Below are 56,477 nucleotides of genomic sequence, written 5' to 3' on the forward strand. Positions count from 1 at the left end.
GAACTGGATCTGGACATACAATCACGAGCGCCCGAATATGGCCCTCGGCGGCATTACCCCAAAACAGAAGTTGGCCCTGGTGGCCTGAGGTCTACTTCTGGTGAGTTTTAGGAATGGGGGGATTACCGCAGGTTGCGCCGTGCAGCTGGCAGATTCCGTCACTGATTTCGCGCATGCGCTTCTCAAGCAGCGCCTGGACTTCTGGGGCATAGCTACGAGTATCGCCCTTGATCGTCACGTGAGTCGGAATTGCGTTTCGAATACCGTCGGTGATGAACTCGGTGCAGGAAATGACTGCGGGCACACTCGGATCCAGGGTGCGTGACACGATAGTCTGGAGCGCCAGTACAATTTCAGAAGCGATCACGATGGGATCAATGCCCATATGTGGTCGCGCGGCATGGGTGCCCTTGCCCTTGATGCTGATGACAAAGTTGTCTTCGCTCGCCATGATTCCGCCCGAACGCGTAGCGATCGTACCCGCCGGCAAACCAGGCATGTTGTGCGCCCCAAAAAGAGCATCTACCGGGAAGCGATCAAAGAGACCGTCGGCAATCATGGCTTTGGCGCCCCGGCCATGCTCTTCAGCAGGTTGGAAAATAAAGCGAACGGTACCGTTGAAATCCCGGCTTTCGGTCAAAAGTTTTGCTGCACCCAGGATCATTGTCATGTGACCATCGTGCCCGCAGGCGTGCATCTTGCCCGCCCTAGTCGAGGCATGATCTCTATCAGGAGCGTCTTCGTGGATGTGCAGAGCATCCATGTCAGCACGAAGACCAATCACGCCGGTGCCATCACCTACTGAGAGGCTTGCCACGAGACCGGTGCCACCGATATTCCGATGCACTTCCAGTCCCATCTCCTGCAAAGCTGCAGTGACATAGTCGGATGTCTGCAACTCTTCGAATCCAACCTCAGGATGCTGGTGCAGGTGGTGTCGCCAGGTCACCAATTGCTTGTGCAGTTCATTTTCGTTAATCACGGTGCCTCCTTCAATTCTGAATTACAGAGTGCGACGCCGCTGCCAGTCCTGCTGGCGAGCTAGCACCGACTCGCTTGTTTCCCCGACCAGGGCGCTATAGACGGAGGGGGCGGTGGCTCCCTCAGTGTTGATGATCAGTACCTTCGATTCGCTGTTCAGCCCCACGGTCTTAGCCTCGTGGGGCGCCATGGCCAGCAATTGCAGCGCCGCCAGACCTGCGACACCCGACTCGCCAGCGATTACAGGAATGTCAGTGGGACTGCCGTTGGCCAATAATTGCATCGCGCTAATGGCATGCTCATCGGTAATGGTCTGGAAAAAATCGATGCTGTTTTCCAGAAAACGCCATGCCAAGGGTGAGGTTTCACCACACGCCAGTCCGGCCATGACTGAGTCCACAGAGCCGGTTGCACTTGATGCGCCACCGTTCACCGCACTCTGGAAAAGACAATCAGCTTGCTGCGGTTCCACCATGACGAAAGTTGGCCTTTTATCCTGATAAACCTCCCAAAGATAACTAACGATCCCAGCGGCCATGCCCCCAACCCCGCCCTGTACGAAGACGTGAGTGAAAGGGCACTTGCCAGCCGTTGAGTCTTCGGTCTGTGCAATGATTTCTTCCGCAATGGTTCCATAGCCCTGCATCACATCGCGGGGCACGGTTTCATACCCCTCGTAGGAAGTGTCCGAGACCACGGGCCAACCGTTCTTTTTCGATATCAGAGCCGTGTCTTCAACGGACTCATCGTAGTTGCCATCAATACGGACGATCTGGGCGCCAAAGGCGGCAATGGCCAACTCACGTTCCACGCTCACGTTGGCGTGCAGAACAATGACACACCTGCACCCTACGCTCTGGGCAGCAGCCGCAAGCGCGCGCCCGTGATTTCCATCGGTCGCGCTCACAACGGTGAAATCGTTTAGTTCAGCTTTGAACTGACCGGTGATGAGGCCCTTGGGATCGAAACACTTCTCTGGCATGGTGCGCAAAATTAACCTGACCAGAGCGATCGGAGCACCTAAGGCCTTGAAGCTCGCGAGGGGAGAGCGAGTTGACTCATCCTTCACCATGAACTGGGCAACCCCAAGTTTCTGTGCGATGCCCGGAAGGTTCCACAGCGGAGTGGGCGATTTGCTCAGTTGATTCCAGCCCGACAGCCACTCGCGGGACTCATGAGCAACTTCGACGGACATGATCGCTTTCAAATGTTCTGGGTAGCTTTCCCGAGTAGCACGCGGGTTGCAGAGAATCATGTTGGCTTCCTTAATTTTGAAAACAAGCATCCGTTGGCTTTTACGGAGCCACCGGATGCCAGCGATATTGGGGTGCGAATGAGGCAATGTGTATGGTCAAGCTGTGGCGGTTCTGTACCTGCCCAGGAATTGCCTTACGCGTTCACTGTCGGAGTTCGTGAAGAATTTTTCAGGAGCTGCGCGTTCGATCACCATCCCTTTGTCGATGAACACGACTTCGTTGGAGACGGCACGAGCAAACTCCATTTCATGAGTCACGATGATCATCGTGAACCCGTCTTCGGCGAGTGAGCGCATAACGGCCAGCACTTCCCCGACCAGCTCAGGATCCAATGCAGAAGTAGGCTCGTCGAACAGGATTACTTCCGGATTCATTGCCAGAGCGCGCGCGATTGCCACGCGCTGACGCTGACCTCCAGACAACGACCATGGATAGGCGTCGTGTTTGTGGGATAGCCCGACTTTCTCCAGCAATTGAACTGCGTGGTCATGCGCGTCCTTACGGTCAACCCTCATGACATGAATTGGGGCTTCAGTGACGTTCTGCAGGACAGTCAGATGTGGCCAGAGGTTGAAGCTCTGGAACACCATGGCAGTCCGCGCGCGCATCGCCGCCAGTTCACGATTGGACATGGGTTTTTCGTTGGAGCTTTTCACCCCCATCCGATCGCCGCCAATATAAATTTCGCCGCCGTCGGGGACTTCTAGCCAGTTGATGCAACGCAGCATTGTGGACTTTCCTGATCCGGATGAGCCCAGGACGCTGACAGTCTGTCCCCGTTCAACCTTCAGGTTGATGCCTTTGAGGACTTCAATACCGCCGAAATGTTTGTGGAGGTCACGAACTTCAACAACTGGAATTGACTTATTCATGTACTAAACCTCGTTTCTGTGCTAGGCGGCTCAGGCGACGCAGCAATGTCTCTACGACCAATGTGACCGACCAATACAAGGCAATCACGAAGATGAAAGGCGGGAGAGGGACGAAATATTTGGCCTGCACAGCTGAAGCTGCAGCTGTTAAGTCCATCAACGTGATGATCGAAAGGAATGCTGTGTCTTTGAGCAGACACACCAACTGATTACCGAACAGCGGGCCGGAGCGCATTACCATCTGCGGCAACAGAATTCGCCAGTACATTCTGGAGTTGATGAACCCGTGCGCGTAGGCAGCCTCAGCCTGGCCCGCCGGCAGAGACGTCCTTGCTGCACGCAGAATTTCCGCGAAGTAGGCGCCGTGATAGGTGATCAATGCGAAGAAACCAGCCGACCAGACATCCAATCTCAGACCAAGGTTAGGGAGGCCGTAGTACAGCAGGTACAGGAAGATCAGAAAGGGGAGCATGCGCATGAGGTCTAACCCCCAGCGGATGAGCTTTCTAGGAATGTTCTCAGTACCTTCCAAAAGGAACGCTAGAAAGCACGCCAGGATGAACGCCAGTGCACCGGATACGCAAAACAGAGCCAGCGTATTTTGCAGGCCTTCGCCGAACAGGCCTATGTTGTCCCAGATCATTTTGAAACCGTTCATGGGCGCTCCTACATAGCCAGACGCTTGGCGCGCGAGTCAGCTATTCGCTGGAATCGAACAAGGCCGCCAATAATTAAGATGTACAGCAATCCCGCCGCCAAAATGGGTGGCAGCGGATCGTAAGTCACGGCTGCGATGCGGTTGGTAACCCGTGTCAGATCAACGATGCCGATCATGGCAATCGCGGGACTACTCTTCACAAGAAGAGACATCTCATTAACTAGACCAGGCAGGCTTGTGGTCATCATTTGCGGCAGCATGATTCGACGAAGTGTGAGCCCTGTAGTTATGCCGGCTGCTTTTGCGGCTTCCAGCTGTTCTCTGGAAAAGCTGGTCAGCGCTCCGCGCCAGATTTCGGCGTTGAAAGCCGTGGTATTGAGTGTCATTGCAGCGATCGCAACAACCCGTGGGTCAACTTCCCATCCCATCGACGGAGCGATGACGAAGAGAAAGAGAACCAGCGTCACCATGGGGGTCGCTCGGATCAGGCTGACATAAACAGCAAGAAACTGGCTGACCCCCGGGATTTTTGCCGCACGAAGCATTGCGACTACCAGCCCCAGAGCAACACCCAGAATGATTGATATGCCGGAGATCCAGACTGTCGTCCAGGCGGCGTGAAGCAGAGTGAACCAGTCACTGTCTTCCATCGGTATGTCCTTCAACGTGCTCTTTGACCTAGGCAGCCCTGCTCAGTCAAAGAGAGATTGCGACACAGCGCCCCTGCTCGGGCGTCGTCGCTGAGCAGGGGAGTGTGGTGGCTTTATTGCTCAGTCAGCTTCCTGAACCGCTCCAGGGAAGAGATGGACTCATGTGGCAGATCGTCGAACGATTGCCCCAACCATTTCTTCTGAAGCTCTAACAATTTCCCAGTGTCGCGAAGGTGGTTCACAAACCCGGTGAGGTATTCGAGCAGCTCTTTATTGCCCTTGGCGACCGGCCAGGCGATGAACCCTTTTCCGGAGGTGGCTTCACCAACTGCGAAGACTTTTGGTCGTTCTTTGACGAGCATGTTCGCAGGAACAATCGAGTTCACGACATAGTCGAGGCGTCCATTAGCCAAGTCGGCGTAGGCTTCCGGGTAGGATTGGTACTGAACAATCTTGCCCAGTGATCCGCCCATTGTTTTAAGCTTCGCATCGAGTTGCGTCAGACGTGCCAGTTGTGCACCGCCTGCTTGGACACCCACAGTCAAGCCCGACAGGCTTGAGAGATCCTTGATCCGATCATCGTTTGCACGCTTGATGTAATGCGAGACTTCAGGGGCTACCGGAGCTACGAAGTCAAAAGCGCCAAGTCGCTCCTCCGTCACGCCCGCGCCAGTGATTGCACCGTCGTATTTGCCGGAGGTAATACCCGCCAGAAGTCCTGTCCAAGGCATGATGTCTTGCTTAACTTGAAACTTCGCGTACTTGCGTAGTTCAGCAATGACATCTTTATGAAAGCCGTCCGACTCCCCATCTTTGATAAATTCGAAGGGGTAGTAACTGTCCTCGGTCGCTATATTGAGAACACCTTTGGCCTTGACTTCTTCAAGTGTTGCAGCTTGACTGGCAGAGAACATGCCCATACTTACACTTAGGATAATACTTGCTGCGCCCGCAGCCATGAAGCGACCTGCTAATGAGAGGACAGTATTTTTGGTTGGTGCGTTATGTTTAAGCTTCATTACAGAATTCCCAGTTGAATGGTGGCGGGCAGTACCAAACTTAGAGCTGCTGCGTGTCTTGGGATCGCTTTTTTCATGCTATCTCCATTTTTTATTGTTTTCTGCAGATGGGAATAGCCCGCACCTTATCAGTAGGATGGGGTGAAATAATCCTACGGCGGCTGGCCTGCACGATTGGTCGAAAAAGCCGTGGCGAAATGCATCAATCTTGCGAATTTGGCATTTTGTTGCACGGCGTACAGCGTTCACGTCATAAAAAAGGAGGCGTGACGCAAGGAATCGCCATAGGGGGGGTATTCTGTTGTAATGGCGGCGTCCTTTGAGAGATGAATTCCCAATGAATCTTGACAGCTACGACCGGAAAATCCTTAACCTGCTTCAGATCAATAACCGCATCTCCCAGAGAGAGTTGGCCGAAGAGGTGAACCTCTCACCCTCTGCCGTCAATAGGCGTATTGCCGCTCTAGAGGCAGCAGGCGTCATACAATTCAACGTGAGTATCGTAGACCCCGCGCTCGTAGGTAGGCCGATCACCATCATCGTTGAAGTCAAGCTGGAGAATGAACGGCTCGATCTCCTGGATGAGATAAAGAAACGATTTATTAGTTGTCCGCAAGTCCAGCAAGTTTATTATGTCACCGGCGATTTCGATTTTTTACTTGTGATGAACGTGAGGGATATGGGGGAGTACGAGCAGCTGACTCGGGAGCTGTTTTTCTTTGGTAATATACAGCAGTTTAAAACATTTGTTGCAATGCGGAATATCAAGCGCACATTTGCGGTTCCCATTGAGAGTAAATGATAAACAGACTTCTCTGCGGAATGGTGCAGCGTACTAAAGTCGGAAACAGTGGGGCACGGTTTCGACACCTTAGAATCCTGGCTGGCTAATTGATCTTGGCTTGAGTGCAAATGGCCCTTTCAGGGCCATTTTTGTTTTTAACATTTTACTAGGTCACATCAAGCTTTGATTGTCTTTCATCCTTTGCGTGCGATAAGGATCCCTGTAAGGACAATCAAACCGCCAGCTGCCTGAGTAATGGAGAGGGGTTCGCTCAGAACTATCCAAGCGAGGAGGGCTGCCACAATGGGTTGAATCAATAGTGTCAATGACGAGAACGTCGGGGGCAACCATGCCAATGCGAATGTAATGAGGCCTTGGCCTCCAGTGTGACATATCCAAGCAAGAGCTAGTAATACTCCCCATCCTGACAATGCCAACGGAAGAAACTGTGATTCAAAGATCAATGCAAAAGGTAGAACAGTAAGGGCCGCCGCTAAGGTGCTCCACCACATTACCGTAACTGTGGAAAAACGATCGCGCACGCGTCCTAATACCAGAAAGTAACCTGCGTAGATGAATGAGCCAAAAAGCGCTACGGCATCGCCCACGATGTTTCCGCTCCCGACAGAAGCAGGCCCACCTTTCAGAACGACAACTCCTACAACAGCGAGTATCAGCCCAACTAAAAAAGTCGGGCTGATTGGCGTGCGAAACAGAAGCCAGCCTAGCAATGCGACCGATATGGGCGTCATATTGATTAGCAAGGTGGCGTTCGCTACAGATGTCATATGCAACGAAATGTGCCAGGTTGCTAGCTCGGCACCTAGGAGTACCCCAGGTAAACCTGCCAGCAATTTTTGCCTCCACGTTGAAGCTGTGCCCGTGCCAGCGTCCTCAACTGAGCCACTGCGGAACATCAAGAAGAGCGGCAACAATGCTAGGGTTATGCGCCAAAAGGCGGTTGATACCGCTCCCAGTTCAGATAGCCGCACAAGAACGGGTGAGCAGCCAATTGCAATGCCACCCAGTACGAGAGCGGGAAGTGCGCGAGTTTGGAGCGTCGATGCCAATGCCTTTGTGGTCACAATTTATCCTAATGAGCAATCGGATGTAGATTTGCCTGGGTGCACACGCTATCGGCGCTTTTGAAACAGGCTGATTGAAATGGGCCTCGCGTTTTATCTGGAAAGCTTTTCGCGTGCGGATGTTGTCGCAATAAGTGGCTATAGATTTGAAATGCATTAAAAGCTAGGTAATATGAAAGTATATAGCATTCACGCGAAACAGAATTGCAAGTTCGGCACTGATAGTGGCTGAAAATTTCACGCAGAATTAGGCCGTAGGATGATAACTCGTCACTGGCTGATGTGCTTTGCACAATGTAGTGATCGAATTTTCATCAAGTTATTGAGGCGTCAACGATAGCTAGCGATCCTAGTAACTGACGATGGGAATGAGTTGAAACTCATGTAGAGATACTCGCTATTAAACTCGCTTTAGGCAAGGCGGGACAGTTCAAAACAAGCAAAGTTGTCATTGCGTTTACGCTTCGGCCAGAGTTTGATTTCGAAGTACCATTGCGAAACACCTGGCATTTCGCAAAAAAATGCATTTCAAGGGCGGAAATGTCACTAAGTGTGTGGCCAGTCTGATTCATAATCTTCTAGCCGTTGTGTTGAGGTCATTTTAATAAGTCCTTAAATTTTATGGATGATACCTTTAAGGCTCTCGATTGGGAGATATGGTGTTCGCTGTGCCTCCTTACTTGGTTTCAGCACTCTAGCAGCGCTTAAAGCGACTATGACCGAGCCCCATGAAAAACAAGACACCGTTTCCCCCTTACGATAAGGGATAGGCAAACGGTTATGTTTATGACTAACAGCAACGACAAGAGTGTGGATCTTTCGGGCCAGGAGCGGCGGCGCCGCTGGAGCCCAGAGCAAAAGCTGGCCACGGTTCGCGAGAGCCTTGAGCCGCGCAACTGCAGTCGTTCCGGAAACGGATTCTCCGCGTCGTCCGGGCGAATCAGTGTGCGAATGATCTGGAGTTGCGTATCTGTCAGGCTGCGGTAACGAGTGCGGTCGGGACGAACATTGATGATATGGCTCTCAAAGCGTCGTTCAATGACGTCGGCGACATCTGCAAATACCACCTCGATGTTAGCCAGGGTGGTTGAGTTTTGACGGGCGCGCGGGATGTAACGGGTGACACATCAGGACAGGTATTGCTTCAGCAATCGCAGGTACTGGTCACGAGTACGCGGATCGACATGCGGAAAAGGTGCCGTTGCAGCTGTGCCGATTCGGGCGACCAGATTATCGGCCTGACGGCCGATTTGGAGCCAGATGGCGTAACCATCCAACAAGGCGAGAATCGCCTCAAAGTGACAGGCCAAGATGGCCTCATCGATATCCAGATCTCGGCTGTTGGCATAGGTGTAGAAAGCCTGGATCGCACGCAGGTGCGCTGCGGCGGTGTTGTATGCACGATGCCTGAGCTTGAGCTTGAGCTGGACGTAGATGAATGGGACTAGCTTGGGCAATGGCGCCGCCTGACCATCCTGCACAAGCAGCGGTACCCGCTGACCAGAAGAGTAACGGCACTGAATCAGCTTCATCGGCAGCCACCTCATTCAATGACTCGCCATGAACACGAAGTACATGGCCCGTTGAGAGAGTGGACGCCAGAAGCGGGTTTGTCGAATCAGTGTCTTACGAGCCTCATGAACATTTCTAACATGGCATCTGATTTAACATAATATACATTATGCGCACCCACGGTTTCACCCTTGGGGGTCGTTGCTGGACAGATTTCAAGCTCTGTAAGGTGAACATGATCGACCCACACGTCATGGAATCGCAAAACGCTGGTCATCAACGTCAACGACACCGCTATCAGGGCTTTGGATTTCTTGGGCATCTGAAATTCTCTGGCTATGGCGTGAACGGCGACGAGCCAAAGAATGACGAGATCAGATCCAACCGTGACGTGGTGAAATCAGGGCACTGTTATGTTCGGGTGCATCTGTAGATCGAGCGCTTGAACCTCTCGGTGAAGCCCATCTATGTTGGGAGGAAATTTGACCAGCTTATTTAATGACTCAATAAAATCGTGTAATGGCCCGTAATGCTCCTGGGCGCTAGTGGTCTTTCTGCGGTAATTGATCGACTCACAACCGTCGTGACAGATCAGCCAGGCATGTCTAATTGCATTTGTCATAACATGACGAGCACCGCCTTGACTGTGATCAGAACCTTGAAAAAACTCACTGCGAAGCGATCTAGCCAGAGCTATTTTCTGTACCAATGGATCATCGCTTGAAGCATTTTTGAGTGCTTCATCCTCTTGCCAATACACCTCATCCAGCGGGGTATATCGAGCGTCACGTACCCGGTTGCGTCGACGTAAATCATACTCAGCCAACGCTTTTGCCAAGTACCTAGAGGCAGCTACAAGCTCTCCAGAAGTACAGATTGCACCGGTAATAGCGGCCTTATCCAGCAAAATCTGAAAGACTTTTGGAAAAATAAAAGCGATTACATCACGCATTTCTGCGCTATGGCGTAGCTTCATACGAGCATCACGGGCTCTTTGAGAATTTGGCATGCCTTAAAAGCTCCAGGACACATTCAATTAGTGTCCATTCTATGCAACACCCTACCCCGTCAATATTCGATTTAATTATAACTAAACTAAATAACCATTTAGTTGAGCTAATTCAAGGCGGTCCGCGATCAAGAATATCAAAATCATGCCTACCCTCCTTTCTCAGGGGCATTTAGCGTCAAGGGCATACTAGCGAAAGAAGTACCTTCCACCTTACTAAAAGTGTCAATAGCATCGGTGTTGAAAAAACTACGGTACTTGGGCGATTTTTGCAGAGGCTCCAGAGTAAACAGCGCCTCGACTGCAAAAGAGCATCATGGGGCGCCAATTACGAAGTATTGAGCGACGAGGACAAAGCGTTCGTAGACGAAGAGTTTCGCAAGATGTCTTCAAAAATAGCGGCCCAATTTTGCCGTAGCCTACCGGATAATTTGGAGGCTTGATTGCTCAGCCCCCACCTGATGTACGCCAGCTTACATCGATGACTGCTCATCGCATGAGTATCTGGTTTGGCAGCCTTTAGACGCAAAGCTGTCCTACTAGCTCCACTAGTCCATCAGCACCTGCAAGACAGCGCTCATTCAGGTCTTCGGATTCAAACCAGCGTCACGAATAGCGTCGGCAAAATGCTCTATGTCTTTGCGCATAAGTCCCTGTAGATGCGGTGCAATATCCGAGGTGATTTCGTTATTGATCGCTCGAAGAACTGTGCTGGAACCACTGCTCACAGCAATGACGTCATGGAGCTGCACCAAGTCCATACCCACGGATTTACCCAAGCTGAAGACATCTACTGCGTTCTTCAAATTGGACATGGTCAACGCATTATTCAGAAGTTTCGCCATCTGGCCGGCGCCTGAGGGTCCTAACAAGGCGACTTTCCGGGAGAAAGTCTCGAAGACTGCACGCACTTGGGAAAAAGCTTGCGACTCGCCACCCACCATAGTGGTCAACGTACGAGCCAGCGCGCCAGGTCTTCCTCCGCTTACGGGAGCATCAAGGTACGTGATTCCCCGCTGTTCAAGTTCAGCAGCCAGACGGCGACTTTCTCCCGGCTCGCCGGTGCCATGGTTTACAAGAACCGCGCCGGCCTTAAGCCCATCCCGAAGCCCATTGTCGAGAAGAGTGACGATATCCTTGTCGTCGGTGAGGCAGAGACAGACGACATCGCAGTTCTCGGCAAGCGTCTGAACCGTTTTTTCAACTATGTGAGGTGCCCCTGCCATGGCTTCTAATGATTGGGGGCGACGAGCCCAAATGTGCAGCTCAAATCCAGACTCGGCGATTGCTTGAGCCATCGGACCACCTTGGTCACCGAGCCCGATGAAGCCTACCTTCAGGGTTGTTGTTTTGGACATGACCTCACCCAATCATCCGGGTGGCAACTTCCCACAACCGCTGCGCGTTATCAGGGTCAACAGCGTAAGGTGCAACGCCCGTGTAATCGGCAGGCCGTTGGGTGACTACCAGCGCCTCATTACAGTCCTCGAAGTAACGACCACCAATGCCTTCCAACAGCGCAGACGCCGCAAGTAATACCGATGTCGCTGCACCTTGTTGCACGTTCTTCTGACGTTCAATTGGCGTCTTAAGCCCACCGGTGTGCTTCTGAAGGTTGGTTGCGATTGCCCCAGGGTTCAAGGCGTTAGCGAAAATGCCTCGCTCCGCCCAGCGGCGGGTGATTTCTACGGCGATGAGCGCGCATGCCGACTTGGCCTGGGCATATGACGCGAAAGCATCGTATGTGCGGAAGTCGAAATTGATGTCATCGAAAATCACTGGCCCCAACAGATTAGCGTTTGAACTCAGCGACACAATTCGGGCGCCCTCGGCTCTGATCAGGGCGTCCTGCAACCCAAGCACGAGCGCAAAATGGCCGAGAAAGTTGGTTGCAAACTGCATTTCCCAACCCTGCGATGTCAGCTCCCGTTCAGGAACGGCCATGATCCCTGCGTTATTGACCAGGATATCAAGTGGCTCCGACCAAGATTCAGCAAACGATTTCACAGACGTCAGATCCGCTAGATCGATTGGGCGGATATCAACGGTGCCCCTGCCCCCAGAGCGCAGTTCGGCGGCAACCGATTCCGCAGCCTCCGGACGTCGCACTGCAAGCGTCACGTTTGCGCCGGCATTGACCAATGCGCGCGCTGTCTCAATACCGATACCGGAGGCCCCGCCCGTTACGATTGCCCGTTTACCAGTGAGGTCGACCCCTTCAATGACCTCTTGTGCGGTTGAATGAAACCCGAACGGTGTAGTGATACGCGTCATGAATTATTCCTCGAATGTTTAATGGCCGCTGAGTCGAACTGACTTGCGGGATCACCGGATGACCGGCGGCTGCAGCTGCCTTCAATTCCAAGCGGCAACTGCACCGAGTACCGAACGGATCGTGCTGAGTCTGAACAAATCCCTGAATGCTCGGGATGCCACCATTCCCGTTATGAGGCCCGATCCGCGTAAAGTTGCTGTGGACCAAGATAAGCCTCAGCACTGTCGCAAACAATCAGGCTAATATCGGATGAACTGATGCAGGAATTAGCACAATGCAGAAATCTGGGCTGCTCGAACTTAACGCCGTGGTCGCAGTTTCTACTCATCGCAGCTTTCGTCGTGCGGCCGTGGAATTGGGAATGTCGCCCTCAGCACTCAGTCATGCGATCGCTGCACTGGAGAAACGCCTTGGCGTGAGGTTGTTCCACAGAACCACGCGAAGCGTTTCTCTGTCTGAAGCCGGGGAGCAATTTCTGGTTCGTGTGCAGCCCGCTCTGCGTGATATATCCGCGGCCATGGAGGCGGTAAGCGAATTCCGCGATACACCGGCGGGAACCCTACGCCTGAACACCTCCGAAGGTGCTGCGCAAATGGTGCTGACTCCAGTGGTACTGGAGTACCTAAGGCGTTATCCAGACATGCGGATAGACATCGTTACCGATAGAAGTCTGGTTGACATCGTTGCAGGTGGATTCGACGCCGGCATACGGTTGGCGGAAAGCGTTCCGCAGGACATGATCGCCATTGCGATCACTCCCCCGCTCCGTTTTGCGGTGGTCGCTTCCCCTCAGTACTTCGCGAAATGCAAAAAACCAAAGGTCCCGGCAGACCTCCTCGCACACAACTGCATACGCGTGCGCTTCCCCAGTGGCTCGATCTACAAATGGGAATTCGAGAGGCGCGGTGAAGAGCAATCGGTAGACGTCAGCGGGTCGTTGACGCTCGACAGCCACCACTTGATGTTAGAGGCTGCTTTGCGAGGCGCCGGCATAGCATGGACTAATGATTTCGCCGCTTCTGCGCATATTGCGTCCGGAAGCCTCATCCGCGTACTGGAGGACTGGACTCCTTCGTACCCGGGGCTGCGCCTTTACTATCCTGCGAATCGCCATATGCCAGCGGGACTCCGGGCTTTCGTCAACGTCGTCCGTGAGATTGTGTCGGAGAATTCGATCAGTAAAAAGAAAGGCTGAGCTTTTACGCTGAGGCTGGGTGCCCTTCGGCATCCGCCTGCCTTCGCATTACAGTGCCAGGAGTTTTTTAGCGAAGGTCATTCGGCCTACGCTTTATATCTAGCAAACCTTGGTCCACCGTCAAAAAAGGCCCCTCAGGGTGTTGCCGCTGACCGAAAACTGACCCAAGTGTTCAACTGTTTCTGCTCACTTTTTGAGCAGGAGAGCACAGGGTGATCAGCATGGAAATGTTGGGGGAAATCGGGCGGATGTACTTCCGCGACAAGCTCTCGCTGCATCAGATAGCCAAGCGTACCGGGCTGTCGAGAAACACCATTCGAAAATGGGTCAGAGCGCCCGAAGTCACTCAACCAGCGTACCAACGGTGCGCAACCTTCAACAAACTCAGTCCATTCCACGAGACCCTGGAGCAAGCGCTCAAGGCCGATTCGTTCCGGCCAAAACATAACCGCAGGGTAATCGTCCGGCGAACACACCTTCCTGATCCCAGCGGTCTGGATTTTCACACACGGGCTTGACGTCCGGATAGGTGACTTGGCACGGGGTATCCAGATCCTTCAACCCCACAATATCGGATGCCGAGCGAAGCTTGTTACTGAAGGCCAGGTGGTCAAAGTAACTGATACTAACTTGATGGGCTTTAGCCAGTGTTGTCAGCACGGCTGGCAGTTTTTGTTCGAGTATCTGCTGGTATTCTGTTGCACTCTTGACTTGATTGCCCTGCACCACAGCTGGCACATGACTCAAGTCCGTAGTCCCCACGACCATCAGGTGCTTCGCGCCTGCTGCAATCAGCGCCTCGGTGGCCTTCTGTATGTTCGCCACGCTGTTCTGGCTTAGCACGTCGATCGACTCTGGGCCCGAGAAGTCGGCCCATTCAAAAAAGTCGTTGGCTGAGATGAAAATGAAATAGAGCGCATTCGGATCCGCTTTGTGTGTTTTAGCGGCTTTCAGATGATCGGCGATTTGGCCGAAAACTCCGGTGTCGCGAGATGGCTCCATCCAGGCATAGTATGAACGAGGTTATTACGTTCGCCCAACACCCCAGCGTGGTTAGGAGGTTCGTTGGCGCATGGCATTCGCTTGTTCGTAAGCGTATAGCCAACACACGTTCACATGACCGACGGTGTGTGGTTCAGCTCGTCGACTGCATCCAGTATTTGCCGTACCCGATCTGTAACGGACATGTCCCCATCAAGCTTTAAGACAGCGCAAGTAAGCACAGACAGCCATTCCTGATGCCTGGCCAAGCTCCGTCCGGGGACACCTCCCTCATCATACTGAGCTGCCCAAGCCAGAAACTCCGGCTTTGCTTGACCGAAGCGTTTTATCTCTCGACGTTTTAGTCTCTCTAACCTGAGTTCAACAGGAAGATAAAGGAACACCACAAGATCAAATCCATTTTCAAGCGGTTGACCCCAGCCCATTACTGATCCGGCAACCACGGCACGGCCATGAGAGCGCATTTGTTGTAGCAAGCGCTCTCCTCGCTGCGTTTTGTCTGCCAGATGCTGATATGGCGGGTTACTCTGCAACCACAAAAAATCATCTGCTTCCAGGTGAGTTGCGCTCAGTTCCTTTGCTAAAGCATCCGCTAAGGTCGTGGTGCCAGTACCTGCCGCGCCTGTGATCAAGATGTAACGTGTCGTCTCTTTTGTCATTTCGCTGTCAGTCACTCTAAAACGAGTTTGCCATCTCCGATAAATTAACAGTGCCCCACTGATGCGGCAGCAGTTGATCAATCTCACTGGCACGCTGTGTTGGCAGTCGCGTCAGCACATCTTTGAGATAGGCATATGGATCATGCCCATTCATACGCGCCGACTGGATCAAACTCATGATTGCCGCTGCTCGTTTGCCGCTGCGCAGTGAACCGGCGAACAACCAGTTGGAGCGGCCAAGTGCCCACGGCCGTATTTGGTTTTCTACTGGATTATTATCTATGGGTACAGCACCGTCTTCGATATATCGAGCCAGTGCGCCCCAGCGCGCATGGAAATCCTGAGGTTAAGGGCGATCGCGTCCGCTTAAAAATACGCCGACACCATCGTCCTTAATGCTGGAGTTCGGAAGGTGACTTCCCCTGCCGCTTACACCGCAGGAGCGCCAAAGCACTTTTTGAGCAGATCAAGGCCGAGGGTTATGACGGCGATTACAGCCAGCTCACGGCGTTTGTCCGCTCTTGGCGGGGCGAGCAAGGCAAGTCTTTAAGCGCTTTTGTACCGCTGACTTTTGCTCTCGGTGAGGCCTTTCAATTTGACTGGAGCGAAGAAGGTCTGCTGATCGGTGGCCTGCTTCGACGTATCCAGGTCTCCCGCATGAAGCTGTGCGCCAGTCGCGCATTCTGTCTACTGATACGCCTGAGGGCGATGCGTTTTATCTGCACGGTGGTTTCATACGAACAGATATTCCTCATGCTACCCATGTCATGCCGCTAGGCAACAGCTTTTGCAGGCAGCCATCATATTGCTGACAAGGTGTATCTGCCAGACGCTTACTGCCAAGGGAGCAGCATAATGTTTTGCTCATCAATCGGACGGTGAACACCCTCACTGTTGCACTCATTGTAAGATTAAACTAGCAGCGCCGCAGGCAGCTCTATGTTATGTAGCACGGAGCCTAAATTACGTTAGACCTATCATACATAACCGAACCACCGTTAGTTCTTTCGGTTCTTGGACCGCTCTAAACAGCCACTCTAACATGGCCGCTAAAGGCCTACTTGTTACGTTGGACGCCGTCGCATGAAGCAGTCAATGAAGGTTGATCAGTTCCAAATTTCGTTTCTCACGCCAGCGTATTTATTTAGTCTCGAAATGCTTGATGGGCGCCCCCAACGTTCCTAATCTAACTAAGCTTCTCGCGGACCATAAGTTTTTATCCCGGATGTACCTAAATGTGGAGTAGTCATCATGGCTGAATCTGAGACCCGTCCCCCGCTACCCCCGTTTGATCGTGAGTCAGCGACTCTCAAAGTTCGTCTGGCTGAAGATGGATGGAACAGCCGAGACGCTGAGAAAGTTGCATTGGCCTATACCACCGACACCAAATGGCGCAATCGTGTCGATTTTGCGGTCAATCGGGCGGAGGCTCAGGCGTTCCTTACGCGAAAATGGCGTAAGGAGTTGGAATATCGACTCATCAAGGAGTTATGGGCGTTCACCGAAAATCGTATTGCTGTCCGCTACGCCTATGAGTGGCGCGACGATTCCGGGAATTGGTATCGCTCGTACGGAAACGAAAACTGGGAATTCGCAGAGAACGGTCTAATGGCGAACCGTTTTGCGTGCATCAACGACATGCCCATCAAAGAGGCAGAACGCAAGTTTCGGTGGCCGCTGGGCCGTCGTCCGGACGATCATCCAAGCCTTTCCGACCTGGGTCTTTGAGGAGGGCAAAGGCTGCGCTAACTGACGAAGAAATAAAAGCGCCGTTAGATGGCAAGTTGATTAGCACGCTAAATAGAACTGCATGGCTATTACTGCCATGCTAGCCAATCGGAGGCAGCATGAAACTATTTTATGCAGTCACTCTAACAATTGGAATTTTCCTGTTCCAACTCTCTCACGCAAGCGCAGACGAAGTCCTCTCGCAAGCTGAGGACACTACAGCAGGGGCAGCATTTGGTGCAGGTACTGGCGTCCTAATCGGCGGAGCCGCTGGCGGCCCGTTAGGCGCAATAATCGGAGCTGCGCTAGGAATTTTCGGTGGCCGGGAAGTGCAAAAAGCTGCAGGTCTAGAGGAGCGCGCCTACGCAGTCCGAAGCAACACCGGTGAAGAACGAGTGGTGCGCTCGCCGCGCAAAGAGTTTGCCATCGGTCAAGAAGTGGAAGTCAAAGGAAACCGAATGCATGCCCCCTCCCCCCAATAAATGCAGTTGTTGCCACTGAGCCCGCCGCCCGCGGGCTCTTTTCTCTCGCCATCCTGAGCGCTAAATTGAGAGAACAGCCCCTCATTTCCATCTGTGCTCAAGCGCGTGAGCCAGCGGGCTAGGCATTTCGCGCAGGAAATCGAAAAAAGGTCGAACAGCAACTGTTTGATGACTATTTGTAAGGGGTTTTTCAGCCCAAATCACGCCGTATCGGGAGAGGAGTCGAATCATCTCGCTACGTTGATAGGTGCCTCGCACAACTAACGCGGCGATTTCTCGGAAAGCTCGTTCAACTGCGCCAGGCCATAGCACTGCACCCACGACACTCGGAGTTGATCCGACTTGATGGATGCGGTGCGCAATTCCCGGTTCAAGTTGTATGGCATCGCCCTCGTGCAGCAATGCAATCCGTTGTCGACCGCTACGGATATCCAACTCCCCTCTTAGCGCCACTACGAGCTTGGTTTCGTGACTATGCATCAACGGCAGGTTGTGAGCATGCAAGGGCAAGTCGAAGCGCATAGCCGTTCCTGCTCCACCGACGCTTGCCTCATCCACATCAATCCAAACCAAGTAACCGCCTGGAATCAGCAGTATCGCTTCCGAGTTTTCAACGTTCATGAGCACTCTCGATTCAAACCTATAGGCAGAGCTTATGCGAAGCATTGTTTATCGGTCTTGGACGCTATCGAGCAAACGGCAGAACATGGCTTCACACCAAGCAGCACTCATCAAGCAACACTAACCCAAGCATTCAGATAGGAGAAACACCATGCAACAGTCTCACGCTTACAACGACACCAGCCTAGAACTGACCGCTAAAATTCTGGACGCCAAAGCCCGCAAAAACCTGTCTTTCGAAGACATGGCAGAAGGCACTGGCCTCGGTCTGGCCTACGTGACCGCTGCCCTGCTCGGCCAGCACCCACTTCCAGAAACTGCCGCGAAAGTGATCGGTAAAAAACTGGACCTGGACGCCGACTCGGTAGCGCGCCTGCAAATCATCCCGCTGCGTGGCAGCCTTTCCGGTGTCCCTACGGATCCTACCATCTACCGCTTCTACGAAATGATCCAAATCTACGGCACCACTTTGAAAGCCTTGGTTCACGAACAGTTCGGCGACGGCATCATCAGCGCGATTAACTTTAAGCTCGATATGAAAAAAGTTGAAGATCCTGAAGGCGGCCACCGCGCAGTGATCACCCTCGACGGGAAGTTCCTGCCACTGCGTCCTTTCTAAGAAGGCGACTGGAAATGTAATTCGGCCCGCACTCGTAGCGGGCCTGCTTCAACACATTTACCCACTTCACCGACTCACCAAATCTAAATGGAGGATTCGTCATGAAAAAATTTCTGTTTCTCGCCCTGTCCCTGACAGCTTCGTTGTCAGCCTATGCACAGGAAGCTTCGGTTGCGCCAAAAGCTACTCCGTATGTCTATGGCATGCACTTGGATATTGCCAAGGTCATCAACATTACTGAAGCAGCAGACGTCTGCGGTCCAGTGCCAGTGCAAATGACCTACAAAGATTCGCACAGTGACACTCGTATCCTTGAATACAGCGTGATAGGTCGCGGCTGTACCAACTGAATGTTCCCCAACTTAACTACCTGCTAAAGGCCAATCCCATGAAAGCGCTCATTGAAGGTTTTTTGAAGTTTCAGAAAGAAGCATTTCCACAAAGGACGGACCTATTCAAACACCTGGCCACCACGCAGCATCCAGGCACGTTGTTCATCACGTGTTCCGATAGCCGCGTAGTACCAGAACTGTTGACGCAACAAGAGCCTGGTGAACTGTTCGTGATCCGGAACGCGGGCAATATCGTGCCGTCGTACAGCCCCCATCCAGGCGGTGTGTCCGCGACGGTCGAATACGCCGTGGCGGTGCTCGGGGTGACCGATATCGTGATCTGCGGCCATTCGGATTGCGGTGCAATGACGGCTGTTGCCAAGTGCAAATGCATGGACCATCTCCCTGCTGTCGCCGGGTGGTTGCAACATGCTGAATCCGCGAAGGTCATCAACGAGTCTCGCCATCACATCGATGACGCGGCAAAAGTAATCTCGATGGTTCGAGAAAACGTGATTGCCCAACTGGCCAATATCCAGACTCACCCAAGCGTGCGCATTGCTCAGGAAAAAGGCTTGTTGAATTTGCATGGATGGGTTTACGACATCGAAACCGGATCGGTTGACGCCCTTGACTCTGATAATCGCAGCTTCAAATCGTTGGCACAGCACCCTGATACCTGCGCTGTACACGTTCGTGTAGAAAAAGCCGCAGCCTAAATTGTCTAAACGAGGAGGACTCTTCATGCCTGAAATCATTATGTACACAACCAGCACCTGCCCTTACTGCCGTGGTGCTAAGCAGCTGCTTAACTCTAAAGGTATTTCTTATACCGAAATCGACGTGCAGTCAGGTGATCAGAAGGTCGAAATGATAAACCGCAGCGGCCGTCGCACGGTTCCGCAAATTTTCATCGGCGACTGGCATGTGGGTGGATTTGATGACCTCGCTCAACTCGACCGTGAAGGCGGTTTGGCTCAAGCGCTCAACCCGCGTCTCGCGGGATGAGCGATAGAGAAGGCATTCATGTTACAGATCCAAAACCAGGGGGGCGTCGCCCTCCTTGCTTTGCGCTGGCACTGCGCAGCAAATCAAGACCTCTCCCTGAGCCGGCATTTCAGCGGGCAAGTTCAAATAGTGCACCTCCCCACTGATCAGCTTTGTACGACAAGTCCCACACGACCCGCCGCGGCAACTGAAGTCCGGATTCAGACCACGACTTTCAGCCAGCTCCAACAAGCTGCCGTTTCCTGGCTCCCAACGCGCCTCTTTCGCAGACGTCGCGAACAGTACTTTAACCGGGTTACCGGCTGGCGGAACTTGCTCTACCGCCGGGGTCAACTGATCACGTAACCTAACCAGAGTGGAAGGCCCAAAGGTTTCAGCGTGAATGCGATCATCGCCGATGCGTAGTTCACGTAGCCCATCGTATAGAGCCTGGGTGAACGCGCCGGGGCCGCACAAGTAAAAGTCATAATCATCCAGCGGCAACAGCGCCTTGAGTAAAGCGACATCCACGCGTCCAGCCAATTCGAAGTCTTCGCCCTCGCGAGCGTGCTGCTCCGGCTGACTCAGAAGTCGCAATGCACGAATCTTGTCTTTCGCACGTGTTGCCAGCTCAAACAGCTCGTCCCGAAATGCCAGCTCCGCCAGATTACGTGCGCTCTGAATAAACCAGGTCGGCCGAGTGCGACGAATTCGCTCTCCTTCGTAGATCACTTCACGTAGCATCGACAGCAGCGGCGTAACCCCGACACCAGCGGCCAATAGAACCAATGGCCGATGCTCATCCGTTCTCACTGTAAATCGTCCCTGGGGGGCACGGGCTTCGATCAGGTCCCCCACCCGAATCTGGTCGTGCAAGTGCGACGAAATCAACCCATCGCGCTTGACGCTGATACGGAAGAAGTTGTCAGAAGGTGCGCTCGAAACACTGTAAGTTCTGACAAGGTGAGGCTGCCCTTCAACCAGGCTAAACCGTACCGGTAAATGCTGGCCCGCCTCGAAACGCGGCAACCCCGCGCCATCGTCAGGTTCCAGATAAAAAGAGCTAATGGTGCTGCTCTCTTCGACGATTCGGGTGACGCGCAGATGCCGCCATTGGTCGCGCAGGGCATCGGCCTGTAAACGACCTTCAGCTTTTTCCCAGCTGCCGGTCATCATACTGTTCGGCGAAAAACTCTCGAATACCCAGCGCAGCGACAACACGGCTCGCCTTAGGACGACATGCTCCACCGTCAAGGTCCAGAGTCTTTCGGCCCCTTGGAATGCAGCGATCTGCGGCCCCTCAAGAATAAGCTCCGTGCGCCCGGCCACTTGGAGCACATCACCTGACGAGAAATCGACAAAAACTAAACCGGCTTTAGGGGTGAGCAACAGGTTGCCCAATGTATTGAAATGCAGATTGCCGGCGAAATCGGGGATCGTCAGCACGTTGCCTTCGACCCTGACAAAACCTGGATTACCGCCGCGGTGCGAAACGTCAACCGAGCGTCTGGATGGGTCTCCTTCGAGGTCGACGTAGCTGGCGAGGAAGAACGTGTCGGCCTGGCGAATCATCTCTGTAGCCGCCTCATCCAATTCGTGCAGGCGTTTTGCTGCAACATTGGATGAAGAGCGCCCAACGCTCACGGGCTCGACACTTCGCAATTGGATGTACTGAGGACAGTTGCCGAAAGCGTGCACGACAGAAACGGCAACACCGTCAGAGGAGACGGTGTTGATATTGCCGTTCATTCGATTGCGCCTTCGGGTTTTCAAGTCGATGCCAAGTAGCCCGACTGCGGCGCCCATTCCCAAAGCGGGCTTGACTGGATCGCCGTCAGCGGGGAGGCGGTCGAGTTGCAAGCTACGTGGGTCGGGTGAGTGAACAAACCCTGGAGGGCCCTCGATCAACGTCGCCCATGGGATGCCATTTTGGTCGACCGCACCCACCACTAGATAAGGCAGTTGGCTGTAGAACGAACGATGCTGATCCGGCATGTAGTCGCGAACAACCTTTCGCCCGAAGTGCTCCATCTGCTGCGCCACGCCGACACTTTCTTGCAACTGTCGCTCACCAGCGTGCCAGGGTGAAGACCCTTGCTCATCGGATTTATCCATGATCACCTCTACATATTCGTAAACAGGTGCAATTCACTCGCCGCACAGCGTCCACTGATGGCTTCACCGGCGAGGTGCTCACTACGCACCCACTGATACCATCAATACAACGTCTTGCAGGCCGGAGCGCTACACGTATCTGCGAGACACAACGGCGTCCCGCACGCCTTTACTTCATTTACTTCAGTCGCAGCGACGGTCCTTACGACAACCTGTAGAGCTTTTTCCTGTCTTCATCGGTTTGTCCTGATGGACGAATCTCCTCTCCTTTAGCGTAGGTCCGGATCACCGCTGGCCGCGCAGTGATTTTCGCTAGCCATGCGGCAATGTGCGGATAGATTTCCAATTTCGTTCCTTGCTTCTCGTGTTGCAGCAACCATGGGTAAATTGCCATGTCAGCGATCGAATATTCACCCGCAATGAACGGGTGATGGCTCAACTGCGGCTCCATCAATCTATAAAGTCGCTCGGTCTCCTTACTGAATCGCTCTACAGCAAGCGGCACATGCTCGGACGCGTAGTTTAAGAAAAACACTGCTTGCCCCAGTATCGGGCCGAGACTGGCAGCCTGCCAGAATAACCACTGTAGAACCGACGCCGCCCCTTTCGAGTCTTTCGGAAAAAACTGACCTCGACGTTTAGCCAAGCACAGTAAAATTGCGCCCGATTCAAAAATCTTATCGGCTGCCGAGTCAACCGCATTTAGCTCCCATTTCCCACCGGAGAAATAGTCGTTCTGAATATCAACGACGATGAGTGCTGTGTCATTCATACAACTACCTTAAGAAAGTCTATTGATAATATTTAGTGGGAGCTAGGCCACTTGCGGCGTGTCATACCAGTCACGATGAGGTGTAGCGAAGCGCATTTTTTGGCGGATGTAAGTCGCGTTTTCAGAACTGGTCAGTTTTTTCAAAAGCAAAAAAGCGACTTCTGTGGCCGTGCCTGGACCGCTGGAAGTAATAATGTTGTCGTGAACAACGACTGGTCGGTCTACGAACAGAGCCCCGGTTTCCACTAACTGGTTTTTCCGCTTTCCGCCTTCCTGGTGATAGGTCGTCGCGTTCTTGCCACGCAACACGCCCGCAACACCCAAGCACACCGACGACACACAAACGCTGGCGACGGGTTTGCCGGCATCAACAAAGTGGCGAATGGTTTCAAGAAAAGGCTCACTCAGAGCTTCCTCATAGAATCCTGCCGGTTCGAAACCACCCGGCAATGCCAGAGCATCAAAGCTACTTACGTCCAAATCACGAAGCAGAAAACTTGGATTAAGCGTGAGACTAAATGTGGTGACGATTTTTCTGCGAAGGCCTGCATTCACTAACTCAATAGGACAATCACCTAGTAAATCGGCCCAGCCGAGCACGTCGGTGAAAGCCGCCATTTCCATGGGTTCGACACCATTGGCTAACAGCATGAGTACTCGTTTCATAGGTGTCTCCGCAATCAGGTGTTTAATAAAGTGCTCAAAACGCATGCTCCGCCTTAATCGCTTTGATGAGAACGAACACAAAACACAATCCAATGTTTCGCCCGCTGAAATGCTGGAGGACCTTTGTATCGGTTTGTAGCAAACGCGGCGTCAGAAACGTTCCAATGCGTAGCACTAGATACCGGGACACATACGGGACACACCTAACGGTTTAAATAGGCCTGTCGCTCCACAACCCATCTCCCGCATGCACAGGAACACAGATGAGAAAGATATTTGCAGGTCTGGCCTTAGCGGCCGCGATGGTTACAGCCACCGCAGCGATGGCTGCGCCGGTCAAACCGACTGTCGTATTGGTTCACGGCGCTTTCGCCGATTCCAGCAGTTGGAATGGTGTCGTCAAAATATTGGAAAAAGACGGTTACCCAGTGATCGCAGCCTCGAACCCTTTGCGCTCACTCAAAGGTGACGCGCAATCAGTGGCAGACGTTCTCGGCAGCATCAACACGCCGGTCGTGCTGGTCGGACATTCCTATGGTGGCCCGGTCATCAGCGAAGCGGCCTACGGCAACACCAATGTCAAAGCGCTAGTATTCGTCGCAGCCATTGCACCCGAAGCAGGTGAATCCACCGCAGAGTTATCTGGCCGTTTTCCGGGTGGTACGCTGGGCCCTACCCTCGCTCCTCCAGTAGCCTTGGCTGACGGAGGTAAGGATCTGTATATCCAGCAAGGCAAATTCCACGACCAGTTCGCAGCCGACGTTTCCAATGCAGACGCCCAATTGATGGCTGCGACTCAACGCCCCGTTACCGTTGCTGCGCTGAATGAACCATCGACCGAACCGGCTTGGAAAACCATTCCTTCCTGGTTTGTCTACGGCGACGCTGATAAAAACATCCCAGCACAAGCGCAGGCCTTTATGGCTGAGCGGGCACACTCCAAGCAGACAGTCGTGGTCAAAGGCGCGTCGCACGTTGTGATGGTGTCCAATCCGAAAGTCGTCGCCAGCCTGATCGAAAAGGCAGCGAACGCCAAATGAAGCTAGTCGGCGATCTCAGTCCGGGATCGCCGAACACTCAATGAGCATCCGGCAACATTGCCGGATGTTCGCGCAGGCCCTCGACAATGTGGTCGACAAAACTGCGCACTCTCATTGAAGCTCTACGCCCTTCTCGGTAAACGACATGAACTGGAAGCGCTGGCAATTCGAAAGGTTGCAACACCCTGCGTAACCGACCGCCATTTAAATAATCGTAGACGGGATAACTGAGGCAGCGCGTAAGTCCCGCGCCATGAGCCGCCGCATCGATGGCAGCTTGAACGGTGGTGCAGTTGAGGCGTGATCGGGCCTTAATGATGGATTGATCGCCTTGGTTGGAAAAATCCCAGTTGATCCTCTCCCGATAAGCTTGAATGCCAATCAGCCGGTGACCTTTGAGATCCTCCGGCTCGGCGGGCACACCATGAGCTTCGAGATATGTGGGGCTGGCGCACACGATCGTACGAACGTAGCCAACCGGCCTTGCTATCAACGAGGAACTGGGCAAACTTCCGACCAGCACGGCCACGTCAAGCCCCTCCTCGTTCATGTTCGGAAAACGATCATGATAATGAGCGAATACTGTGACTTCGGGATAAAACTCCATGTAATTCGCAAGCAAAGGCGTCATTACATAGCGGCTGAAAAGGAGTGGAAGCAATACAGTCAGATTACCCTGAGCCTGAACATGAAGGCCTTTAGCTGATGCTTCTGCGTCTTCGATTTCTTTGAGGATGCGGGAGCAATCAGCCATAAATGCAGCACCCGACTCAGTCAACGACACTCCACGAGTGCTCCGTTGCAATAACGGCACCCCGAGACGCGTCTCCAACCGAGCAATCGCGCGAACGACTGTCGGGCCAGAAACGTTCAGGCGGCGCGCTGCCGCCGCTAGGCTTGGCCGCTCTGATAGCGCTTCAAACATGAGCATTTCATGAAAGCGGTCCATCACAGCATACTTTTCATAGTAGGTCGAAGCGCCGTATCACATCCCAGACGTTCCGTGAGGAAATCCACGAACGTACGTATCTTCGCTGGTACGCGGTTACTCTTGAGGTAAACGACCTGGATGGGCAAAGCGGGCGGTTCAAAATCTTGGAGTACCACTTCCAGTTCACCGGCGGCTACTTGACTAGCCACCTGGTAGGACAAGACGCGTGTCACACCCCAGCCCAGACAAGCAATATTGATGGCAGCTTGATTTGCGGTAACGACTAGCCGCGGATCGAAACGAAAGCTAAGTGCATTTCCTTCATTCTCAAATTGCCAATCGCTCAACAAATGGCTCGCGGAAGACATAACGATTTTGGCGGAACCTAATTCTCCAGGATGGCGGGGCCTGCCGAATTCCTCGAAATACTTGGGGGCGCCACAAATTACCTGGCGTACCTCGCCAACTTTTATACCGTGCTGATTATTCTCGTGCAAATGGCCAATACGGATCGCCACATCGATACCTTCATCAATCATGCTTGTCACGCGGTCAACCAGTAACGCGTTGAGATGTACAGAAGGAAATTGATCCAGGTACTCAGCCAGCAAAGGCGCAATGTACAACTCACCGAAAAGCACGGGAGCTGTCACCGTCAGGTGCCCACACGGAATTGAGTAGCTGCCAGCAGCAGCTTCCTCCGCTTCATTGACCTCACCGAGTATTCGCCGGCAATCATCCAGGTACCGTTGCCCTGCCTCAGTCAAGTGCAAGCTACGAGTTGTGCGCGAGAGCAACTGGGTGCCGATGCGTTCCTCCATAGCGGCAATGGCGCGGGTAACGCTGGGAGGGGAAATATTCAAACGACGGGCGGCGGCCGCAAAACCTTCTTCTTCGGCCACCGTCATGAATATCTGCATTTCCTGAAAGCGATCCATAGGCGACTCTGCCGTGATGTAGGGACAGCAAGATCTGATCGCGAGAGCGAGCAGACATAAATGCAAAAAAGCGTCGCCTGGAGCGACTGGTGCAAACCCTATCCAGATGACTGGTGCAACAGGCGAAAATTCGAAGAGATCGTAGTTAAATAAGCGAAGACTACCCGGGATTTTCCCCGGGTAGCTCCGCCCGTTGGATCAAGCTTGTTGCAAACCCTTGGCAGTACGCTGCATACCCACGAAATTTGGCAATGCCTCGATGCTGCTCAACCAGGCACGCACGTTAGGATAGTCGGTCAGTGCAACATTACCTTCTGGGGCGTGGGAGACATAGGTGTAGGCTGCTACATCTGCAACGGTCGGTTTGTCGCCAGCCAGGAATTTACTGTTACCCAACTCTTGCTCCATTACCGTCAGCAGGGTGTGGGACTTGCTGATCGCATCTTCCGCATTGTAGCCGGCACCGAACACGGTGATCAGTCGAGCGGTAGCGGGGCCTGAGTTGATCTGCCCGGCGGCAACGGACAACCAGCGTTGTACTTTTGCTTGCACTACGGGGTCACTGGGCAGCCACTCACCGTTGCCGTATTTAGCAGCGAGATAGACCAGAATGGCGTTCGAGTCAGCTAGAACGGTGCCGTTATCATCGATCACCGGTACTTGGCCGAAGCTGTTGAGCGCTAGGAATTCGGGCATTTTGTGCGCGCCCTTCATCAGATCCACAAATATCAACTCTGTTGGCTGGCCGAGCAGTGAGAGCATCAATTCGACACGATGCGCGTGGCCAGACAATGGGTGACGATAAAGCTTGATTGGTTGTTGGGACATGACGTACTCCGGTTGTTTTTGGATTCGACCCGGTGATCGTGTCGATGGAGTCATCCTGCTCTTCCCTACCAAACAGAGGAATTACCATTATTTACAATCCAGCATTTCACTGGGCGTAATGGTCAGCACTCTATTCTCAGTCCACTGCCACGGATCCAAGCATCAAATTCATGAACGCGATCGACGCTGCACTGTGGTAGTTATTTTTTCGCCTTAGAATCGACACGCCACGTTGAGGCGCCTTGTCGAGCAAGGTCAGCTTGTGCAGAGCGCGATCCTGCGTGGCTATGGGTTCAGGAAGAATGGTAGCGACCGCGGTGTTTCGGATGACTTCAAGCAACGTGTTTACGGAGTTGACCTGAATCGTCACCTTTGGCGTGATTTTCGCCTTGGTGAAGTACTCATCGATACAAATGCGCGTAGCGAAGTCAGGGGTCAGCAGAGCAAAATCCAGTTGAGCTAATTGGCCCGTCGTGAGTGCATCCTGGCAGTCATAGAGTGGGTGAGCGCGCCCAACCATCAGACCGAGTGTCTCGACGAAGGCCGGGATTGATTCGATATCGGCGTTTCTCACTTGGTCAAATGCAACAGCAATATCCAACGAGTCATCGACCAATCCCGTTTCGATGTCGCCCATCGACAGCTCGAAAATCTCTAAGCGAATGTTCGGGAATTGGGAGATGTAATCACGCACTAATGGACCTAATACGTACGCCATGAAGGTTGGGGCCATGGCAAGCCTTAACGTGCCACGGGACAAGTCTTTCACGTCGTGCAATGCCCGTTTACCCGCCGCCAGCTCCACCAGTACGCGCCGGGCGCATTCGATGTAGGCGAGTCCAGCATCTGTGGGTCTGACAGTGCGGGATGTTCGGTCAAAAAGGCTGACGCCAAGCGTTTCTTCCAGCTGCCGTATCTGCTGCGACAGTGTTGGCTGAGACACATGAAGGACTTCTGCGGCCCGGGTGAAGCCACCGTGGTCAGCTACTGCCAACAGATACCGCAAATGTCTGAGAAGCATTGGATCACCGAAAGATTGGGTTCGTAATGCATTGTATATCTGACCGCTGCCGCGAAGATGCCCAGCTCTGTGTCGTCATTTAAATACGTCCGCCCTCATGATTCTTTCACCAGGTGAAATACCGCATTGTCAATGTTAGTCATTCCTCAGACTCAGTGGTTTATCGAGTATTAGATACAGCGCAAAACAACATCAACGCGCAGGCCAGATTTCTCCGCAGATTAGCTCTGCACCCACTGGAGTACCGGTGATGCCCTTACTTAAATACCTCTCCTCTCTCGTTCTGACGATGCTTTTGGGCTTCGGACACGCCCAAGCGGAAACGCCAAAAATGCAGTATCGCCAAGTGACGGTGGATGGGGTAAATATTGCCTATCGAGAAATTGGCGACCCCAGCGCCCCCTCCGTATTACTCCTTCATGGAGTGCCCAGCTCGTCTCGTATGTACGACGATCTCATGAAGCAATTGGGTAACCGTTTCCACCTCATTGCTCCGGACTACCCAGGCTTCGGTAACAGCGCTGCGCCCCCACCAGACAAGTTCGTCTACACATTTGATCACCTTGCGAAGGTGATTGAGCACTTCACAGATGCAGTCGGGCTCAAACGATACAGCTTGTTTATGCAAGACTACGGCGCTCCCGTCGGTATGCGATTAGCGATGGCAAGACCGCAAGCCGTGATTTCGATGATCTTCCAGAATGGCAACATCTATGCCGAAGGCCTGGGCAAAATGTGGGACAGCCGCAAAGCTTACTGGGCCGATCGTAATGCCTATGAGGCCAAGTTCCAGGATGCTCATTTATCTCTAGATGTAACTCGACAGCGGCATGTCGGCAGCGACCCGGACGTAACAGCGTACAACCCCGATTTATGGCAGGACGAAGCGGCATTCCTCAACCGCCCCGGTGAGGGCGCGATTCAAATGGCACTGATCTACGACTATCGCACCAATCTCGATGCCTACCCGGCGTGGCAGAAATGGCTGCGTGAACATCAGCTGCCCACATTGGTTGTCTGGGGCAAGCATGATTTGGCCTTTACCGTTGCAGGCGCTGAAGCTTTTCGCCGGGACTTGCCCAATGCAGAGATTGCGATTCTCGACGGGGGACATTTCGTTATGGACACACGGCTGGAAGACGTCGCGAACCTCACTCGAAAATTCCTAATCAAGCAAAAATGAAATAAAGCGCATCCTGATCAGATCAGGGTGCGCTTTATGTTCTGTTCAACCCCATCGCTTTACCGTTTGCGGATCGTAAGCTACGGCAAGTGACAGACGCCAGTCGGCGAACATCGCCCAACCGGCAGCGTGATTGATGCTATCAACCAGCGACACTGCACCCGAGGGTAAGCCCGAATCGTTTAATGCTGGGTTCAGTGCATGAGTAACAATTGCTCTCGCGGAACCTAAGGCATCGCTACCGTTGCGAAGCGCTGCTGTGTTGCCGGTGCGTAGCACGCCCGCAGCATCAGCGAAGACATTAGGGCGGCCTTCGAAGACGAATGCGACGATCCCGAGCGGGGATACAACTTGTCCTACCTTCCAGCCATCATGCTCCACACAACTGATCACCCTTGCGCGTGAAGCAGGTGCATCGCGCCAGGCTCGCAGCCCCTCAATCATATCCAGCCGCATGCGCTCGTCGGCAAGCAAGCGTGTAGTGGAGCGGCCACGAGCTTTTGCTCGATCAATGTGAGCAAGGTTTGCTGCTTCGATCAATGACCAGCAATCAGAGTCTTCAAGGCGTAGCGCGAAAAGATCGAAGAATGTCGTTATCGCTTGATCCGACGCACCTGCCATCGCAGTAAATGCCATGTGCGCATGCTCGATCGCAGCGCAAGCTGCTTGCGGATCAGCCACGGGGATCAGCAATAGCTCGCCATTGACTTGCTCTACCAGCAGATGGTCCCCGAGCTGGAAATGCGCGGCCAGTTCAGGGCTGACGACAGTGACACGACTACCAGCGTAAGGGATCTGTGTACCAGCGACTAGTTGTTCGAGCGCCAGAGACATGGAGCGGGTTTACCATCAAGAGGCGGCCGCAAAATGTATATGAATCGCCATCCTCCGTTACCTGCTACTCACGGCCGTACGGAGGGTTACGAACTCTTCTGCGGAGGTCGGATGAACGCCAATAGTGTCATCAAAAAGTCGTTTGGTGGCACCCGCCTTAAGAGCAATTGCTAAGCCTTGAATGATATCCCCCGCCTCCGAACCGACCATGTGGCATCCCAACACTCGATCAGATTCTGCGTCCACTACCAGCTTCATGAGCGTTTGTTCTGACGACTCGGTGAGAGTCAATTTCATGGGGCGGAACCTGCTCTCGAACACCACTACTTTGTGGCCCTGCTCAACGGCTTGCTGTTCGGTAAGCCCCACCGTGCCTATGTTCGGCTGACTGAACACAGCGGTCGGAATGTGTCGATAATCGACCGGGCGATACTGCTCAGGTTTGAACAACCGACGGGCAACTGCCATGCCCTCTGCTGTCGCAACGGGTGTTAACTGGACACCGCCGATCACATCCCCCAGAGCCAAAATGGAAGGGTCGCGAGTTTCAAAGTGCTCATTCACGTCAATGTAGCCAGCCTCGGTGAGTTCGACGCGCGTGTTTTCCAGCCCAAGATTATCGAGCATAGGCCTTCGACCAGTGGCGTAGAAGATGCTATCAGTTTCAAGCTGCGTTCCATCCTGAAGCGTCGCTAGCAAACTTCCGTCCGGCTGCTTATCAATTCGAACAATGTCAGTGTTGAAATCTAATCGCAACCCGCGCTTAGTCAACTCCTCTGCCAGATGAGTACGAACCGACTGATCGAACCCTCGCAAAAACAGATTGCCTCGGTACAGCAGCCGGGTTTCCGCTCCTAGCCCGTTGAAAATACCGGCGAATTCCACGGCAATGTAGCCACCGCCGATCACCAGGATTCGCTTAGGCAACTCTTCCAGGAAGAATGCTTCATTCGAAGTGATCGCATGTTCATGTCCCGGAATCTCCGGAATCTGCGGCCACCCGCCAGTCGCAATCAAAATCCGCTCAGCACTGAAACGCTGGCCGTTTATATCGACATGGTTCGCATCTGCTAATCGCGCATGGCCTTCGAGCAACGTGACGCCGCTATCAATCAAAAGCTTACGGTAGATGCCATTGAGACGATCGATTTCACGGTTCTTGTTCGCAATAAGCGATGGCCAGTCGAAATTCGCCTTGCCCGCTGTCCAGCCGAAGCTTTCGGCCTGTTCGAAGTCGTCAGCAAAATGGGCACCGTAAACCAACAATTTTTTTGGAACGCAGCCGACATTCACACACGTGCCGCCTAAGTATCGGCTTTCGGCAACCGCTACTTTTGCACCAAAACCTGCTGCAAACCGTGCAGCACGCACTCCACCCGAACCGGCACCGATGACAAATAGATCGAAGTCGTAGCTCATTTCAGTTCTCTGTAGGGAATGCACAGCACCCGGCTGTCCAATTTCATTTGAGGAATAACGACCGGAGCTTCAGCGAATGCATCAGTGAGGCACAAAGCCTCGAAAACAAACCTTCGCCTGATTGCGGTTGGCACATATCAGTCATGCCTAATCCGCTGGTCTCACTTGCCAACGCTCCCATGAACTGAGGAAGCAAAAAGCCCGCTTCGTGCTCACGATGAAGCACGATTGAAGTATCCGGATAGGAGCCGCCAGGGCAGGATTGAGTAGTGCCATACATTGGAATCTCCCAGCAATGGAGAACGCTGCGACAACCCCAGCGGTTGATCGCTTATGGGATCAGTTTCACCAACAAAGGTGCTTTAGAGAATGGGCAGAGATGTCATGGCTTAATTGTGCAGGATGAAACAATGTTGATAGAGCCTCGTGAACACGCAACCAACCTACTCGCCCAAAAAACCCAGAGCGATGCGCAGCATGAGATCGATTACGCATGAGTGTCGACGGGCGTACGTAACCGTCTGGGCAACACGCCTTCCTGACACAGTCGCTTGAGGCGATGGTGTCCACCTAAATTTAAGTGGACACCATTTTTAGCCTTTTTAAGCGGACGCCCATGCCACAAGAACGCCGTTCCTATTCCAAATCCTTCAAGGCCCAAGTCATTGCCGAATGCGCGCAGCCTGACACCTCGATCGCCAATGTCGCGTTGACCCATAATCTTAACGCCAACCTCGTCCATAAATGGATACGTGTGCATGTGCAGAAAAACCTGACACCTCAAACCGCCTTCATCCCGGTCAAGACATCGCCGCCGGTGCCGACGCATCAGGCCCTTCCTGTCACGATCCGTATCGAAGTGCCGCATTCAAAAGGTTTAGTCGTTGTGAGTTGGCCGGCAGAAAATGCAGCGGCGTGTACTGCTTTCCTGCGAGACCTGCTGCGATGATTCGCATCGACACCATCTGGCTCGCCACCGAGCCAATGGACATGCGAGCTGGCACCGACACCGCGCTTGCGCGGGTCGTCGCGGTGTTCGGTGCGGCGAAGCCGCACTGTGCTTATCTGTTCGCCAACCGCCGCGCCAATCGCATGAAAGTGCTGGTGCATGACGGCGTGGGTATCTGGCTTGCAGCGCGGCGTTTGCAACAATGGCGGTTCTTCTGGCCTGGCGCACGGCATGGCTCCGAAGTTAAGTTGGATGCCGAGCAACTTCAGGCCTTGGTGCTCGGTTTACCTTGGCAGCGCGTCGGTTCCGGGGGAGTTATCTCGGTGCTTTAACCCCTGCCACGTCCTGCCTGCCAGCGCAATTGGCCCATCAGTCTATCGCCGCCATTAGCCCTCTCTGGCAGAGTCGGCGGTATGACTTCGCATCCGAATCTCGATCGATTAAACCCTGAAGAACTGCGTGCCTTGGCAGCGCAGTTGATCCAGCGCGTCGAGACGATGGACAAGCAAATCATCTATCACAAGTCGGTCAACGAGAAGCTAGCTCACGAGACCGCGCTGCTCAAGCGCTTCAAGTTTGCCAAGCGCAGCGAGCAGCTAAGTCCGGATCAGGCCAGCCTGCTCGACGACTTGATCGATACCGATATCGCCGCTATCGAAGCCGAACTTGAGGCGCTGCAACCGACAGCAGTCGAAGCCAAAGTGCGCCAGCAGCCCAAGCGCGCTGCGCTGCCGCCACAGTTCCCCCGTACGCTGATCCACCACGAACCGGATAACAGCCACTGCCAGTGCGGCTGTGCTCTCAAGCGTATCGGCGAAGATGCCACTGAAAAGCTCGATTACACGCCCGGCGTGTTCACCGTCGAACGCCATATCCGAGGGAAATGGGCCTGCGCGCAATGCGAAACATTGATCCAAGCGCCGGTGCCGGCGCACGTCATCGACAAAGGCATACCGACAACGGGTCTGCTGGCACATGTCATGGTGGCCAAGTTCGCCGACCATCTGCCGCTGTACCGGCAGGAGAAAATCTTTGGGCGTGCCGGACTGCCCATCGCCCGTTCGACCTTGGCGCAGTGGGTGGGCAACTGCGGCGTGCAATTACAGCCGCAGGTTGATGCACTTCGCGAAGCCGTGCTGGCGCATGGCGTTGTCCACGCTCACGAAACGCCGGTACAAATGCTGACACCTGGCGCGAAGAAAACTCATCGCGCTTATGTCTGGGCCTATGCCACCAGCCATTTCTCTGACCTAGCGGCGGTCGTTTACGACTTCAGCCCGAGCCGTGCTGGTGAACATGCCCGAGCCTTTCTGGGCAATTGAAAGGGCAAGCTGGTCTGCGATGACTTCGCAGGCTACAAGGCAGGCTTCGAATTGGGTATCACTGAAGTCCGCTGTATGGCCCATGCGCGCCGAAAGTTCTTCGATTTGCACGCGACCAACAAGAGCCGGATCGCCGAGAAAGCGCTGCACTACATCGCGGCCTTGTACGAAGTTGAACGGGAAGTTCGAGAGGTAGAGCCAGAACTCCGGCAGCGAATACGGCAGGAAAAAGCAGTGCCAATCATCGATGCCCTTCATACCTGGATGATCGCCCAGCGACAGCTTGTGCCTGAGGGATCGGCCATCGCTAAGGCCTTGGATTAAAGCCTCAAACGCTGGATAGCGCTGACGCGCTATCTCGATGATGGGGCTGTACCCATTGACAATAATTGGTGCGAGAACCAAATCCGTTCGTGGGCACTTGGGCGTTCGAACTGGCTGTTCGCGGGATCGTTACGCAGCGGTAAACGCGCGGCGGCGATCATGAGTCTGATCCAATCGGCACGACTCAATGGACATGATCCATATGCTTACCTGAAGGATGTACTCACGCGGCTGCCGACGCAGAGGGCAAGTGAGATTATGGAGTTGCTGCCGCATAAGTGGACTCGGTTGCATTACGGTGTGGCAGATAGGTAGCAGTCAGTTGCCTCTCGATTTACCCGGTGATTTTTTTCCGAACCATCTTCATGAGGTTTTCACCGACGCCCACGATGCTTTTGTTCTGCGAAACGACCTGAGCCCCCTCCATCAGGTAAGTGAGTTCCATCGCCGCTTCGTTCGGCTCGGGCAAATCAGCCTCGGCACAGAGAACCACCAACCGGAGGAACTGACGCTTTTTATGTTCTTCGATGAGTCGGCGGGCGGGATTTCCTGGCTCAGGTATCTCCGCCAGTGAATTGGTGAAAGGACAGCCCCTATAAGACGCAGCCGAAAGGTCATGCGCGATGAACTGGGCAAACCCGAGAATCTGCCCCTTGGGATCACCGGCGTACTGTGCCGAAAGCACTTCGAAGACCTCGGAATATTTATCGACGAGCAACCGTAACCACTCAAGAACCAGCGAGTCTTTCGAATCGAAATGCCGGTAGACGGTCATCTTGGTCGATTTGGCCTTTGCCGCGATGGCATCCACCGTAACCCGACTGATGCCTTCAGTGAAAAACAACTCCTCGGCTGCATCGAGAATCCTTTCTCTGGGGGCTAACTGTGGAATTCGTTCGGGCCGCATGGTGTTCTCCGCTTGACAGCGATACCTTTAGGTATCTTACTATACCAATCAGTATCGTTCGATACTGACAAGTACAAATCATACCGCTTTTGCCAGGTAAATGGCTCGGAGAATGTGATGAGAACCGCTGAATACGCCGAATACGATGCACTGGGCCTTGCTGAGCTGATCGCCAGCGGTCAAGTCAGCCAAGCCGAAGTCAGTGCCGCGGCACTGTCCGCCATTGAGCAGCTCAATCCAAAGATCAATGCGTTGGTTGAGGTTTGGGGGAGTGAACCCCAGGCAGCTACTGGGCCGTTCAAGGGCGTACCCTTTCTGGTCAAGGACTTGGGTCTTACTGCCAAGGGGCACCTAAATGAGCTGGGCAGTCGCTTGGCAGCCGGGTGCATCGCCGACGAGGACTCTAACCTGATGACCCGCTTGCGGCAGGCAGGTCTGGTTACCATCGGCAGAACCACCACTCCAGAATTGGCCGCCAGTACCACCACTGAAGCCGTATTTTCGAGGCCGACTCGCAACCCATGGGATCTGAGCCGCAGCGCTGGTGGGTCAAGTGGTGGCTCTGCCGCTGCCGTAGCCGCCGGTCTGGTACCTGCGGCGCATGCCACCGATGGCGGTGGTTCTATCCGCGTACCTTCAGCCTCTACCGGACTATTCGGACTTAAGTCCAGCCGGGGCAGAATTTCAATGGGGCCGGCGGTGGACGAGGTGTGGGCTGGGCTTGCCGTACACGGCGTCGTCAGTCGAACAGTGCGCGATAGTGCCGCTTTACTGGATGCAATTGAGGGGGGAGCCGTGGGTGATCCCTTTGAGATCGCTAAGCCGCAGCATTCCTATTTGTCGGAAACGACTCGTGAGCCTGGATCACTGCGGATTGGCCTTCTCCTGCATCCACTGAACGCCACTCGCTCCATCGAACCGGTCGCAAATGCGACTCGCAATGTTGCTGTTCAGCTCCAAGGCATGGGTCATAACGTGGACGAGGTTTGTTTGGACATTGGTCTAAGCTGGGAAAGCTTTGTTGAAATGAATGCCCGGTTCTGGTCAGCAAATACCGCTGCCTGGATCAACGCCATCGCTGCGGGAACCGGCCGCCCCATTGATGCCAGCACTCTTGAGCCTGCCACTCTTTCCCTGCATCAGATGGGTAGTCAACTCACCGCCATCGATTTGCTTGAGGCCATGTATTTAAGAAATCTTGTTACCCGTAGCATGGGTAACTTCTTCTGCAAATACGACATCCTGCTGAGTCCGACTCTACCAGCGCTGCCCCCTGCAATAGGCAGCTATAACGAAGGTCAGGAGCATCTGGATGGTAGGGGTTGGATGGATCGCGTATTCACCCACTCGCCCTTCACCGCATTAGCTAATGTGACTGGATCCCCTTCTATGTCCATGCCACTGGCGTTTGATCCAGAAAGTGGTCTGCCTATAGGCATGCAGTTCTCAGCGGGCTTTGGTCGAGAGGACATGCTGCTGCGTCTGGCAGGTCAGCTAGAGCGTGCTTTGCCTTGGACTGCGCGCAAACCTGAGGTTTGGGCCGGAAAGCTATAGTACGGTGGGTATCTCTCAGCATTACCTTGCTAGCCGATAGTCGGCTAGCAAGTTTGCGAAGCTACAGGTCAGGAGTTGAACGATGAGTAGTTGGACAAAATGGCAGATGCATTTTTCAGCAAATTGAGCTGCTCCCGATTCACTCGATCGAGTTTTTCAATGAAATAGGCCGCGCTCTGCCGGTGCTCACGGCTGCGTGCACTACACATCGAATGCAAATGGGTCATCACGTGGGGTGCCATTTCGCAGTTACGCAAGGTGTAATGGGCGGACGCTTACGGGCGGACGGCGCGGGGGCTTGTCTGGGCTGGTCGCAGTTCAGGCGATAGCCTTCGACCGTGTCAGTGGGGCCAATGATTTGAGAGTTAGACATAAACCATCTCGCTGTCGATGGTGTCTTGTAAGCAGATTGCGACTCCACAGCTTTCCAGCGACGTGAGTGAAGGCTCAATCAGTGGCGTTGTGCGTCAGTCCCTTGGAGCTGAAAGGGAATTCGAAAGCTTTTTCATCGACGACGAAAGCTTCATTTCGTTTTCTGTGCGGTGCAGATCATTCGTGGTAGTGGTGAGCTGGCTAGTGAGAATACCTAGCTCCGCCAGAATGCCCTGAACCTTTCCTTCACGATCTTTTTCGCTCAGAGAGTGATCGCTCTTAATGGCTCCACACCCGACCGATGAATTAAGACTTGTGGAAACGTCACAACGCTCCTTACTAGTCAGCGGTCCGGTGTACTGGAATGTATCTAGCATCGCCTCAGACACAGAATGTTTCACTGGGATCCCCTCCGGACACATCGCTAACACACCTGCTTGAAAGACTGCGCTCTCCGCCGATCACCGTACAAGCCCGATTCGGCCTTTCCCCTAGAGTGTTGCAATGAACGCCCAATTATCACGATTCCACGGCTGGTCCTTATTCTCTCTGCTGTCGCTGCTGGTCCTAGTGATGACAGCATTGATCCTCGCGCTCAACCCTGACTTGGTCGAAGCAGCACGCAGCGCAATTCGAGCCACAGCACGCACTTCATTCGCACTGTTTCTCGCAGCCTTTACAGCATCTGCGTTTGCGGTTCTGGTGCCGTCTTCATTCTCTAAAACCCTAGTGCGCGAACGTCGATTCATAGGACTTGCGTTCGCATTCTCACACTTGGTTCATGCTCTGCTGATTTACACCTATGGTCAGCTGAACCCTGAGTTCTGGCCTGGACGCACAACCGTCGGCAATATTCCTGGGTCCGTTGGCTACCTCTTCATTGTCCTGATGACATTGACCTCTTTCAAAGCAACCACGCGCCTGATTGGACGACGAGCATGGAGAACTATTCACGTCTGCGGTATGTGGGTTTTGGCAGCTGTCTTCACCTACTCCAATTTCAAACGCATCCCTTTGAGTGCCTGGTATGTGGTGCCGTTTGGAATAATGTGCGCAGCCATTGCGATTCGGGTGATAGGGAAAGTCGCGCAAATGCAAAAGCGCAGCCACCCGCGCGCGCATGCTTGATTTCACCATGATTGCGAAATTTTTTATGGATATTTATCGGTAAAAACTGCGATGCGTGATGATTTGAAGATTGGTCTACATTGAAATTACTCGCTCAAGATCGCCACAAGCAATAAGGCCAAGGATACGCTAGCGGGGTGTATTGACCCGCTCTCAGCGCTCAAACCTTAGTTCTTGGAAATTGGCAAATCCTGTCCGATGCATGCCCCGTTCTAGTCACGCGGCAGGGTCAGACACGCACTCGTCTGCGACTCGATTACGTCCTTCCATGTTGGAGCGATTTCATGAGTCTCATTCGCTACCGGTTTCGATGCAAGTCCATACGTTCGCACGGTCAAAATGCTGATAGCGGAAAAAGGTGCTGATTTTGATCAGTTACAAATCAACGTAATGAATGGAGAAACGCATCTTCCGGAACATCTAGAGCGCAATGCGTTCGGCAAAGTACCAGTGATTGATCACGACGATTTCAGAGTGATCGAGACCTCGGCGATCATGTCCTACCTCGATGAGGTTTTGCCCGGCCATTCTTTAACGCCTGGTAATGCCCGTGATCGGGCGCGTAGTCACATGGCTCAAGCGGTTTACAATTCCTACGGTTACGGTTCAATGGTTTCGGTATTCGGCTATTACCTGTTCCCGGACTTTATGGGGGGGCAAAACGATGAGTCCCGCCTGCAGGGCATCGAAGACTCTAAATTGGTTTTGCGCGAATTGATGAAAATTAAAGGCGCGGATCCATTCCTAGCGGGCGAAAGCCCTAGCATTGGGGACCTGTATCTCGCGCCCGCTTGTGCGTACATGTCGATGACTCCGGATGCGGATGAGGTTTTTGCCATCGATGGTTTCGCCGACTGGCGGGCAAAGATGCAAGCCCTGCCGAGTTTTAAAGCCACGCCACCTCAGTAAATCCATGTGCGGAATTGGAGCAATCCTCTGACTCCCTACACATCTTCTCTAAAGATTGTGTAGGGGCGCATTCCGTCAAAATTTCAATCAGCTTTGAATTCAATAGTCCCTCAAGCGCACATCCTCTCCCAACCGACAGCCAATGCCCTCGGTCTCGCGCGGGAGATATTAGGCATCGCGCCTCATTCTTTGATCGGTGGAATGCCTAGCACAGGCCGAATTTCACATGGAGATCAAACTCGGACGGCCCTACTGCCGTAGTTCGCTGCAAAAAATCGCGGCCATTTGTAAGCGTCTGCCGAAGTCACCTTGCATAAGCTAGAGGGTCATCACGAAGAGCTTCACGTAGAGCAGTTCCCAGGCAAGTTTCGCCTGCAATCAGTTGCTGGTAGAGGCTCGTTGCAGCACACTCAGTCTACTTGCCCCACCTAAAGGAGATGAAATTACATGAAGGATCAACCCAGCCCTATTCCCCTTGTTATCCTTGACGTTCAGGATGCCATTGATCGCCCGAATTGGGATGGCAAAAATAATCCTGAGTATGTGGTGGTGATCCAACGCCTTCTCGATCACTGGCGATTAAACGGCTGGCCAGTTCTTCACGTGAAGCACGACGAACAGACTCCTACATCCAGCTATTACGTCCATGGCCCCTGGAATGGCATCAAGAAAGACGTTGCCCCGATAAAGGGAGAAACCGTCATCATCAAACAGGAAAACTGCGCCTTCATCGGCACCGAACTGGATGCCATTCTTAAAGGGATGCAGGTAAAGCGTTTGGTGCTGACGGGCGTTGTCATTCATAACAGCATGGACGCTACAGTCCGTGCGGGAAAAGCACTCGGATACAGCATCATCCTTCCCTCAGACGCCACGACAGCCGTGCCCGTCGTCGGGGCGCATGGAAAGTCCTGGGACGCCACAACCGTTCATGAACTGACCTTGGCAATACTCGGTGATGAGTATGCCGATGTCATGTCATCGGACGAAGTGGTCGCACAGCTCACCCTATGAAGTTATGTAGGCACCCACTGATGCGGTAGCAGGTGACCTATTTCACTCGCCCGTTGCGTCGGCAGGCGCGTGAGAACATCCTTCAGATATGCATACGGATCATGACCATTGAGCCGCACCGACTGGATCGGACTCATGATCGCTGCCGCCCGTTTTCCACTGCGTAGCGAGCCAGCAAAGAGCCAGTTCTTACGTGCAAAAGCCCATGGTCGGATCTGGTTCTTTGCCCAGTTATTATCAATGGGTACAGCCCCGTCATCAAGGTAGCGCGACAGCGCTGCCAAGCGTTTCAGGCTGTAATCGAGTGCTTTGCTTATGGCTCAGCCTTCGGGCACCAGATCGCGCTGGGCGCTCATCCAGGCATGTAGCATGTCCATTACCGGGACGGCCTTTTCTTGCCGTATTCGGCGCCGTAAATTCGGTTCCAGATCGCGGACTTCGCTTTCGATTTCGTACAGCAACTGGATATAACGCAGGGATTGCTCAGCAAGTGTGCTTTTATTCGTAGCATGCAGTTCAGAGAACTTACGCCGCGAATGAGCCAAGCACCCAATCTCGGTCACGCCTAGTTCGAAGCTGGCTTTGTAACCGCCAAAATCATCACAGACCAGCTTACCCTTCCAGACTTGAAGGAAGTTGCGAGCATGCTCTCCGGCGCGGCTGGGGCTGAAATCGTAAACCACTGCTGCCACATCCGAGAACTGGCTGTTGGCGTAGGCCCAAACATAGGAACGGTGGGTTTTCTTTGTTCCCGGCATGACCATCTGCACCGGTGTTTCATCGGCATGAATAACCTGCTGCCTGAGTACCACGTCGCGCAGCGCATCAACCAGCGGCTGCAACTGAACCCCGGTCACGCCAACCCATTGAGCCAAGGTTGAGCGTGGAATCGCCAGACCCGCTTGACCGAAGATCGATTCCTGACGGTAAAGCGGCAGGTGGTCGGCAAACTTGGCAATCATGACGTGGGCCAGTAGGCCGGCGGTTGGGATGCCCTTATCAATAACCTGTGTCGGAACCGGTGCCTGAAGCAGCGTTTCGCAGTCATCGCAGACCCATTTGCCACGTACATGGCGTTCAAAGGTAAATACGCCGGGCGTGTAGTCCAGCTTCTCGCTGACGTCCTCGCCGACGCGCCTGAGGGCACAGCCGCATGGGCAGTGAGAGTTGTCCGGTTCGTGATGGATCAGTGTGCGTGGAAACTCCGCCGGTAACGCAGTGCGCTTAGGCTTTTGCTTTGTCTCGGTCGGAGTTGAAGGTATTTGCAAGGCCTGAAGCTCAGTCTCAATCGCAGCGATATCGGTACCGATCAGATCTTCCAGCAAGCTGGCCTGCGCCGGATTCAACTGCTCGCTACGCTTGGCAAACTTCAAGCGCTTGAGTTGCGCGATCTCGAAGGTCAGCTTCTCGATGACTGTTTGCCACGCGGGTACTGGATTTCAACACAGATATTGGGCGATGCAGCTTGCGCATTTGCTCCGGCCAGCGGCATGGGGAGTGGAATGAATGCAGGTTGCAGCGGCGTGCTGTTCTGCGTTTGCAGGCGCAATTCATAGATGACTTGGCCGGACGCATACGGCCATTTCAAAAACCGGAACAGTAGATTGTCTTTTTTGGTCGTTCTCCCGGCGTTGTTTAGGGCAGAACATGCGCCACGCAGTACATTGATTTGCAACCGGCCGCAGAGGCATCAACCTGATGACGATTGTTTGTCTTCACGATGCAAAGAAGGTTCTGAATCGTTGCACAGACTTACTAAACGCCCACCCGATAGGGAGGATTAGTTCTGTACCCGGCACAAATTGGTGGAATTGCGTCAACGTACTTCACACACAGGAACACTAGATGAACAAGTTATTTTCAGGTCTGGCCCTCGCAGCCGCGATGATTACAGCCACCGCAGCGATGGCTGCGCCGGTCAAACCGACAGTGGTACTCGTACACGGCGCTTTCGCCGATTCGAGCAGTTGGAATGGCGTCGTCAAAATTCTGGAAAAAGATGGCTATCCAGTGATCGCAGCCTCGAACCCGCTGCGCTCACTCAAAGGTGACGCGCAGTCGGTCGCCGACGTGCTCGCCAGCATCAAAACGCCGATCGTGCTGGTTGGGCATTCGTATGGTGGCCCGGTCATCAGCGAAGCGGCTTACGGCAATGCCAATGTCAAAGCGCTGGTATTCGTCGCAGCCATTGCACCCGAAGCAGGTGAATCCACCGCAGCATTATCTGGGCGTTTCCCGGGCGGCACGCTGGGCCCTACCCTCGCGCCTCCAATAGCCTTGGCTGACGGCGGTAAGGATCTGTATATCCAACAAGAAAAATTCCACGACCAGTTCGCAGCTGACGTTTCCATTGCAGACGCGCGCGTGATGGCGGCGACTCAACGTCCCGTCACGGCCGCCGCGCTAAATGAAGCATCGACCGAGCCGGCTTGGAAAACCATTCCCTCCTGGTTTGTCTATGGGACTGCCGACAAGAACATCCCGGCACAAGCCCAGGTGTTCATGGCCGAGCGGGCACAAGCCAGGCAAACCGTCGCAGTCAAAGGCGCCTCTCACGTGGTGATGGTGTCCAACCCGAAAGTCGTTGCCAGCCTGATCGAAAAAGCAGCTAACGCCAAATGACAACCAGTGGCGGCTTTATGATGAGCCGCTTCATCGTTGAACGAGCATCCGGTCGTGTAACGGATGCTCACTTAAAGCCCTAGACGCCGCAATAGACAGAATTGCGGAGTCGACGTAGGAGTATTATTCGATGAAGAGGAAATTGCTCGCTCTATCTGCGACCGTAAGTTTTTTGAGTGGCGTTGCATGGCTTTCAGTTTTTGCATACGCCGACTCGACTCCAGGCACGGATGCGGAACAATCGCCGGTTTTTGGAGTAGCCCTTCCCCATGGCTATCGCGAATGGCAGTTCGTCAGCATCGCGCATGAAGACGGCGACAAAGCCGACATCCGTGTGATCCTCGGAAATGATGTTGCTATAAAAGCGTATCGGGATGGGACTATCCCATTCCCAGACGGCACGATAATCGCCCGCCTCGCTTATAAATATGAATCCTCCGCAAGGAACAACGCCGTATTCGGCCGCGTGCAATCTTACATCGCCGGGGAGCCGACGAACGTGCAGATAGAAGTCAAAGATTCAAAACGCTATGCAAGCACTGGAGGATGGGGATACGGTCAGTTTGAAAATGGCAAAGCTAATCCTAGTGAGCAGCTCATAAACACGTGTTTCGCTTGCCACACAAAATTGCCTCCTCAGGATGACTTCATCTTCACAAAGTATTCGAAGTAACTGCCAGGCGTCCTTTATGTGGAGATCTTTGCCTCGGAGGCCGGCGCACGACCAATCAGGCACTATGCCTGATATACGTGAGTTACCGAAAGCAGCCCAGCGCCGCCCCGCAGGCCGAAATTCGGTTATCGCGCCAACGGTTTAGAGGCTCGCGAATATACGAGTTCCTTTTCAATTTGACAGCATGCCAAGTACTCTGGCCCAGCATTATGCTAGGCAAAAGCCTTGCGAAAAATTCAATAAATTTCCCTGCTAACTCAGATTCCACCAAGACTCGCCGACCAATCGGCGCACACAATGCGTTTACTTTTGTACTACCTAGTAGAGCAAAAAATGCAGCGTTTACGCGGAGCGTTCGCGGAGCAATTGACGTGCGGAGTCGGCCATCACGGGTAAAGAGCTGGCTAGCATCAGTACGTCTTTGAGCACCAAACGACCTGCCCCCGACAGATAAGGGAAGCCATGTTGAGCATCTCCGAGAGCGCCCACCCAGGCTTCAGGAGTGGTAATCAAAAAGCTAAGCGTTACCAGTGGTGTACCGAAGGCCAACGCTCCACCCAGCAGGCCAGTGCGTCGCGAAATGGAATTTGACAGCACGAGCAGACCAATCAGGATTTCGACGAATCCGAGACCGGTCGAAAAACCGTAGGTGTTGTTACCGGTTTGCCAAAGGCGCTTGCCTGCGTTCAGCTCACCTTCATGCGTAAGGTGCGCTTTGTATTCTTCGGGGTGCTCGTAGAAGAAAGACATGAACGGGCTGTTGGCAACGAAAGGTGTGATGCTGTCAGCTTCATATGGAACGAATTTCAGCGCTCCGATCCATAGAAAAACGATTGCGATAGCCAATCGCATGAGTGACGTTCCGACAGTGTCGACTTTGCTGATAAAACGGAGCCAGGCAGTAAAAGATGTGAGCATGAGACTTCTCCAAATGTTTCAATGTGGAGATAGTCTGACGTGGGTCTGAAAGCCGATTTTGTGCGTCTTGCTCAATTTGTTGCTCGATCGTCTCAAGAGACTGCTGAAGATCTTGCAGGTATAAAAAAGCCTCGAATACCTTGCGGTACAGAGGCCAAGCGCGTGCGGGTGAGTGATCTATTTCTTCAGCGAGTCATACGCCTCCAACGTACGCAACGAATAGATATAAGCCGCGCCGGCGTTGAGAGAGATTGCGGTTGCCAATGCGGCCGCCACTTCTTCGCGGCTTGCGCCAGCTTTGATCGCTGCGTCCGTATGGGCGGCGATGCATCCGTCACATCGGGTAGTGACAGCAACAGCAATCGAAATCAACTCACGGGTTTTGGCATCCAGCACATCGTTTTCGGCGGCGGCCTCACCAAGAGCCATGTAAGCCTTCACCATTTTTGGGTTGCTCTTTCCGAGCGCGCCGAAGGCCTTCTGAATAGTGGGTAGCAATTCGGACCAGTTGTTGAACATCGCATGACTCCTGAGCATGTTGGTGTAGTGTTTCGACAGGCTCAGTTTTCCCCTGCAGCGTGATGTCAGTTTGTCCAATCCGCTCAATTTTTTATGCGAAGCTCTCAAATGAATTCGATCGATAAGCTCATCAGCCTAGCTAACGTCCGAGGTAGCGTGGATCTCCGATGTCAGTTTCAGGGAGATTGGGCACGAGATCACGAGCAAGAAGTCTTAGGGAAAGCGCCATATCACATTGTGCTTGAGGGAGAGTGTCGAGTTGAGTTCCCGGACGGGCAACGCCTGCCCATGCGAGCTGGGGACATTTTGCTTCTGCCTCGCGGTGCACCGCACATCATGCATAGCATTGGGAAAACGGTTGAGCCCAGCACACCAAGGCTGGTTTCCAATGCGAGACTGCCGCTCTACCGCATTGGGGGCGTGAGTTCTGATCTAGACATGCTTTGCGGAGGCTTTCACTACAATCGAGCCTCGATGTTATTCGCCGCCCTTCCCGAACATCTCGTAATTCCAAGCGCAGCCCTCCCTGCGAGCGCGCCCCTGCCGGCACTGGTTGAAATGCTGAGAGGTGAAGCAGATAGCGATCAGGTCGGCGCACATTATTTACTCGATGCCTTGTCCCAAGCGCTGTTCACATTGATCCTGCGCGCTCACATCGCGAGCCAAGGTCAACACACCGGCACCTTGGCCTTGCTGTCCGATAAGAGGCTGAGCCGCGCTTGGCAATCCATGCTGGCTGATCCTGCGCACGAGTGGACCGTTGACGGTCTCGCTGAAACCGCAAGCATGTCTCGCGCAACGTTTATGCGAGCCTTCGTACGCGTAGCTGGAGTTTCACCTTGGGTATTGTTGACCCAAGTCCGAATGGAGTTAGCGTTCAGCCTGCTAAGCCACTCACATTTGGGTTTGAGCGACATTGCTTCCCAAGTGGGGTATCAGTCCCAAGCGGCTTTCAGCAAAAAATTCAAGGAAATATACGGTGAAGCACCAGGGAGAGTGAGGCGCGGAATGTAACATCTCCGACATTTCCATATGCCGGACGATGAGGACGATTTACTAGCCTCGTGCGGCTCGGGATACGGTAAAGCTATCTCGCACCGTCACGCGGTTAATTGGTGGTGAGATTTGGATCGTGGCGTTGGCAAGTATTGAAGGACGAGATCCGTTGGCTGTTCATGAGCCAGCGTTGTCGTCTGTCAGCCATGAAATGTTCGGCTGTATTGCGATGATGCAAACTCGCTTGATCCCGTCTGGAGGTCGGTTCTATGTGCTTAACCTGCGGTGTCCCCAGGCGTTAGAAACAGGTTTAACCAAGCAGCCTGCGACCATCAGCCGAGGCGTTCTTTGAGTGCCTGTTCGACTAATGAACGCTTGCGCGTGGGGGCGCCCTCTCCCGGCATGCGCCAGTGACTGTCGGCTGCCGCTTGTACCGGCGACGATGGCTGCCTGTTTGATGAAGTTTCGCCGTGTCGGCATGATGAGTTTTTCCGGCGCATTGTTCATTTGGCGGTAGCCGTCTTGAATTTGGTCCAGGTGCGCATTCGCGCTCGCATATCGGCCTGGGGAATGTCCTTGCCTGGAATCAGCCGTGCGTAGGTGGCCTCATTGAGGTAGATGTCGGGGTTGTTGCGCATCGTTGCATCGACGCTTGCGCGGGCCTTGGCGTTGGAGGTCGGGTAACCGGTGAAGTTGCTGATGGCGGCCATGTGCTCGGGTTGCATCACAAAATTGATGAACGCGTAGGCGTATTCCGGGTGTTTGGCGTCTACCGGAATGGCCATGGTGTCCATCCATACGGTGGTGCCTTCCCGGGGGATGCGGTATTCGAATCGGGTGTTTTTGCCCGCGCCGTCCGAGGTGCGTTGGGCCTGGGTCATGTCGCCGCTGTAGCCCAATGACACGCACAGGTTGCCGTTAACCAGGTCTGTGACGGGTTGCGACTGAAATTTGCGAATGTACGGTCGCAGTTTCATCAGCAGTTCACTCGCGGCAGTCAGGTCTTCGGCTTTGGCGCTACGTGGGTTGCGGCCCAGGTAGTTGAGGACGACGGCCAGTACTTCGTCCGGTGAGTCGATGATCGAGATGCCACAGTCGGCAAACTTCGCCGCCAGTTCCGGCTTGAACAGCATGTCCAGGCTGCTGACCGGGGCATCAGGCGCGCGTTGTTTGATCTGGTCGTCGTTGTAGGTCAGGCCGATGGTGCCCCAGGTGTAGGGTACGGTGGCTTGGCTTGAGGTTTTATATTGCGTGCGTAGCTTCTGCAGGCCGGGTTCGATGTCATCCAGGGCACTGAGTTTTGAGCGATCCAGGGGTAGCAGGCTGCCGGCGCGCATCAGGCGTTCGGCGACGGTGTCGCCGGGAAAGATCAGGTCGTAGCCACTGCCGCCGGCGAGCATTTTGGCTTCCAGGGTTTCGCTGCCGTCCATGACGTCATAGATCACCTTGATCCCGGTTTCGGCGGTGAAGCGGCTCAGTGTGTCTTCGGCGAAGTAGTCGGACCAGTTGTACAGCCGCAGGGTTTTCTCTTCGGCATGCAGCGACGCTGACGCAACGGCCAGGCCCAGTGCGCCCAGTAAGAGTGTGTGGGGAATGCGCATGTCAGACTCCTCCAGTATTCCAGCGTGCATGAAGATGACGACCGTCCTGGCTCAGCAGCGCCCCGTACATCTCAGGGCGCCGGTCGCGGTAGATGCCCCAGCTCAGGCGCTCTTCACGCATCGCGCCGAGGTCGAGCCGTTGGACCAGCACACCGGTGCTGTCGCGGTCGGCCTCGGCCAGCAGCTTGCCCTTGTGGTCACAGATGAAGGACGAACCGTAGAAGCTCATTTGCAGGGAGGGGGCGGTGGTCGCCACTTCCCTGCCGACGCGGTTGGCGGCGACTACCGGCAGCAGGTTCGCAGCTGCGTGGCCACGCATGGTCATCTGCCAGTGGTCGCGCGAATCCAGGGTTTCGCAACCAGGCTCGGAGCCGATAGCGGTTGGAAACAACAGGATTTCGGCGCCCATCAGCGCCAGGCAGCGAGCCGTCTCGGGGAACCACTGGTCCCAGCAAATGCCGACGCCGATGCGCCCGAATGCCGTGTCCCAGGCCTGGAAGCCGGTGTCGCCGGGGCTGAAGTATTCCTTCTCCTGATAGCCGATGGCGTTGGGGATATGGGTTTTGCGATACACCCCCAGCAAGCGCCCATCGGCATCGGCCACGGCCAGGGAATTGAAGCAGGCATTACCGGCCCTCTCGAACCAGCTTAGCGGCAGCACCACCCCGAGCTCCCTGGCCAGCGCGGCGAACCGTTTGAGCAGATGGCTGGCCTGAAACTCTTCGGCCAGCGCCAGGTGTTTATGGCTTTGTTCGATGCAGAAATATGGCGTGGCAAACAGTTCCTGCAGCAGAATGACCTGGGCGCCCTTCGCTGCTGCTTCACGTACGAGGCGTTCGGCTCGATCGAGGTTGCTCGGCAAATCCCAGGTGCAGGGCATCTGCGTGGTCGCGATGGTTAATAGTGTCATGGCATCACCCCTGTACTGGCCAGGCCGGTTGCTGCTGGGTGATGCAATGCACCCCGCCACCGCCGTGCGCCAGGTTGTTGATGCGCACCGGTACCACTTCGCGACCCGGGAATGCCTGGGCCAATACCCCGGCCGCGACGTTGTCGGCGTCGATGCCATAGGCCGGCATGATGATCGCGTTGTTCGCGATGTAGAAATTGGTGTAGGAGGCACAGAACACTTCAGCTTCGGTGTCCACGGCATCAGTGGCTTCGTACAGCTCGATCAGTTCGAAACTGCGCCCGTGGGCATCGGTGGCCAGTTCCAACGCGCGGCGGTTTTCCCGGGCGACTTCGGCGTACGGCGAGCCGGTGTCGTGGGTCGCATCTACCAGCAGAACGCCAGGATGGGCGAAGGCGCAGACGCCGTCGACGTGGCCGTCCGTCATATCGCCCGTCACGTGGTCCGGGTCACCGGGTAGCCAGATAGTTTTTTTCACACCCAGCAGGCGGGTGAAGATCTCTTCGATCTCGGCCTTGGTCACCCCGGGATTGCGATTGGGATTGAGCAGTACCGACTCAGTGGTGATCAGCGTGCCCTCGCCGTCGACATGGATCGCCCCGCCTTCGTTACTCAGCGTCGTGCCGAAAAACTGCACGCCTAGACGCTCAAGTGCCCGGCGCGCCAGGGTTTCGTCGAGGTCGTGGGCCGACTTGCCGCCCCAGGCATTGAACCGCCAACTGACCCCGGCCAGGCCCTGTTGCGGATGGCAGACGAAGCTTGGGCCAGAGTCGCGGCACCAGCTGTCGTTGACCGCCAATTCAATGAATTCGATGTTGGGGCCGCAGAGTGCCTTGGCACTGGCGACAGCAGACGGATCGACCACCATGTTCACCGGCTCGAAGCGCGCGATGGCGTTGGCCACCCGGGCGAAATCGGTTTGCACCATCGCCAACGTGACGCCCCAGCTTGACTCCCACAGCGCCTGATTGTGCGGCCAGACCATCCAGGTCGCGGCGTGCTTGACCCACTCCGCTGGCATCTGCCAGCCACTGTTCCTACGATCATCGTGCTGCATGCTATAAACCCCTTAGTTAAGTCATTGTGTTCAATGAAAACTGCATTCTTGGCCCTGGCATGCATGCTACGGTCGTGATTACGGGCTAACAAACGATGGATTTTGTGGATAAGTGATTAGAGGAGCTTATCAATATGCTCAAGCACTGGCCCCCGCTCGGTACGCTTCGCGGCTTTGAAGCCGCAGCTCGGCTGGGCAGTTTTCACAAGGCGGCCGATGAGCTGCACCTGACCCAGTCGGCGATCAGTCAGCAGATCCGCACGCTGGAGGCCTACCTGGAACAGCCGCTGTTTTTTCGCAGTGGGCGCAGTGTCAGCCTGACGGATGCCGGTCAAGATTTGCTCAGTACCACCCAGGCGTTACTGCAACAACTGGCGGTTGGCATTCGCCGTCTCGGGCAATATCAGAAACCCAATCAACTGGTGCTCAACACCACGCCAACCTTTGCCCGGCACTGGCTGCTGCCGCGCCTGGGGGATTTTCGGCGTCGGCATCCAGAAGTCGACCTGTGGATTTTCAGCACCAATGAAGTGCCGGACATGACCACCCAAACCATCGACCTCGCCGTGCGCGATGACATCAGCTCCCAGGCCGAGTGCAGCTTCAAGGTGTTGCATGCCGATCGCCTGTATCCGGCGTGTCATCCGGGCCTGCTGGCGGTGCCGCCTGAGCAGCGCACGACTCTGCATGGCGAGCGGGAGATGGACTGGAGTCATTGGGCCGTAGAGGCCGGCATTGACGTGGGGCAGCGGGATCAGGGGCTGAATTTTTCCGATCCCGGATTATTGCTGGACGCGGCGTGTGCAGGGCTTGGCATTGCGCTGGTCAGTCAGCTGCTGAGCCGGAACGCGCGCGATGGTGGGTTGTTGGCGCCTTTGGTGGAGGACACTATTCGGGGGCCGAACTGGGCGTTGTTGACCCACAGGGACAGTGAAAACAACCCGTTGGCGCGCAGTTTTGTAGAGTGGTTGCAGGCCAATTTATAGGAGCTGGCTTGCTGACGATCGGGGTTGCCAGGCGGGTAACTCTGTTGGCTGACACTGTGCTATCGCGGGCAAGCCTTGCTCCACAGGTTGCTCGCAGATTGTGGCCCCATCCCCCCCCCCCCAGTGGCTACCTCATTCGCTGGGTACTGACCGCTGCGCTAGACATAACCAGTTCTTCGCCGCGCAGACAGGTGGCGTAATAATCCTTGAGTTCCTCCTCCCAGCCGATGACTTCATCAAGCATGTGCTCGGCATGGTCGCGGGTCAGAGCGAAGTGGGCATGGTGGCTGAGCAGGTTGACGCGGCTGATACTGGTGCCGTCCCGGCCTGCGGCCATGGACAGGGTCTGGGCAGGACCTTCATCGACAATCGGCAATACGTCGTACATCGGTGACAGGCGCCACTGCCCGCCGATCCAGATGATCGAGTGGTTGCGCGGATGGTCGTCGCAGTTACCCACCAGGGCGTTGTAGCACATGCGTTTGAACAGCTCTTGCAGATCGCCGTCGGGTACGCCCCGCCGGCGCATTTCATCGGCTACCGAGGCGTAGCGCCAATCACGGTGATACTGCTCGTTCCATTCGGAATCCAGCAGGGTCAGCGCGCTGAGCATCGGGATGCGCCGTGCGCCGTCGGCCAGTGGGGTTCGGTCGAAACGCTCGATCAACAGCGTAGAAGGCGATTGGGCATACAAGGCGGTGTTGGCCACGTTCAAGCCTTTCGACGCGGCAAAGGTCATGCAGGCGTATTCGATCGCGGGAAAATCATAGAGGTCGAACCGGTCGCGGGGCTTGGCCAGGATCAGCATTCCGCCGTCCTGCAACGTGCGCTTGGGTCGTGCACCACCCAGTGACGAGCGCTGCTGGCGGATGTTGAGCATGGCGATCGACTGTTCATCAAGCTGACCGTCGTATACCGCTTCGCAAGCCTCAATGAACTTCCCCAGCCCTTTCAGCGTGGGCACCGGTCCTTCTCCCAAGCCAGGTGCGGGCACGGTCGCGGTGCCGGCCAGGAGGTTACCGACCCGGTCGTTGTTCGGCGACTTGAGGAGGAAATCAATAGGTGCCAGCACCTGTCCGTATGCGCGCTGCAGCAGGCGCTCGCCCCAACCGTCCGGCATCGCGTCATTGATGAAGCCGGGAATGCCACGGTTTTTGCTGATGCCGGTATAGGCTTCGGTGCGTAAGGGGTAGTTGATCGGATCAGGCACCCAGCCACCGCGTTCGACGTAGTCAGGGGCATAAATGAACTCACCGAATTTGCCTTGCAGCGATACCCGGCCCAGGGTCAGCAGTTCACCAGTGTCCGGGTGCTCCATGTAAATGTAGGCACGAGACATCAGAACTCCTGCGCTTTGGCTTTTGGCAGGCGTACCCGCCTCGAGGCGATGCTCTGGTAGGCATCTGCATCAGTGACATAACGGGTGACCTGCGACGTGGTTTCCACCCCGTCCAGTGAGGCAAAGACCGTCTCGTTTATGCCCAGGCGCCACAGCACCAGCATGAATGAACGCAGATCCACTGACTCCGAGCCATTCTCGATCTTGCGCAGGATGTGCTCGGAAATCCCCAAAGCCAATTTGATATCCGCTTGTCGCAAGCCGAGTGCCAGACGCCTGGATTTGACCAAGAGGCCTATTCTCGCGAGGGTATCAGCGCAGGCAACCGGAAAAAACTCGTTCATAACACGCCTCTGGCGGAGGATTAATTTTAATAAGGTTCACCCTATCACGTTTTATAAAGTTTATTAACAATATAAGGCTCACGCAGCTTAGCTTTAAAGTATTTTATACGTATTCATGTAGATATTAAATTGTCCTGTCTTGCTTGAAAATATCCTCCTCAAAGGGCTCAGGTAGACGGCCTTTCAGGTCACCTTCGTGCAGCGCTCCACTGGAACCCTGCTACTCCCGGCAAGGGTCATAGAGCACTTGCCCTGCGGCCTTCGCAGTCTGTGTCTACTATAAAAGTCTGCGCGAGCACCTGTTCGATCATGGAATGAGAAACCCCGTGCCAAGCATCGTCCGGCAGGCTGGAACGCCTGGTGATGCCGATCTCCAATTAAACTGGATCTATCATGAAAACGCTCCCGGGTATCTGCACCTGTCTGCTCGCCGCCAGCGCGGCGACGAGCCTTTGCGCCAGAGCGGCCACCCCTGCCCCACTGTTCAAGACCAGTTTCGACTGCACCATCGCGACGGCACCGGTGGAAAAGCTGATCTGTCGCGATGCGCAACTGGCGCGAATGGACCGTGAACTGAACCGCCTGTATCGCCTGGCGCTCACGGACGAACGCTCGGTTCCGCGCCCGGAAAAAGTCATCACCGACCAGAAAGTCTGGATGCTGACGCGCAATCATTGCTTCACCGAGGCTGATCCCAAGGTGTGCGCGGTGGGTCGCTATGCCGAACGCGCCCATCAGTTGCGCCAGGGCTCGGCCATCGTCAGGACCAAGGACCCGGACCGCCTGACTCAAGGCCCCCTGGCGATTCGGTGTGCGGGGCTGAACGCGCTGATCGCCGCCACCTATTTCAATGCCGAACCTGGCGTTGTTTACCTGCGATGGGCCAACACGTCGATCACGCTGAACCAGGAGCCTGCGCGGACTGGGCTGCGTTACAGCGGCAAGGACAACAGTGGTTACTACAGTTTTTCGCAAACAGGGGATGATGTGCTGTTCCAGAAGCCGGGCTCCGGGACCCTGCGCTGTCGAATGGAGCCAACGGGGTGATCGACGGGTGACGCAGGCTGCGCCATCTACATCAGAAAGCGGGGGTGGGACGCGTCTATGGGCGATGCATTGAAGTGGATTGTGTTCAGCACAGTCATGCTGTTTCATGCCAGCACCGCAGTGCTTTGGGCTGCTGAGGCACCGACTTTGATCTCCGTGGGTCCGGGTACTTCATCTTTTGCGGTGTCACAGAGCGACCTGCAGGGCCTGCAGATCCGACTGGATCGCATCAAACAGCAGGTCTCGCAAGCGAATAACCTGAGCCTGATGGTCGGCCTGCAGGATTCGGTGCAGCTGTATATCAACGACATCGATACCCTGCAGTCAGCGCTGCTGCCCGAGCAGAAGCAGCTCCAGGCGCAACTGGATGTGCTGGGGCCGCTGTCGCCGGTCGAAGCCAGCGCGCAGAAGTCGGAGATCGCCACGCAACGCGCCTACCTGTCCGAGCAGAAGCGCCGGGTCGATGCCAACCTCACCACACTGACAGAGCTCAGGAGCAGCGCAGCCGGTCTCATTCCGCAGATCGCCGGCATACGCCGCAGTCTTCTGGAAATCGAGGTCACGCTGCGCAGCGCCAGCATTCTGGGGCCGACGTTTTGGTCACCGTTGTTCAACCCGGACAGTGAGGATCGCCGGCGTTTGAGCGAATTCGTCGACCAGGTCCAAGACGCTGTTGCAGTCGCCTGGCAACCCGGGAATCGTCTGGTTAACGTACTGTTGGTGGTGCTTGCACTGTCTATCTGGACCGGGGGCCGCAGTGTTGCCGATCGCGGATTGACCTGGCTGTGTATTCACTGCATGCCTGAGGGACGTCTGCGTCGCAGTTCGCTTGCCCTGGCTTCGGTGATCGCCACAGTGTTGACCGCCGCGCTGGCCATGCAGCTGCTGTTCTATGCACTCACCCGCCAATTACCGCTGACGCCGATGCTGCAGAGTTTCGCCGACGAGTTTGAAAAGCTGATCTATCTGTGCGTGATGATTACCGGGCTGAGCCGCGCGTTATTGTCGACCGCGCATCCGTCATGGCGGCTGCCGACAATCTCAGATCCCGTGGCCCACGCCCTCGAACCTTTTCCAAGAATGTTGGCCTGTATCCTGCTGGTATTGGTCGGCCTGGCGCAAATCGCCAATGTCAGCGGCATGAGTTCCTCGGCCATATTGCTGGGGCGCGGCGTGATTGCCCTGATTGTCACATTGCTGTTCGCGATGCTGTTCCGCCGTGCCAGTAAAGCGCGCAGGGCCGTGGCGCTGGGCGGCGACGCACCAGAGGCCAGTACCACGCTGGCCGGGCTGGTCTATTGCGCCGCCACCGTGGCCATGGTCATTTCACTGTTCGCCCTGCTGATCGGTTATGTCTCCCTGGCACGCTTCATCACCTATGAGCTGGTCTGGGGATTCCTCGTCCTGTCCGGCTTCTATCTGCTCATCCAGCTGCTCAAGGATAGCTGTGAATACCTGTTCTGCGCCAAGAACCCGAGCGGCAAGGCGCTCAAACAATTGCTTGGTATCGGTGATACGCGCCTCGAGCAAATTTCTGTCGTGTTGTCCGGCGTGGGCCGCGCCGTGTTGCTGTTGCTGGCGATCATTTCGATGTTTGTCGGTGGCGTAGGGGTCACGCTGGGACAGTTGTTCAGCCAGGCCATGGCCATCCTCGGTGGCGATGGCTTGCGCAAACTCAACGTGGTTCCGGCTCATTTACTCAACGCGGTACTGGCGCTGCTGATTGGCATCTACCTGATTCGCTCGTTGCGCCGCTGGCTGGATAACGAGTTCTTGCCCAAGACCAACATGGATCCGGGCATGTGTGCGTCCCTCAGCACGCTATTTGCCAATATTGGCTACGCGTTGGTGATTCTGTTGACGCTGTCGTCACTGGGGATCAAGTGGACCAACCTGGCGTGGATCGTCAGCGCCCTGTCGGTGGGCATCGGCTTCGGCTTGCAGGAGATCGTGAAGAACTTCGTTTCCGGCCTGATCCTGCTCACCGAGCGCCCAGTGAAGGTGGGTGACCTGATCAGTATCAGCGGAGTCGAAGGCGATATTCGCCGGATCAACGTGCGGGCCACGGAAATTCAGCTCAGCGACCGCTCCATTGTCATCGTCCCCAACTCGCAGCTGATCTCGCAAAACCTGCGTAACGTGACACTGGGCGGTAGCGCGCAGGGGGTGGCCAGCCTGGAGCTGACCTTCCCGCTGAACATCGACCCCGAGCAAGTGAGAAACCTGTTGTATGACACCTACTGCGAGCACGAAACCATCCTCGACAAACCCGCGCCAATGGTGCGTTTCAGCAAGCTCAGCCCCGAGGGTATTACGCTGACGGTCACGGGCTACGTCAGCAGCCCGAGGATTGTCGGCGCGACCAAAAGTGATCTGTTGTTCGAGATCCTGAAGCGGTTGGGTGCGGCGGAAATCGCATTGGCCACACCTGCACCGTCAGTCTGATTGAGATAAAGATTTGCCCCTGGCAAATGGGCCTGCTGCGCAGTCCAGCGGGAGCAAGCTCCCTCGCCACAGGAACTGTTACACGCAGAATTAACTAGTTGCGCGGTGGTTACGGCCACTGCGTTTGAGCGTCTCGCTCGGCAGTTCCTTGAACAACGTTCGGTAGCTGCTGGAAAACCGCCCCAGATGCCAGAACGACCACTTCATTGCCACCTCGGCCACGGTGGTTTCCATGGGGGTGCGGCCAAGCAGTTCGCGGTGTGCGCTGTTCAGTCGGCGCAAGCGCAACCAGTGGGTCGGGGTCATGCCGGTGTAAGCCTTGAACGCGTGCTGGACCTGGCGTAACGACACCCCGGCGACCTGGGCAAGCTCCAGCAGGTTGAGGGTTTCCTCCGGCGAGTCCGCTGCCCATTCACCAATGCGTTTCATCACCGCCCGCTCCTCGGTGCGGCGCTGCAGGCCGCCGTGGTCCAGGCACACACTGGCATTGTCGAGCAGGTACAGGCAGTCCTCGAGCAACTGTTGGGTCAAGGCTTCATTGCTCGGCGGGTCGAGGGTCTGTGCCAACTGGGTCAAGGTGCTGCTGAGCCAGCGACTGAACAAGGCGTTCTGTCCTGAATTCAACGGTGCGAGGAACAGCCCTTCGAGCCTGGCGACGTTGAGGCCGTGGCGCCGCACGAAGTCCGCTCCGAACACCACGGCGATTTCCTGGTAATTCTCCGGGGTGATCCAGATGTTGCGGCTCTCGCCATTGAGCACGTACAACGCGTTGTCACTGCGATCGAAACAGAACGCCAGCGCCCCCTGGGGCGCACTGAAATTCTGCTCGACCCGAGTGTTCATTTGCTCTTCGTAAATCTCCACGCCCTGCAGGTCCAGGTAACGCACGCGCCCGGCGAAATGCCCCGGTGACATCTGCTGGTATTGCTGCACCCACCCGGGTGTGGCGCGGATCTGTTCGGCCACATCTTCGGTGTTGAACGCTTGGACTAGTAATGGACTGGACGCTGTCATGGGGTGACCTTACGCACTCGTTTGGTGCGTTTTGGTGCTGCTGAAAGTGGATAG

Annotated in this window: 51 protein-coding genes and 8 pseudogenes; 25 read left to right on the forward strand and 34 right to left on the reverse strand. The window is 54.7% G+C overall.

Features of this window, described 5'->3' with window-relative positions:
* Positions 1-91: 91 nt before the first annotated feature.
* The 6 genes from L9059_RS08705 to L9059_RS08730 all read right to left on the reverse strand — a co-directional run bounded on the left by L9059_RS08705 (position 92) and on the right by L9059_RS08730 (position 5,436).
* Complete coding sequence (locus tag L9059_RS08705; RefSeq protein ID WP_247290050.1) at positions 92-982, reverse strand: amidohydrolase; 891 nt, start codon at positions 980-982, stop codon at positions 92-94.
* A gap of 21 nt (positions 983-1,003) precedes the next feature.
* The gene (locus L9059_RS08710) at positions 1,004-2,236 is read right to left on the reverse strand and encodes a diaminopropionate ammonia-lyase (protein WP_247290549.1); all 1,233 of its coding nucleotides are present in this window, start codon (positions 2,234-2,236) and stop codon (positions 1,004-1,006) included.
* A 96-nt stretch (positions 2,237-2,332) separates the two neighbouring features.
* On the reverse strand, positions 2,333-3,109 hold the full coding sequence (locus L9059_RS08715) for an amino acid ABC transporter ATP-binding protein (RefSeq protein WP_247290052.1): 777 nt from the start codon (positions 3,107-3,109) through the stop codon (positions 2,333-2,335).
* On the reverse strand, positions 3,102-3,767 hold the full coding sequence (locus tag L9059_RS08720; RefSeq protein WP_247290054.1) for an amino acid ABC transporter permease: 666 nt from the start codon (positions 3,765-3,767) through the stop codon (positions 3,102-3,104). Before L9059_RS08720 ends, L9059_RS08715 begins: the two co-directional genes overlap by 8 nt.
* A gap of 8 nt (positions 3,768-3,775) precedes the next feature.
* Positions 3,776-4,417 carry an amino acid ABC transporter permease gene (locus L9059_RS08725; protein ID WP_247290057.1) on the reverse strand — a complete coding sequence of 214 codons (642 nt, stop codon included), beginning with the start codon at positions 4,415-4,417 and terminating at the stop codon, positions 3,776-3,778.
* A 113-nt stretch (positions 4,418-4,530) separates the two neighbouring features.
* Positions 4,531-5,436, reverse strand: coding sequence for a transporter substrate-binding domain-containing protein (locus L9059_RS08730; protein ID WP_247290059.1), 906 nt, complete (start codon positions 5,434-5,436; stop codon positions 4,531-4,533).
* A gap of 337 nt (positions 5,437-5,773) precedes the next feature.
* On the opposite strand from L9059_RS08730, the gene L9059_RS08735 reads away from it, so the two are divergent.
* Positions 5,774-6,238, forward strand: coding sequence for an Lrp/AsnC family transcriptional regulator (locus tag L9059_RS08735; protein ID WP_247290061.1), 465 nt, complete (start codon positions 5,774-5,776; stop codon positions 6,236-6,238).
* A 176-nt stretch (positions 6,239-6,414) separates the two neighbouring features.
* Here L9059_RS08735 and L9059_RS08740 read toward each other — a convergent pair whose 3' ends face one another.
* The 5 genes from L9059_RS08740 to L9059_RS08765 all read right to left on the reverse strand — a co-directional run bounded on the left by L9059_RS08740 (position 6,415) and on the right by L9059_RS08765 (position 12,100).
* Positions 6,415-7,305, reverse strand: coding sequence for a DMT family transporter (locus L9059_RS08740; protein ID WP_345894288.1), 891 nt, complete (start codon positions 7,303-7,305; stop codon positions 6,415-6,417).
* 1,127 nt (positions 7,306-8,432) lie between these two features.
* Positions 8,433-8,837, reverse strand: a complete 405-nt coding sequence (locus tag L9059_RS08750; RefSeq protein WP_247290063.1) for a hypothetical protein — start codon at positions 8,835-8,837, stop codon at positions 8,433-8,435.
* 380 nt (positions 8,838-9,217) lie between these two features.
* On the reverse strand, positions 9,218-9,826 hold the full coding sequence (locus L9059_RS08755; protein WP_247290065.1) for a hypothetical protein: 609 nt from the start codon (positions 9,824-9,826) through the stop codon (positions 9,218-9,220).
* A 581-nt stretch (positions 9,827-10,407) separates the two neighbouring features.
* A complete protein-coding gene (locus L9059_RS08760; RefSeq protein WP_247290066.1) occupies positions 10,408-11,184 on the reverse strand; it encodes an NAD(P)-dependent oxidoreductase in 777 nt (258 codons plus the stop codon).
* A gap of 4 nt (positions 11,185-11,188) precedes the next feature.
* Positions 11,189-12,100, reverse strand: coding sequence for an SDR family NAD(P)-dependent oxidoreductase (locus L9059_RS08765; RefSeq protein ID WP_247290069.1), 912 nt, complete (start codon positions 12,098-12,100; stop codon positions 11,189-11,191).
* Positions 12,101-12,375: 275 nt separating this feature from the next.
* Here L9059_RS08765 and L9059_RS08770 point away from each other — a divergent pair, with 275 nt between their 5' ends.
* Together L9059_RS08770 and L9059_RS08775 are read left to right on the forward strand one after the other, a co-directional pair.
* The gene (locus tag L9059_RS08770; RefSeq protein ID WP_247290071.1) at positions 12,376-13,296 is read left to right on the forward strand and encodes a LysR family transcriptional regulator; all 921 of its coding nucleotides are present in this window, start codon (positions 12,376-12,378) and stop codon (positions 13,294-13,296) included.
* A 221-nt stretch (positions 13,297-13,517) separates the two neighbouring features.
* A pseudogene (locus tag L9059_RS08775) lies at positions 13,518-13,751 on the forward strand (helix-turn-helix domain-containing protein); the annotation flags it as partial.
* On the opposite strand, the pseudogene L9059_RS08780 reads toward L9059_RS08775, so the two are convergent.
* The 3 genes and pseudogenes from L9059_RS08780 to L9059_RS08790 all read right to left on the reverse strand — a co-directional run.
* Positions 13,714-14,313: pseudogene (locus L9059_RS08780) on the reverse strand (SGNH/GDSL hydrolase family protein); the annotation flags it as partial. The pseudogenes L9059_RS08775 and L9059_RS08780 sit on opposite strands and share 38 nt — an antisense overlap.
* Before the next feature lie 95 nt (positions 14,314-14,408).
* The gene (locus L9059_RS08785; RefSeq protein ID WP_247290072.1) at positions 14,409-14,972 is read right to left on the reverse strand and encodes an AAA family ATPase; all 564 of its coding nucleotides are present in this window, start codon (positions 14,970-14,972) and stop codon (positions 14,409-14,411) included.
* Between the two features lies 1 nt (position 14,973).
* Positions 14,974-15,285, reverse strand: a pseudogene (locus L9059_RS08790) (transposase domain-containing protein); the annotation flags it as partial.
* Between the two features lie 104 nt (positions 15,286-15,389).
* Between L9059_RS08790 and L9059_RS08795 the strand changes: the two are divergent.
* From L9059_RS08795 to L9059_RS08805, 3 genes and pseudogenes are all read left to right on the forward strand, one after another.
* A pseudogene (locus tag L9059_RS08795) lies at positions 15,390-15,650 on the forward strand (IS21 family transposase); the annotation flags it as partial.
* 558 nt (positions 15,651-16,208) lie between these two features.
* The gene (locus L9059_RS08800) at positions 16,209-16,685 is read left to right on the forward strand and encodes a nuclear transport factor 2 family protein (protein WP_247290074.1); all 477 of its coding nucleotides are present in this window, start codon (positions 16,209-16,211) and stop codon (positions 16,683-16,685) included.
* 119 nt (positions 16,686-16,804) lie between these two features.
* A complete protein-coding gene (locus L9059_RS08805; RefSeq protein WP_247290076.1) occupies positions 16,805-17,167 on the forward strand; it encodes a hypothetical protein in 363 nt (120 codons plus the stop codon).
* A gap of 81 nt (positions 17,168-17,248) precedes the next feature.
* Here L9059_RS08805 and L9059_RS08810 read toward each other — a convergent pair whose 3' ends face one another.
* Complete coding sequence (locus L9059_RS08810; RefSeq protein WP_247290077.1) at positions 17,249-17,788, reverse strand: cupin domain-containing protein; 540 nt, start codon at positions 17,786-17,788, stop codon at positions 17,249-17,251.
* Positions 17,789-17,939: 151 nt separating this feature from the next.
* Between L9059_RS08810 and cynS the strand changes: the two genes are divergently transcribed.
* From cynS to grxC, 4 genes are all read left to right on the forward strand, one after another.
* The gene (gene cynS / locus L9059_RS08815; protein WP_045061152.1) at positions 17,940-18,407 is read left to right on the forward strand and encodes a cyanase; all 468 of its coding nucleotides are present in this window, start codon (positions 17,940-17,942) and stop codon (positions 18,405-18,407) included.
* Between the two features lie 101 nt (positions 18,408-18,508).
* The gene (locus L9059_RS08820; RefSeq protein ID WP_247290079.1) at positions 18,509-18,757 is read left to right on the forward strand and encodes a DUF2790 domain-containing protein; all 249 of its coding nucleotides are present in this window, start codon (positions 18,509-18,511) and stop codon (positions 18,755-18,757) included.
* A gap of 38 nt (positions 18,758-18,795) precedes the next feature.
* Positions 18,796-19,458, forward strand: a complete 663-nt coding sequence (locus L9059_RS08825) for a carbonic anhydrase (protein ID WP_247290082.1) — start codon at positions 18,796-18,798, stop codon at positions 19,456-19,458.
* A gap of 25 nt (positions 19,459-19,483) precedes the next feature.
* Positions 19,484-19,747 (forward strand): glutaredoxin 3, encoded by a 264-nt coding sequence (gene grxC / locus L9059_RS08830; protein ID WP_247290083.1) that lies wholly within the window; start codon positions 19,484-19,486, stop codon positions 19,745-19,747.
* Between the two features lie 21 nt (positions 19,748-19,768).
* Here grxC and L9059_RS08835 read toward each other — a convergent pair whose 3' ends face one another.
* The 3 genes from L9059_RS08835 to L9059_RS08845 form a co-directional block, all read right to left on the reverse strand.
* Entirely contained in the window at positions 19,769-21,841 is a 2,073-nt protein-coding gene (locus tag L9059_RS08835; RefSeq protein ID WP_247290085.1) for a 2Fe-2S iron-sulfur cluster-binding protein, read from the reverse strand.
* 202 nt (positions 21,842-22,043) lie between these two features.
* Entirely contained in the window at positions 22,044-22,613 is a 570-nt protein-coding gene (locus L9059_RS08840; protein WP_247290087.1) for a glutathione binding-like protein, read from the reverse strand.
* 42 nt (positions 22,614-22,655) lie between these two features.
* The gene (locus L9059_RS08845; RefSeq protein ID WP_247290089.1) at positions 22,656-23,279 is read right to left on the reverse strand and encodes a DJ-1/PfpI family protein; all 624 of its coding nucleotides are present in this window, start codon (positions 23,277-23,279) and stop codon (positions 22,656-22,658) included.
* A gap of 263 nt (positions 23,280-23,542) precedes the next feature.
* On the opposite strand from L9059_RS08845, the gene L9059_RS08850 reads away from it, so the two are divergent.
* Positions 23,543-24,319 carry an alpha/beta fold hydrolase gene (locus L9059_RS08850; RefSeq protein WP_247290091.1) on the forward strand — a complete coding sequence of 259 codons (777 nt, stop codon included), beginning with the start codon at positions 23,543-23,545 and terminating at the stop codon, positions 24,317-24,319.
* A gap of 37 nt (positions 24,320-24,356) precedes the next feature.
* Here the strand turns inward: L9059_RS08850 and L9059_RS08855 are convergent, their stop codons facing one another.
* The 4 genes from L9059_RS08855 to cynR form a co-directional block, all read right to left on the reverse strand.
* Positions 24,357-25,268 carry a LysR family transcriptional regulator gene (locus tag L9059_RS08855; protein ID WP_247290092.1) on the reverse strand — a complete coding sequence of 304 codons (912 nt, stop codon included), beginning with the start codon at positions 25,266-25,268 and terminating at the stop codon, positions 24,357-24,359.
* On the reverse strand, positions 25,268-26,188 hold the full coding sequence (locus L9059_RS08860; RefSeq protein ID WP_247290095.1) for a LysR family transcriptional regulator: 921 nt from the start codon (positions 26,186-26,188) through the stop codon (positions 25,268-25,270). The genes L9059_RS08855 and L9059_RS08860 overlap by 1 nt, the downstream gene beginning before the upstream one ends.
* Before the next feature lie 198 nt (positions 26,189-26,386).
* A complete protein-coding gene (locus L9059_RS08865; protein WP_247290097.1) occupies positions 26,387-27,016 on the reverse strand; it encodes a glutathione S-transferase family protein in 630 nt (209 codons plus the stop codon).
* 136 nt (positions 27,017-27,152) lie between these two features.
* Positions 27,153-28,037, reverse strand: a complete 885-nt coding sequence (gene cynR / locus L9059_RS08870) for a transcriptional regulator CynR (protein ID WP_247290099.1) — start codon at positions 28,035-28,037, stop codon at positions 27,153-27,155.
* Between the two features lie 250 nt (positions 28,038-28,287).
* Here cynR and L9059_RS08875 point away from each other — a divergent pair, with 250 nt between their 5' ends.
* The gene (locus L9059_RS08875) at positions 28,288-29,220 is read left to right on the forward strand and encodes an alpha/beta fold hydrolase (RefSeq protein WP_247290101.1); all 933 of its coding nucleotides are present in this window, start codon (positions 28,288-28,290) and stop codon (positions 29,218-29,220) included.
* 78 nt (positions 29,221-29,298) lie between these two features.
* Here the strand turns inward: L9059_RS08875 and L9059_RS08880 are convergent.
* Together L9059_RS08880 and gorA are read right to left on the reverse strand one after the other, a co-directional pair.
* Positions 29,299-30,054 (reverse strand): annotated as a pseudogene (locus L9059_RS08880) (aldehyde dehydrogenase family protein); the annotation flags it as partial.
* A 57-nt stretch (positions 30,055-30,111) separates the two neighbouring features.
* Complete coding sequence (gorA, locus tag L9059_RS08885) at positions 30,112-31,473, reverse strand: glutathione-disulfide reductase (RefSeq protein WP_247290103.1); 1,362 nt, start codon at positions 31,471-31,473, stop codon at positions 30,112-30,114.
* A gap of 616 nt (positions 31,474-32,089) precedes the next feature.
* On the opposite strand from gorA, the gene tnpA reads away from it, so the two are divergent.
* The 3 genes and pseudogenes from tnpA to tnpC (L9059_RS08900) all read left to right on the forward strand — a co-directional run bounded on the left by tnpA (position 32,090) and on the right by tnpC (L9059_RS08900) (position 34,383).
* Positions 32,090-32,422, forward strand: a complete 333-nt coding sequence (gene tnpA / locus L9059_RS08890) for an IS66-like element accessory protein TnpA (protein ID WP_247290105.1) — start codon at positions 32,090-32,092, stop codon at positions 32,420-32,422.
* Entirely contained in the window at positions 32,419-32,754 is a 336-nt protein-coding gene (gene tnpB, locus L9059_RS08895; RefSeq protein WP_247290107.1) for an IS66 family insertion sequence element accessory protein TnpB, read from the forward strand. The genes tnpA and tnpB overlap by 4 nt, the downstream gene beginning before the upstream one ends.
* An 81-nt stretch (positions 32,755-32,835) precedes the next feature.
* Positions 32,836-34,383 (forward strand): annotated as a pseudogene (gene tnpC / locus L9059_RS08900) (IS66 family transposase).
* Positions 34,384-34,402: 19 nt separating this feature from the next.
* Here tnpC (L9059_RS08900) and L9059_RS08905 read toward each other — a convergent pair.
* Positions 34,403-34,975 carry a TetR/AcrR family transcriptional regulator gene (locus L9059_RS08905; protein WP_247290109.1) on the reverse strand — a complete coding sequence of 191 codons (573 nt, stop codon included), beginning with the start codon at positions 34,973-34,975 and terminating at the stop codon, positions 34,403-34,405.
* A 117-nt stretch (positions 34,976-35,092) separates the two neighbouring features.
* On the opposite strand from L9059_RS08905, the gene L9059_RS08910 reads away from it, so the two are divergent.
* The 4 genes and pseudogenes from L9059_RS08910 (at position 35,093) to L9059_RS08925 (ending at position 39,952) form a co-directional block, all read left to right on the forward strand.
* Positions 35,093-36,529: an amidase gene (locus L9059_RS08910; RefSeq protein WP_247290111.1), complete on the forward strand. Its 1,437-nt coding sequence runs from the start codon at positions 35,093-35,095 to the stop codon at positions 36,527-36,529.
* An 876-nt stretch (positions 36,530-37,405) separates the two neighbouring features.
* Positions 37,406-38,029, forward strand: a complete 624-nt coding sequence (locus L9059_RS08915) for a ferric reductase-like transmembrane domain-containing protein (RefSeq protein ID WP_247290113.1) — start codon at positions 37,406-37,408, stop codon at positions 38,027-38,029.
* A 315-nt stretch (positions 38,030-38,344) separates the two neighbouring features.
* A pseudogene (locus tag L9059_RS08920) lies at positions 38,345-38,938 on the forward strand (glutathione S-transferase family protein); the annotation flags it as partial.
* A gap of 447 nt (positions 38,939-39,385) precedes the next feature.
* Positions 39,386-39,952 (forward strand): isochorismatase family protein, encoded by a 567-nt coding sequence (locus L9059_RS08925; protein WP_247290116.1) that lies wholly within the window; start codon positions 39,386-39,388, stop codon positions 39,950-39,952.
* A 2-nt stretch (positions 39,953-39,954) separates the two neighbouring features.
* On the opposite strand, the pseudogene tnpC (L9059_RS08930) reads toward L9059_RS08925, so the two are convergent.
* Positions 39,955-41,373, reverse strand: a pseudogene (gene tnpC, locus L9059_RS08930) (IS66 family transposase); the annotation flags it as partial.
* A gap of 424 nt (positions 41,374-41,797) precedes the next feature.
* Between tnpC (L9059_RS08930) and L9059_RS08935 the strand changes: the two are divergent.
* Together L9059_RS08935 and L9059_RS08940 are read left to right on the forward strand one after the other, a co-directional pair.
* The gene (locus L9059_RS08935; protein WP_247290118.1) at positions 41,798-42,574 is read left to right on the forward strand and encodes an alpha/beta fold hydrolase; all 777 of its coding nucleotides are present in this window, start codon (positions 41,798-41,800) and stop codon (positions 42,572-42,574) included.
* A gap of 130 nt (positions 42,575-42,704) precedes the next feature.
* Positions 42,705-43,247 carry a cytochrome P460 family protein gene (locus L9059_RS08940; RefSeq protein ID WP_247290120.1) on the forward strand — a complete coding sequence of 181 codons (543 nt, stop codon included), beginning with the start codon at positions 42,705-42,707 and terminating at the stop codon, positions 43,245-43,247.
* Positions 43,248-43,589: 342 nt separating this feature from the next.
* Here the strand turns inward: L9059_RS08940 and rclC are convergent, their stop codons facing one another.
* Together rclC and L9059_RS08950 are read right to left on the reverse strand one after the other, a co-directional pair.
* A complete protein-coding gene (gene rclC, locus L9059_RS08945; protein ID WP_247290122.1) occupies positions 43,590-44,165 on the reverse strand; it encodes a reactive chlorine resistance membrane protein RclC in 576 nt (191 codons plus the stop codon).
* A gap of 177 nt (positions 44,166-44,342) precedes the next feature.
* On the reverse strand, positions 44,343-44,684 hold the full coding sequence (locus L9059_RS08950) for a carboxymuconolactone decarboxylase family protein (protein ID WP_247290124.1): 342 nt from the start codon (positions 44,682-44,684) through the stop codon (positions 44,343-44,345).
* Between the two features lie 108 nt (positions 44,685-44,792).
* Between L9059_RS08950 and L9059_RS08955 the strand changes: the two genes are divergently transcribed.
* Entirely contained in the window at positions 44,793-45,698 is a 906-nt protein-coding gene (locus tag L9059_RS08955) for an AraC family transcriptional regulator (RefSeq protein WP_247290125.1), read from the forward strand.
* 485 nt (positions 45,699-46,183) lie between these two features.
* Here the strand turns inward: L9059_RS08955 and L9059_RS08960 are convergent, their stop codons facing one another.
* The 3 genes from L9059_RS08960 to L9059_RS08970 are packed head-to-tail and all read right to left on the reverse strand — an operon-like array spanning position 46,184 to position 49,248.
* Complete coding sequence (locus L9059_RS08960) at positions 46,184-47,281, reverse strand: extracellular solute-binding protein (protein WP_247290128.1); 1,098 nt, start codon at positions 47,279-47,281, stop codon at positions 46,184-46,186.
* Between the two features lies 1 nt (position 47,282).
* Positions 47,283-48,191 carry an N-carbamoylputrescine amidase gene (aguB, locus tag L9059_RS08965; RefSeq protein WP_247290130.1) on the reverse strand — a complete coding sequence of 303 codons (909 nt, stop codon included), beginning with the start codon at positions 48,189-48,191 and terminating at the stop codon, positions 47,283-47,285.
* A 4-nt stretch (positions 48,192-48,195) separates the two neighbouring features.
* A complete protein-coding gene (locus L9059_RS08970) occupies positions 48,196-49,248 on the reverse strand; it encodes an agmatine deiminase family protein (RefSeq protein WP_247290132.1) in 1,053 nt (350 codons plus the stop codon).
* Between the two features lie 134 nt (positions 49,249-49,382).
* Between L9059_RS08970 and L9059_RS08975 the strand changes: the two genes are divergently transcribed.
* Complete coding sequence (locus tag L9059_RS08975) at positions 49,383-50,234, forward strand: LysR substrate-binding domain-containing protein (protein WP_247290134.1); 852 nt, start codon at positions 49,383-49,385, stop codon at positions 50,232-50,234.
* Between the two features lie 127 nt (positions 50,235-50,361).
* On the opposite strand, the gene L9059_RS08980 is transcribed toward L9059_RS08975, so the two are convergent.
* Entirely contained in the window at positions 50,362-51,573 is a 1,212-nt protein-coding gene (locus L9059_RS08980) for a type II toxin-antitoxin system HipA family toxin (RefSeq protein WP_247290136.1), read from the reverse strand.
* On the reverse strand, positions 51,573-51,917 hold the full coding sequence (locus L9059_RS08985; protein WP_247290138.1) for a helix-turn-helix domain-containing protein: 345 nt from the start codon (positions 51,915-51,917) through the stop codon (positions 51,573-51,575). The genes L9059_RS08980 and L9059_RS08985 overlap by 1 nt, the downstream gene beginning before the upstream one ends.
* Positions 51,918-52,310: 393 nt before the next feature.
* Between L9059_RS08985 and L9059_RS08990 the strand changes: the two genes are divergently transcribed.
* The gene (locus L9059_RS08990; protein ID WP_247290140.1) at positions 52,311-52,964 is read left to right on the forward strand and encodes an MliC family protein; all 654 of its coding nucleotides are present in this window, start codon (positions 52,311-52,313) and stop codon (positions 52,962-52,964) included.
* 57 nt (positions 52,965-53,021) lie between these two features.
* A complete protein-coding gene (locus L9059_RS08995; RefSeq protein WP_247290142.1) occupies positions 53,022-55,409 on the forward strand; it encodes a DUF3772 domain-containing protein in 2,388 nt (795 codons plus the stop codon).
* 90 nt (positions 55,410-55,499) lie between these two features.
* Here L9059_RS08995 and L9059_RS09000 read toward each other — a convergent pair whose 3' ends face one another.
* Complete coding sequence (locus L9059_RS09000; RefSeq protein WP_247290144.1) at positions 55,500-56,423, reverse strand: helix-turn-helix domain-containing protein; 924 nt, start codon at positions 56,421-56,423, stop codon at positions 55,500-55,502.
* Positions 56,424-56,477 lie beyond the last annotated feature (54 nt).

It is taken from the genome of Pseudomonas violetae (assembly GCF_023072615.1).
GTDB lineage: Bacteria > Pseudomonadota > Gammaproteobacteria > Pseudomonadales > Pseudomonadaceae > Aquipseudomonas > Aquipseudomonas violetae.

What these genes read in the sequence shown, in the direction of transcription:
- L9059_RS08710 (WP_247290549.1), bottom strand. Translation starts at nt 2,236, where the DNA reads ATGATTCTCTGCAACCCGCGTGCTACTCGGGAAAGCTACCCAGAACAT.
- L9059_RS08715 (WP_247290052.1), bottom strand. Translation starts at nt 3,109, where the DNA reads ATGAATAAGTCAATTCCAGTTGTTGAAGTTCGTGACCTCCACAAACAT.
- L9059_RS08720 (WP_247290054.1), bottom strand. Translation starts at nt 3,767, where the DNA reads ATGAACGGTTTCAAAATGATCTGGGACAACATAGGCCTGTTCGGCGAA.
- L9059_RS08725 (WP_247290057.1), bottom strand. Translation starts at nt 4,417, where the DNA reads ATGGAAGACAGTGACTGGTTCACTCTGCTTCACGCCGCCTGGACGACA.
- L9059_RS08730 (WP_247290059.1), bottom strand. Translation starts at nt 5,436, where the DNA reads ATGAAGCTTAAACATAACGCACCAACCAAAAATACTGTCCTCTCATTA.
- L9059_RS08735 (WP_247290061.1), top strand. Translation starts at nt 5,774, where the DNA reads ATGAATCTTGACAGCTACGACCGGAAAATCCTTAACCTGCTTCAGATC.
- L9059_RS08750 (WP_247290063.1), bottom strand. Translation starts at nt 8,837, where the DNA reads ATGAAGCTGATTCAGTGCCGTTACTCTTCTGGTCAGCGGGTACCGCTG.
- L9059_RS08755 (WP_247290065.1), bottom strand. Translation starts at nt 9,826, where the DNA reads ATGCCAAATTCTCAAAGAGCCCGTGATGCTCGTATGAAGCTACGCCAT.
- L9059_RS08760 (WP_247290066.1), bottom strand. Translation starts at nt 11,184, where the DNA reads ATGTCCAAAACAACAACCCTGAAGGTAGGCTTCATCGGGCTCGGTGAC.
- L9059_RS08765 (WP_247290069.1), bottom strand. Translation starts at nt 12,100, where the DNA reads ATGACGCGTATCACTACACCGTTCGGGTTTCATTCAACCGCACAAGAG.
- L9059_RS08770 (WP_247290071.1), top strand. Translation starts at nt 12,376, where the DNA reads ATGCAGAAATCTGGGCTGCTCGAACTTAACGCCGTGGTCGCAGTTTCT.
- L9059_RS08800 (WP_247290074.1), top strand. Translation starts at nt 16,209, where the DNA reads ATGGCTGAATCTGAGACCCGTCCCCCGCTACCCCCGTTTGATCGTGAG.
- L9059_RS08805 (WP_247290076.1), top strand. Translation starts at nt 16,805, where the DNA reads ATGAAACTATTTTATGCAGTCACTCTAACAATTGGAATTTTCCTGTTC.
- L9059_RS08810 (WP_247290077.1), bottom strand. Translation starts at nt 17,788, where the DNA reads ATGAACGTTGAAAACTCGGAAGCGATACTGCTGATTCCAGGCGGTTAC.
- cynS (WP_045061152.1), top strand. Translation starts at nt 17,940, where the DNA reads ATGCAACAGTCTCACGCTTACAACGACACCAGCCTAGAACTGACCGCT.
- L9059_RS08820 (WP_247290079.1), top strand. Translation starts at nt 18,509, where the DNA reads ATGAAAAAATTTCTGTTTCTCGCCCTGTCCCTGACAGCTTCGTTGTCA.
- L9059_RS08825 (WP_247290082.1), top strand. Translation starts at nt 18,796, where the DNA reads ATGAAAGCGCTCATTGAAGGTTTTTTGAAGTTTCAGAAAGAAGCATTT.
- grxC (WP_247290083.1), top strand. Translation starts at nt 19,484, where the DNA reads ATGCCTGAAATCATTATGTACACAACCAGCACCTGCCCTTACTGCCGT.
- L9059_RS08835 (WP_247290085.1), bottom strand. Translation starts at nt 21,841, where the DNA reads ATGGATAAATCCGATGAGCAAGGGTCTTCACCCTGGCACGCTGGTGAG.
- L9059_RS08840 (WP_247290087.1), bottom strand. Translation starts at nt 22,613, where the DNA reads ATGAATGACACAGCACTCATCGTCGTTGATATTCAGAACGACTATTTC.
- L9059_RS08845 (WP_247290089.1), bottom strand. Translation starts at nt 23,279, where the DNA reads ATGAAACGAGTACTCATGCTGTTAGCCAATGGTGTCGAACCCATGGAA.
- L9059_RS08850 (WP_247290091.1), top strand. Translation starts at nt 23,543, where the DNA reads ATGAGAAAGATATTTGCAGGTCTGGCCTTAGCGGCCGCGATGGTTACA.
- L9059_RS08855 (WP_247290092.1), bottom strand. Translation starts at nt 25,268, where the DNA reads ATGGACCGCTTTCATGAAATGCTCATGTTTGAAGCGCTATCAGAGCGG.
- L9059_RS08860 (WP_247290095.1), bottom strand. Translation starts at nt 26,188, where the DNA reads ATGGATCGCTTTCAGGAAATGCAGATATTCATGACGGTGGCCGAAGAA.
- L9059_RS08865 (WP_247290097.1), bottom strand. Translation starts at nt 27,016, where the DNA reads ATGTCCCAACAACCAATCAAGCTTTATCGTCACCCATTGTCTGGCCAC.
- cynR (WP_247290099.1), bottom strand. Translation starts at nt 28,037, where the DNA reads ATGCTTCTCAGACATTTGCGGTATCTGTTGGCAGTAGCTGACCACGGT.
- L9059_RS08875 (WP_247290101.1), top strand. Translation starts at nt 28,288, where the DNA reads ATGCCCTTACTTAAATACCTCTCCTCTCTCGTTCTGACGATGCTTTTG.
- gorA (WP_247290103.1), bottom strand. Translation starts at nt 31,473, where the DNA reads ATGAGCTACGACTTCGATCTATTTGTCATCGGTGCCGGTTCGGGTGGA.
- tnpA (WP_247290105.1), top strand. Translation starts at nt 32,090, where the DNA reads ATGCCACAAGAACGCCGTTCCTATTCCAAATCCTTCAAGGCCCAAGTC.
- tnpB (WP_247290107.1), top strand. Translation starts at nt 32,419, where the DNA reads ATGATTCGCATCGACACCATCTGGCTCGCCACCGAGCCAATGGACATG.
- L9059_RS08905 (WP_247290109.1), bottom strand. Translation starts at nt 34,975, where the DNA reads ATGCGGCCCGAACGAATTCCACAGTTAGCCCCCAGAGAAAGGATTCTC.
- L9059_RS08910 (WP_247290111.1), top strand. Translation starts at nt 35,093, where the DNA reads ATGAGAACCGCTGAATACGCCGAATACGATGCACTGGGCCTTGCTGAG.
- L9059_RS08915 (WP_247290113.1), top strand. Translation starts at nt 37,406, where the DNA reads ATGAACGCCCAATTATCACGATTCCACGGCTGGTCCTTATTCTCTCTG.
- L9059_RS08925 (WP_247290116.1), top strand. Translation starts at nt 39,386, where the DNA reads ATGAAGGATCAACCCAGCCCTATTCCCCTTGTTATCCTTGACGTTCAG.
- L9059_RS08935 (WP_247290118.1), top strand. Translation starts at nt 41,798, where the DNA reads ATGAACAAGTTATTTTCAGGTCTGGCCCTCGCAGCCGCGATGATTACA.
- L9059_RS08940 (WP_247290120.1), top strand. Translation starts at nt 42,705, where the DNA reads ATGAAGAGGAAATTGCTCGCTCTATCTGCGACCGTAAGTTTTTTGAGT.
- rclC (WP_247290122.1), bottom strand. Translation starts at nt 44,165, where the DNA reads ATGCTCACATCTTTTACTGCCTGGCTCCGTTTTATCAGCAAAGTCGAC.
- L9059_RS08950 (WP_247290124.1), bottom strand. Translation starts at nt 44,684, where the DNA reads ATGTTCAACAACTGGTCCGAATTGCTACCCACTATTCAGAAGGCCTTC.
- L9059_RS08955 (WP_247290125.1), top strand. Translation starts at nt 44,793, where the DNA reads ATGAATTCGATCGATAAGCTCATCAGCCTAGCTAACGTCCGAGGTAGC.
- L9059_RS08960 (WP_247290128.1), bottom strand. Translation starts at nt 47,281, where the DNA reads ATGCGCATTCCCCACACACTCTTACTGGGCGCACTGGGCCTGGCCGTT.
- aguB (WP_247290130.1), bottom strand. Translation starts at nt 48,191, where the DNA reads ATGACACTATTAACCATCGCGACCACGCAGATGCCCTGCACCTGGGAT.
- L9059_RS08970 (WP_247290132.1), bottom strand. Translation starts at nt 49,248, where the DNA reads ATGCAGCACGATGATCGTAGGAACAGTGGCTGGCAGATGCCAGCGGAG.
- L9059_RS08975 (WP_247290134.1), top strand. Translation starts at nt 49,383, where the DNA reads ATGCTCAAGCACTGGCCCCCGCTCGGTACGCTTCGCGGCTTTGAAGCC.
- L9059_RS08980 (WP_247290136.1), bottom strand. Translation starts at nt 51,573, where the DNA reads ATGTCTCGTGCCTACATTTACATGGAGCACCCGGACACTGGTGAACTG.
- L9059_RS08985 (WP_247290138.1), bottom strand. Translation starts at nt 51,917, where the DNA reads ATGAACGAGTTTTTTCCGGTTGCCTGCGCTGATACCCTCGCGAGAATA.
- L9059_RS08990 (WP_247290140.1), top strand. Translation starts at nt 52,311, where the DNA reads ATGAAAACGCTCCCGGGTATCTGCACCTGTCTGCTCGCCGCCAGCGCG.
- L9059_RS08995 (WP_247290142.1), top strand. Translation starts at nt 53,022, where the DNA reads ATGGGCGATGCATTGAAGTGGATTGTGTTCAGCACAGTCATGCTGTTT.
- L9059_RS09000 (WP_247290144.1), bottom strand. Translation starts at nt 56,423, where the DNA reads ATGACAGCGTCCAGTCCATTACTAGTCCAAGCGTTCAACACCGAAGAT.